This window comes from Nitrosospira sp. Nl5 (assembly GCF_900102495.1).
GTDB lineage: Bacteria > Pseudomonadota > Gammaproteobacteria > Burkholderiales > Nitrosomonadaceae > Nitrosospira.
Genome location: NZ_FMVQ01000007.1, coordinates 1 through 57,671, shown reverse-complemented (window position 1 = coordinate 57,671; position 57,671 = coordinate 1). Strand labels below are relative to the sequence as shown.

45 protein-coding genes (1 of these 45 running past the window's edge) are annotated in these 57,671 nt (G+C 53.3%); 14 read left to right on the top strand and 31 right to left on the bottom strand.

What is annotated here, in order from left to right; translation table 11 throughout:
- The 7 genes from BLP45_RS08375 to BLP45_RS08345 form a co-directional block, all read right to left on the bottom strand.
- On the bottom strand, positions 1–1,056 hold the 5' portion of the coding sequence (locus BLP45_RS08375; RefSeq protein ID WP_090371666.1) for a cysteine desulfurase. Its footprint begins 204 nt before the window's first position; 1,056 of the gene's 1,260 nt are visible here — the first part of the coding sequence; the start codon lies at positions 1,054–1,056; its stop codon lies off the left edge, out of view.
- 3 nt (positions 1,057–1,059) lie between these two features.
- Positions 1,060–2,376: a Fe-S cluster assembly protein SufD gene (gene sufD / locus BLP45_RS08370; RefSeq protein ID WP_176754708.1), complete on the bottom strand. Its 1,317-nt coding sequence runs from the start codon at positions 2,374–2,376 to the stop codon at positions 1,060–1,062.
- Complete coding sequence (gene sufC / locus BLP45_RS08365; protein WP_090371663.1) at positions 2,373–3,161, bottom strand: Fe-S cluster assembly ATPase SufC; 789 nt, start codon at positions 3,159–3,161, stop codon at positions 2,373–2,375. Before sufC ends, sufD begins: the two co-directional genes overlap by 4 nt.
- The gene (gene sufB / locus BLP45_RS08360) at positions 3,158–4,594 is read right to left on the bottom strand and encodes a Fe-S cluster assembly protein SufB (protein WP_090371661.1); all 1,437 of its coding nucleotides are present in this window, start codon (positions 4,592–4,594) and stop codon (positions 3,158–3,160) included. The genes sufC and sufB overlap by 4 nt, the downstream gene beginning before the upstream one ends.
- Before the next feature lie 125 nt (positions 4,595–4,719).
- Complete coding sequence (locus BLP45_RS08355) at positions 4,720–5,061, bottom strand: HesB/IscA family protein (protein WP_090371659.1); 342 nt, start codon at positions 5,059–5,061, stop codon at positions 4,720–4,722.
- A 76-nt stretch (positions 5,062–5,137) separates the two neighbouring features.
- Positions 5,138–5,641: an Rrf2 family transcriptional regulator gene (locus BLP45_RS08350; RefSeq protein ID WP_090371657.1), complete on the bottom strand. Its 504-nt coding sequence runs from the start codon at positions 5,639–5,641 to the stop codon at positions 5,138–5,140.
- A gap of 437 nt (positions 5,642–6,078) precedes the next feature.
- Complete coding sequence (locus BLP45_RS08345; RefSeq protein ID WP_090371655.1) at positions 6,079–6,696, bottom strand: TetR family transcriptional regulator; 618 nt, start codon at positions 6,694–6,696, stop codon at positions 6,079–6,081.
- Between the two features lie 125 nt (positions 6,697–6,821).
- Between BLP45_RS08345 and BLP45_RS08340 the strand changes: the two genes are divergently transcribed.
- The 6 genes from BLP45_RS08340 (at position 6,822) to BLP45_RS08315 (ending at position 17,392) form a co-directional block, all read left to right on the top strand.
- Positions 6,822–8,045: an efflux RND transporter periplasmic adaptor subunit gene (locus BLP45_RS08340; RefSeq protein WP_090371653.1), complete on the top strand. Its 1,224-nt coding sequence runs from the start codon at positions 6,822–6,824 to the stop codon at positions 8,043–8,045.
- On the top strand, positions 8,042–11,158 hold the full coding sequence (locus BLP45_RS08335; RefSeq protein WP_090371651.1) for an efflux RND transporter permease subunit: 3,117 nt from the start codon (positions 8,042–8,044) through the stop codon (positions 11,156–11,158). The genes BLP45_RS08340 and BLP45_RS08335 overlap by 4 nt, the downstream gene beginning before the upstream one ends.
- Entirely contained in the window at positions 11,158–12,555 is a 1,398-nt protein-coding gene (locus tag BLP45_RS08330) for an efflux transporter outer membrane subunit (RefSeq protein ID WP_090371649.1), read from the top strand. Before BLP45_RS08335 ends, BLP45_RS08330 begins: the two co-directional genes overlap by 1 nt.
- Positions 12,556–12,721: 166 nt before the next feature.
- Positions 12,722–13,960 carry an efflux RND transporter periplasmic adaptor subunit gene (locus BLP45_RS08325; protein WP_090371647.1) on the top strand — a complete coding sequence of 413 codons (1,239 nt, stop codon included), beginning with the start codon at positions 12,722–12,724 and terminating at the stop codon, positions 13,958–13,960.
- On the top strand, positions 13,957–17,142 hold the full coding sequence (locus tag BLP45_RS08320) for a multidrug efflux RND transporter permease subunit (protein ID WP_090371645.1): 3,186 nt from the start codon (positions 13,957–13,959) through the stop codon (positions 17,140–17,142). The genes BLP45_RS08325 and BLP45_RS08320 overlap by 4 nt, the downstream gene beginning before the upstream one ends.
- Positions 17,111–17,392 carry an efflux RND transporter permease subunit gene (locus tag BLP45_RS08315; protein WP_090371643.1) on the top strand — a complete coding sequence of 94 codons (282 nt, stop codon included), beginning with the start codon at positions 17,111–17,113 and terminating at the stop codon, positions 17,390–17,392. Before BLP45_RS08320 ends, BLP45_RS08315 begins: the two co-directional genes overlap by 32 nt.
- 110 nt (positions 17,393–17,502) lie before the next feature.
- Here BLP45_RS08315 and BLP45_RS08310 read toward each other — a convergent pair whose 3' ends face one another.
- A complete protein-coding gene (locus BLP45_RS08310; RefSeq protein WP_090371641.1) occupies positions 17,503–18,435 on the bottom strand; it encodes a LysR family transcriptional regulator in 933 nt (310 codons plus the stop codon).
- A 142-nt stretch (positions 18,436–18,577) separates the two neighbouring features.
- On the opposite strand from BLP45_RS08310, the gene BLP45_RS08305 reads away from it, so the two are divergent.
- The 4 genes from BLP45_RS08305 to BLP45_RS08290 all read left to right on the top strand — a co-directional run bounded on the left by BLP45_RS08305 (position 18,578) and on the right by BLP45_RS08290 (position 23,671).
- Positions 18,578–20,047, top strand: coding sequence for a ribulose-bisphosphate carboxylase large subunit (locus tag BLP45_RS08305; RefSeq protein WP_176754707.1), 1,470 nt, complete (start codon positions 18,578–18,580; stop codon positions 20,045–20,047).
- A 21-nt stretch (positions 20,048–20,068) separates the two neighbouring features.
- Positions 20,069–20,503, top strand: a complete 435-nt coding sequence (locus tag BLP45_RS08300) for a ribulose bisphosphate carboxylase small subunit (RefSeq protein WP_090371639.1) — start codon at positions 20,069–20,071, stop codon at positions 20,501–20,503.
- A gap of 179 nt (positions 20,504–20,682) precedes the next feature.
- Complete coding sequence (gene cbbX, locus BLP45_RS08295; RefSeq protein ID WP_218117973.1) at positions 20,683–21,639, top strand: CbbX protein; 957 nt, start codon at positions 20,683–20,685, stop codon at positions 21,637–21,639.
- Positions 21,640–21,814: 175 nt separating this feature from the next.
- On the top strand, positions 21,815–23,671 hold the full coding sequence (locus BLP45_RS08290) for an ABCB family ABC transporter ATP-binding protein/permease (protein ID WP_256327752.1): 1,857 nt from the start codon (positions 21,815–21,817) through the stop codon (positions 23,669–23,671).
- Here BLP45_RS08290 and BLP45_RS08285 read toward each other — a convergent pair.
- Positions 23,668–27,699: a chemotaxis protein CheB gene (locus BLP45_RS08285; RefSeq protein ID WP_256327751.1), complete on the bottom strand. Its 4,032-nt coding sequence runs from the start codon at positions 27,697–27,699 to the stop codon at positions 23,668–23,670. The two genes, BLP45_RS08290 and BLP45_RS08285, sit on opposite strands and share 4 nt — an antisense overlap.
- 320 nt (positions 27,700–28,019) lie before the next feature.
- Between BLP45_RS08285 and asd the strand changes: the two genes are divergently transcribed.
- A complete protein-coding gene (asd, locus tag BLP45_RS08280) occupies positions 28,020–28,886 on the top strand; it encodes an archaetidylserine decarboxylase (RefSeq protein ID WP_090371633.1) in 867 nt (288 codons plus the stop codon).
- Between the two features lie 170 nt (positions 28,887–29,056).
- Here the strand turns inward: asd and galU are convergent, their stop codons facing one another.
- The 8 genes from galU to BLP45_RS08240 all read right to left on the bottom strand — a co-directional run bounded on the left by galU (position 29,057) and on the right by BLP45_RS08240 (position 37,318).
- Positions 29,057–30,097 carry a UTP--glucose-1-phosphate uridylyltransferase GalU gene (galU, locus tag BLP45_RS08275; protein WP_090371823.1) on the bottom strand — a complete coding sequence of 347 codons (1,041 nt, stop codon included), beginning with the start codon at positions 30,095–30,097 and terminating at the stop codon, positions 29,057–29,059.
- A gap of 83 nt (positions 30,098–30,180) precedes the next feature.
- Entirely contained in the window at positions 30,181–31,728 is a 1,548-nt protein-coding gene (locus BLP45_RS08270) for a cytochrome B6 (RefSeq protein WP_256327750.1), read from the bottom strand.
- Between the two features lie 366 nt (positions 31,729–32,094).
- Positions 32,095–32,910: a Crp/Fnr family transcriptional regulator gene (locus tag BLP45_RS08265; protein WP_090371629.1), complete on the bottom strand. Its 816-nt coding sequence runs from the start codon at positions 32,908–32,910 to the stop codon at positions 32,095–32,097.
- A gap of 509 nt (positions 32,911–33,419) precedes the next feature.
- The gene (locus tag BLP45_RS08255) at positions 33,420–33,827 is read right to left on the bottom strand and encodes a DUF4870 family protein (protein ID WP_090371625.1); all 408 of its coding nucleotides are present in this window, start codon (positions 33,825–33,827) and stop codon (positions 33,420–33,422) included.
- Between the two features lie 87 nt (positions 33,828–33,914).
- Positions 33,915–34,085, bottom strand: a complete 171-nt coding sequence (locus tag BLP45_RS14605; RefSeq protein WP_176754705.1) for a hypothetical protein — start codon at positions 34,083–34,085, stop codon at positions 33,915–33,917.
- 563 nt (positions 34,086–34,648) lie between these two features.
- Positions 34,649–35,803 (bottom strand): cysteine desulfurase family protein, encoded by a 1,155-nt coding sequence (locus tag BLP45_RS08250; protein ID WP_090371623.1) that lies wholly within the window; start codon positions 35,801–35,803, stop codon positions 34,649–34,651.
- Positions 35,804–35,912: 109 nt separating this feature from the next.
- Positions 35,913–36,383 carry a Fe-S cluster assembly transcriptional regulator IscR gene (iscR, locus tag BLP45_RS08245; RefSeq protein ID WP_090371621.1) on the bottom strand — a complete coding sequence of 157 codons (471 nt, stop codon included), beginning with the start codon at positions 36,381–36,383 and terminating at the stop codon, positions 35,913–35,915.
- Between the two features lie 209 nt (positions 36,384–36,592).
- A complete protein-coding gene (locus BLP45_RS08240) occupies positions 36,593–37,318 on the bottom strand; it encodes an RNA methyltransferase (protein ID WP_090371619.1) in 726 nt (241 codons plus the stop codon).
- A gap of 225 nt (positions 37,319–37,543) precedes the next feature.
- On the opposite strand from BLP45_RS08240, the gene BLP45_RS08235 reads away from it, so the two are divergent.
- The 3 genes from BLP45_RS08235 (at position 37,544) to mutS (ending at position 44,055) form a co-directional block, all read left to right on the top strand.
- Complete coding sequence (locus BLP45_RS08235) at positions 37,544–38,353, top strand: inositol monophosphatase family protein (RefSeq protein WP_090371617.1); 810 nt, start codon at positions 37,544–37,546, stop codon at positions 38,351–38,353.
- Between the two features lie 267 nt (positions 38,354–38,620).
- Positions 38,621–41,323 (top strand): MGH1-like glycoside hydrolase domain-containing protein, encoded by a 2,703-nt coding sequence (locus tag BLP45_RS08230; RefSeq protein WP_090371615.1) that lies wholly within the window; start codon positions 38,621–38,623, stop codon positions 41,321–41,323.
- Between the two features lie 107 nt (positions 41,324–41,430).
- A complete protein-coding gene (gene mutS, locus BLP45_RS08225; RefSeq protein WP_176754704.1) occupies positions 41,431–44,055 on the top strand; it encodes a DNA mismatch repair protein MutS in 2,625 nt (874 codons plus the stop codon).
- A 114-nt stretch (positions 44,056–44,169) separates the two neighbouring features.
- Here the strand turns inward: mutS and BLP45_RS08220 are convergent, their stop codons facing one another.
- The 14 genes from BLP45_RS08220 to rpsB all read right to left on the bottom strand — a co-directional run bounded on the left by BLP45_RS08220 (position 44,170) and on the right by rpsB (position 57,167).
- Positions 44,170–44,649 (bottom strand): FKBP-type peptidyl-prolyl cis-trans isomerase, encoded by a 480-nt coding sequence (locus BLP45_RS08220; protein WP_090371613.1) that lies wholly within the window; start codon positions 44,647–44,649, stop codon positions 44,170–44,172.
- Between the two features lie 181 nt (positions 44,650–44,830).
- On the bottom strand, positions 44,831–45,421 hold the full coding sequence (rnhB, locus tag BLP45_RS08215) for a ribonuclease HII (protein ID WP_090371611.1): 591 nt from the start codon (positions 45,419–45,421) through the stop codon (positions 44,831–44,833).
- 101 nt (positions 45,422–45,522) lie between these two features.
- Positions 45,523–45,963, bottom strand: coding sequence for a 3-hydroxyacyl-ACP dehydratase FabZ (gene fabZ, locus BLP45_RS08210; RefSeq protein WP_090371820.1), 441 nt, complete (start codon positions 45,961–45,963; stop codon positions 45,523–45,525).
- 106 nt (positions 45,964–46,069) lie between these two features.
- Positions 46,070–46,597, bottom strand: a complete 528-nt coding sequence (locus BLP45_RS08205; RefSeq protein WP_090371609.1) for an OmpH/Skp family outer membrane protein — start codon at positions 46,595–46,597, stop codon at positions 46,070–46,072.
- Positions 46,598–46,620: 23 nt separating this feature from the next.
- Positions 46,621–48,903: an outer membrane protein assembly factor BamA gene (gene bamA, locus BLP45_RS08200; protein ID WP_090371607.1), complete on the bottom strand. Its 2,283-nt coding sequence runs from the start codon at positions 48,901–48,903 to the stop codon at positions 46,621–46,623.
- 15 nt (positions 48,904–48,918) lie between these two features.
- Positions 48,919–50,286, bottom strand: coding sequence for an RIP metalloprotease RseP (gene rseP / locus BLP45_RS08195; protein ID WP_090371605.1), 1,368 nt, complete (start codon positions 50,284–50,286; stop codon positions 48,919–48,921).
- 210 nt (positions 50,287–50,496) lie between these two features.
- A complete protein-coding gene (locus BLP45_RS08190) occupies positions 50,497–50,721 on the bottom strand; it encodes a hypothetical protein (protein WP_090371603.1) in 225 nt (74 codons plus the stop codon).
- Positions 50,696–51,883, bottom strand: coding sequence for a 1-deoxy-D-xylulose-5-phosphate reductoisomerase (ispC, locus tag BLP45_RS08185; protein ID WP_090371601.1), 1,188 nt, complete (start codon positions 51,881–51,883; stop codon positions 50,696–50,698). Before ispC ends, BLP45_RS08190 begins: the two co-directional genes overlap by 26 nt.
- Positions 51,880–52,701, bottom strand: coding sequence for a phosphatidate cytidylyltransferase (locus tag BLP45_RS08180; RefSeq protein ID WP_090371599.1), 822 nt, complete (start codon positions 52,699–52,701; stop codon positions 51,880–51,882). Before BLP45_RS08180 ends, ispC begins: the two co-directional genes overlap by 4 nt.
- A gap of 215 nt (positions 52,702–52,916) precedes the next feature.
- Entirely contained in the window at positions 52,917–53,714 is a 798-nt protein-coding gene (gene uppS / locus BLP45_RS08175) for a polyprenyl diphosphate synthase (protein ID WP_090371597.1), read from the bottom strand.
- A 228-nt stretch (positions 53,715–53,942) separates the two neighbouring features.
- Complete coding sequence (gene frr / locus BLP45_RS08170; RefSeq protein ID WP_090371595.1) at positions 53,943–54,500, bottom strand: ribosome recycling factor; 558 nt, start codon at positions 54,498–54,500, stop codon at positions 53,943–53,945.
- A 171-nt stretch (positions 54,501–54,671) separates the two neighbouring features.
- Positions 54,672–55,388 carry a UMP kinase gene (gene pyrH, locus BLP45_RS08165; protein WP_090371593.1) on the bottom strand — a complete coding sequence of 239 codons (717 nt, stop codon included), beginning with the start codon at positions 55,386–55,388 and terminating at the stop codon, positions 54,672–54,674.
- A 9-nt stretch (positions 55,389–55,397) separates the two neighbouring features.
- Positions 55,398–56,306, bottom strand: coding sequence for a translation elongation factor Ts (gene tsf, locus BLP45_RS08160; protein WP_090371591.1), 909 nt, complete (start codon positions 56,304–56,306; stop codon positions 55,398–55,400).
- Positions 56,307–56,432: 126 nt separating this feature from the next.
- The gene (gene rpsB, locus BLP45_RS08155; protein ID WP_090371589.1) at positions 56,433–57,167 is read right to left on the bottom strand and encodes a 30S ribosomal protein S2; all 735 of its coding nucleotides are present in this window, start codon (positions 57,165–57,167) and stop codon (positions 56,433–56,435) included.
- Between the last annotated feature and the right edge of the window lie 504 nt (positions 57,168–57,671).

Below are 57,671 nucleotides of genomic sequence, written 5' to 3'. Positions count from 1 at the left end.
GACCTCGAACGACAGCACTGCGGTCTTCACTGGGGCGGTGCCGATGATACGCACCCCCGGCAAATGGCGTATCTGCTCAGTCGCATAGTTGAGCAGATCAAGCTCATGCGCCGCGATTGCATCCATGCCGATCCCCAATAGATAATCAACCGCGGCACCGAGCCCGATGGCAGCCGCAATTGGAGGCGTACCGGCTTCGAATTTGTGCGGGATGGTATTGTAGGTCGTTTTTTCAAACGTCACCGACAAAATCATATCCCCGCCGCCTTTGAATGGCTGCATGCGTTCGAGCAGCTCAGCCTTGCCATACAGGATGCCGATCCCTGTCGGGCCGCACAGCTTGTGGCCCGAAAAAGCATAAAAATCGCAATCGAGATCCTGCACATCGACTTTCATATGCGGTACCGCCTGCGCCCCATCAATAAGCACCGGCACTCCGCGTTTATGCGCGAACTCAATCATCGATTTGATCGGGTTGACAGTGCCCAACGCGTTCGATACGTGCAGCACGCCGACGAATTTCGTGCGCTCATTAAACAGCTTCTCATACTCGTCGACAAGAAGTTCGCCCGCGTCGTTGATGGGGACGACACGGATCTTTGCGCCTTTCTCCTCCGCCAGCATCTGCCATGGCACAATGTTTGAATGATGCTCGAGCGTGGTAAGGATGATTTCGTCACCCCCGCCGATGAACTTGCGGCCATAACCATGCATCACCAGATTGATCGCATCTGTAGTGCCGCTGGTGAAGATGACTTCCCTATCTTCGCGCGCATTGATGAAGTACTGGAGTTTGCGGCGCGAATCCTCGTATTCGGCGGTAGCCGTTTCTGATAAATAATGCACGCCACGGTTGATATTGGCATGTTGCGTGGCCTGGTAGCGCACCAGACGATCGATCACCGGCTGCGGCATCTGGCTGGACGCCGCATTATCAAGATAAACCAGGGGCCTGTCGTTGACCTGGAGTTTGAGGATCGGGAAATCAGCACGAATATGCTCGACATCGAACATCGGCGCGAATTGAGGTTTCAAATCAGACTCTATCAGCTTCATGATTCAGTTTCTCTGGGTTTGCTCGAGCACTGCCTGCTCAAGCCGGTGTTTGAGTGAGGCAACGGATATGCGGTCGATAATTTCGGCGCCGAACGCGTACGTAAGTAGATTGCGTGCCGTGATTTCGGATAATCCTCGGCTCTTGAGATAAAATACTTCATCATTGTCGAGTTGGCCAACGGTTGCTCCGTGTGCGCATTTCACGTCGTCCGCGAAAATTTCCAGTTGCGGTTTGGTATCGACGCGCGCCTTGGCGTTCAGCAGCAAATTGCGGCTCGATTGCGACGAGTCAGTGCGTTGTGCATTCGGACGCACCAGGATCTTACCGTTAAACACCGCGTGCGCGGCCCCGTCGACAATGCATTTATGTGACTGACGGCTGATGCCATGGGGCTTTGCATGGTCAATGCAGGTATGCGTATCGGCGAGCTGGCGACCGGTGATCAATGCCAGTCCGTCAATTGCGCATTCGGCTTCCTCGGCCGCGAGCAGGGTGTTCAGGTTATAGCGCGAAATGCGTGCGCCAAGCGCGACACTGACCGATCGATAACGACTTGCACGGCCCGTCGACACTGCACAGTTTGCAATGTGAAACGCCTCCGTACTGTCGCGCTGAACCCGGATATGGTTGACCTGTGCATTGTCGGCTAGCGCGATTTCAGTCACCGCGTTCGTTACATAAGCGTCTTCCTGCAATGCAACGTAATCCTCGACGACCGTTATCGCACTACCGGATTCCGCAATCAATAGACAGCGCGGATGGCTTGCCGCCTCTCGTTGCGTCGCAACAAACAGCAGATGCACCGGCTTCTCGGCGACAGCATTGCGCGGCGCGATGATCAGCGCTCCATCCTGCAGGAATGCGGTATTGAGCGCGGCGAACACATTATCCCGGAACCCGGCATGACGACCGAGATGCGGCTCTATCGCTGTTGCATGCGCTGACAGCGCTGTCGACAGATTTGAAACTATGAGACCTGAGTCTGTGGCTTCATCCGGTTGCGTGGACAATTGCGGCGCATACGCGCCGTCGACGAATACGAGCCGAGTTGCAGCTTCTTCCAGATAGAAACGCTCGACATCCGCGGTTTGCAAGGATGATACAGCGCGCACCGGCTGGAACGACAGCTTGGCGAGCGGCGAAATATCGGTGAAACGCCATTCTTCGTCACGCGTAGTTGGCACTTTCAGCGCACCGACACGGTCGACCGCATCGGCCCGCAACTGATTAAGCCACGCCGATGGACTTGATGGCAGTTGCGGCTGCCCTTGAAGCAAGCTTTCGAGGTAGCTGCCGCCGGTCACCATGCTCACGCTCATGCTCTGGCTGCAGCACGTTGCTCGATGCTGACCCAATCGTAGCCCCGCGTTTCAAGATCGAGCGCGAGTTCTTTGCCGCCGGTCTTGATAATGCGGCCCCCTGCCATTACGTGCACGTAGTCCGGCTCGATATAATTGAGCAGACGTTGATAGTGCGTCACCAATATGATCGCATTGTCCTTGGTGGCAAGCTGGTTCACGCCCTTTGTTACAATTCTGAGCGCATCGATATCAAGACCGGAGTCAGTCTCATCGAGAATTGCCAGTTTTGGCTCAAGCAGCGCCATCTGCAATATCTCGTTTCGTTTCTTCTCTCCACCGGAAAAACCTTCGTTGACGCCTCGATCCAGAAAATCCGGATTCATTTCAAGCAATTTCATTTTTTCGCGTACAAAATCTTCAAACTCCAGCGGGTCAAGCTCGTCCTTGCCACGTTGCGCCTGCGTGGTATTGTAAGCAAGACGCAGAAAATGACTGTTTGCGACACCAGGTATTTCGATCGGATACTGAAAAGCGAGAAATACGCCGGCACGTGCGCGTTCCTCCGGTTCGAGATCGAATAGGTTGTTGCCTTCGAACGTCACTGAACCCCCGGTCACTTTATAAGCGTTGTGGCCCGCAAGCACTTTGGCGAACGTGCTTTTACCCGAGCCGTTCGTTCCCATGATTGCATGCACTTCACCGCTTCTGACCGTCAGATTGATCCCTTTGAGTATCTCGATGCCGTTAACGCTCGCTCGCAATCCGTGTACGTCAAGCAACGTCTTGCTGTCCTGATAAATCATCCGACGCTCCCTTCGAGCTTGAAGCCCAGCAGTTTGGTCGCCTCGACCGCGAACTCCATCGGCAACTGTTGAAATACGTCCTTGCAGAATCCGTTAATAATCATTGATACCGCTTCCTCACTGTCAATGCCGCGTTGCGCAAAGTAGAACAACTGGTCTTCGCCGATCTTTGACGTTGACGCTTCATGCTCGACTTTGGCGCCTTGGTTACGAACCTGAATATAGGGAAAGGTGCTGGCGCTGCACTTGTCGCCAATCAGCATGGAATCGCATTGCGAATAATTCCGCGCGCCGGTGGCAGTGGGGGCAATTCTGACCAGCCCTCGATAACTGTTATTGGAATGACCGGCCGAGATACCTTTGCTGACGATAGTGCTGCGCGTATTTTTACCGATGTGGATCATCTTGGTACCGGTGTCGGCCTGCTGGTAATTGTTGGTGACTGCCACCGAATAGAATTCGCCGACCGAGTTTTCGCCCTGCAGCACGCAGGATGGGTATTTCCAGGTGATTGCCGAACCGGTTTCAACCTGAGTCCATGAAATACGCGAATTAATGCCCTTGGCCAAGCCGCGCTTCGTGACAAAATTGTAGATCCCGCCCAAGCCATTTTCGTCACCTGCATACCAGTTCTGCACTGTCGAATACTTGATGTCGGCGTTGTCCAGCGCGATCAATTCGACCACCGCCGCATGCAATTGGTTGGTGTCGAACTTGGGCGCGGTACAGCCTTCGAGATACGAGACCGATGCTCCGTCCTCGGCAATGATCAGAGTGCGCTCGAACTGTCCCGATTCCTCGGTATTGATGCGAAAGTAAGTTGACAGATCCATGGGACATTTGACGCCTTTAGGAATGAAGCAGAACGTCCCGTCGGTGAAGACCGCCGAGTTGAGCGCGGCATAGTAATTGTCGCCTACCGGCACCACCGTGCCAAGATACTGTCTCACCAGGTCGGGATGCATCTGGACGGCCTCCGAAATCGAACAGAAAGTAATGCCGACCTCGGCAAGCTTCTGCTTATACGTGGTTGCCACCGAGACGCTGTCAAAAATCACATCGACCGCGACACCCGCAAGGGCGGCCCGTTCATGCATCGGCACACCAAGTTTCTCGAAGGTACGCAGCAGCTCGGGATCGACTTCGTCCATGCTGCTCAACTTCTGCTTCGGCTTTGGCGCCGAGTAATAACTGATGGCCTGAAAATCAATCTTCGGGTATTTAACGTTCGGCCATTTCGGTTCTTCCATCTTGAGCCATTGCTGATATGCCTTGAGCCGGAATTCAAGCAGCCACCCAGGTTCATTTTTCTTGGCCGAAATCAGCCGGATGGTATCTTCACTCAATCCTCTTGGCGCAACATCAGACTCGATCTCGGTAACGAAACCGTGTTTATAAGGCTGGTTGACCAGATTTTGTAATACTGCGCTCATTAGATTTACTCCAGTATCGTTCACGTCGAAGAAGAACCTTGAACTCATTGCCCGAGATTCTTTTACATCTTTCGTTCTCCTACCCCCACCCTCACACCTCGTTTTATCCTTTTTGCCTTGACCAGCTATACCTTCGCTGGTTCCTTCAGACTAAAACTTTCGCCACAGCCGCATGTGTTATCGACGTTAGGATTATCGAACCTGAAGGACTCGTTGAGCCCTTCCCTGATAAAATCCACGCGTGAGCCATCGAGGAACGGCAAGCTGCCGGCGTCGGTTATCACGTTGGCGTTATAGGAGACGAACATCTGATCGCCCGCTCGAACTTCGTCGGCGTAATCGAACGTGTAGGCAAAACCAGAGCAACCGACCTTCTTCACGCCGATGCGCAAGGCCAATCCCTTGCCGCGCTTCGCTAACTGCTTCCGGATCTGTTTTGCCGCATTTTCGGTTAATGTTATCGCCATCACTGTTCTCCTGTTACGATTTACACTTGGAGTGATCGAAATAAGCGTGGGCAATCTGTATCAATTACTGGGTCGATCAGGCCGAAACTGCACGGTGTTCACGTTCGGGCATGACACGTTCAAGTTCGGGCATGACCTTCCGCATATCCAGCATCTGCACTACGCCGCTTTGCCTTGCCTTCTGGTCGTCAACCAGCTGTTTCAGCGTTATGGCGCCAAGGTGATCGAAAATAAGATCATTCAGCTTTACCCACAAGTCGTGAGTCATGCATTTTTTGTCGTTGTTGCAATTTTCCTTTCCACTGCATTGCGTTGAGTCGATCGGTTCATCAACCGCAAGGATAATCTCGGCAATCGACACTTGCGCCATATCCTTGGCAAGGCAATAACCGCCTCCCGGCCCGCGTACGCTGTCCACAAGCGAGCGCTGGCGCAGCTTTGCGAATAGTTGTTCAAGATAAGATAGCGAGATTTGCTGACGCCGGCTAATCTCGGCAAGCGTCACGGGGTGAGGGCTGCGCTGCATCGCAAGATCCAACAGCGCCGTTACTGCAAATCGTCCTTTGGTGGTTAACCTCATGATAAACTCCTCTTCACTCTCGTAGTTTCAATGGAATAGAGATATTAAAATAAAGACCAGACAGTTAATACACGACTGATTTGGTCAACTATAAGATACTTGATCGATTTAGTCAACTATAAAAAGGGGGCAAGCAACGGGTTTTCAAGTAATCGAAAACGCAATGAGTATTGCTATCACCGCGATTTATGCCGCGAAGCAAGCGCGAAGTTGCAAGTATCGCCGTCGGGCAAATCAACGAACGCAAACTTGAATGATGATTTGAATTGAAGAGCCGGCCGACAACTGTCGGACTTGGAGGAGAATCAGCTGCAAAAGAGCTGCGCGTTCATATCTCGAGGCGTTCGGTCCTGGACGCCAGGAGGAAGAATATGCGTTTTCTTCAAAATCCGCGTCGCCCTCGTTTCTTTCCCCGATTCTTTAAGTCCGCCATGAGGCTAGCGATGGCGAAGCCGCATATGTGCTTTAACCAATTTAATCGCCTGGTAACGAAACCGGTTGCCATCCGTATCTTTCACCCACATATGCAGCAGGCCGATAAAGAATAGATGCGTATCCGTGGCTAACTGAGAGGGTTCGTGGGAAAGATGTAGCTGCTCTTGCGCTTTTGCACGCTCATAAACCAGTTTCAGCTTTTCTTCAATGCCGGAGCAATTCAATAAAATTTGCTGCAGGACGGCGGCGAACTCGTCTACGTATTCGCACTTGATCATCATGATTTCGTAAATCTGCCGGGTCTCCATACTCTCGGTGAGTAACTGGATGGTGCCGCACAAGAAATTCTCGATACATGTCAGCGGGTCTTCGGAACCTTCAATCAGCAAAGTATCGTCCATGCGATCAATCAATGACAGGAACACCTGTTCGCGCATCGCTTGAAACAGATCGATTTTATTGTTGAAATGCCAATAAATTGCGCCACGCGTGACACCGGCCTGACAGGCAATATGTTCCATCGTAGTGCGGCTGACGCCTCGCGTCAGAAAAACCTGGCGTGCCGCTTCGATAAGACGTTGCCGGGTTAACTCCGCATTTTCTTTAGTTTTTCGAACCACCGTTTAAATAGTCCTTATCCGCTATTTACATCGATCATCTTTTGTATATAATTTACATACATACAAGAATGTATGCAAGTTCTTTCGTCCAGAGCTGTTTTGCTTACCGGTATTGGAGTTAAAAAATGGCAGTTGCCAGATATAAAAACAAACTTCGGGATTTATCCGCGATTATCTATTCGAAAGCAACTATTGCACTGATTATAAGCGCTGTATTGGGCGCGTGTGGCAAAAACGACCAAGCGCCGGATCAGCCCCCCGGCGGCATGGCTCTTCCCGTCAGCATAATCGAAGTAAAACCGACCAGCGTGCCGATTAGTGCCGAAGCGGTTGCGCAAACCGAAGGCGCCAAGGAGGTCGAAATACGGCCCAGGGTGGGCGGTATTTTGCTCAGACGCCTGTACGATGAGGGGGCCGCGGTAAAAGCAGGGCAGCCCATGTTTCTGATCGACCCCGTGCCCTATCAGAATGCCCTCGCCCAAGCAAAGGCACAGCTCGCCGAGCAGAAAGCCCGCATCGTACAGACGGAGCGCGAGGAAAACCGCTTGCGCGATCTGCTCGACACGCAAGCTATCAGTCAACGGGAATACGACAATGCCGCCTCTGATAATGCGATCGCCACGGCGGCGCTGCAGCAGGCTGAAGTTCGGGTACGCGACGCCGAGCTTAATCTTTCATATACCACCGTAACAGCGCCTGTGAATGGCATATCAGGCCGCTTTCAGTTCTCTGAAGGGGCACTGGTGGAAGCGTATAACAGCCTGTTGACGACGCTTGTCCAGCTATCACCCATATGGGTGCGCTTCAGCCTTTCCGATAACGAACTGGCGCAGATCGGCGGCCCCCTGAATGAGCAAAGGGTAAAGCTGGTAACGTTGATATTGGCGGATGGCACGGAGTATGAAAAAGCAGGGGAACTGAATTTTGCCGCCAGTAAAATCGACCCCACGCTTGGCACGCAGCAATTACGCGCAACATTCGATAATCCGGATCAGCGCTTGCTGCCAGGGCAATTCGTGCGTGCGCGCGTCACCACGGGGCAACGCGACGGCGTTTTCCTCGTCCCCCAGGTTGCGGTGCAGACCTCTGATCTTGGCAAAAATGTCTATGTCATCAACGAAAAGAACGAGGCGACGATACGCACGGTCACAGCTGGTCGCTGGATCGGCAAAGACTGGGTAATTCTTGACGGATTGAAACCTGGCGATAAAGTGATCGTCGATAATATTATCAAACTTCGCCCTGGTACCCTCGTATCACCCCATGCGCCGGGAGAAGCGCCCGCCGAATCCCCCGCTCCACCGAAAGCGGATCAGCAGGCAAGCGGACAGAGGCATGAATCCTCATGACCAGGTTCTTTATCACGCGGCCAATTTTTGCGTCGGTCGTCTCCATTATCATCGTTCTGGCCGGGTTGGCGGCAGCGATGCAGCTGCCCATTGCCCAGTATCCGCAGATCGCGCCTCCGACTGTCCTGATAACCGCCACTTTTCCGGGGGCGAGCGCCGATACCCTGGCTAAGACCGTGGCGGCGCCGATTGAAGAACAATTAAGCGGCGTTGAAGACCTGCTTTATTTCAGTTCCAGCGCCGACTCGAGCGGCACGTTGACGATTACCGCGACCTTTGAAGTTGGTACGGATGTCGATCAGGCGACTTTCAATGTCAGTAACCGCGTGAATATTGCGCTGCCACGCTTGCCGGATGAGGTCCGGCGAACCGGCCTGATCATACAAAAGCGTTCCAACGATATTCTTCTTGTCTTTATGCTCGTCTCCAAGGAGAAGGGGAAATATGATCCCCTGTTTCTCAGCAACTACGCCACGCTTAACGTACTGGATGAACTGAAACGCGTCAAAGGCGTCGGCGAGGCGATGGTTTTCGGAGGAATGGATTATTCCATGCGTATCTGGCTGCGCCCTGATCGCATGGCGCAGTTAGGAGTCACCACAACAGATATTGCTGCGGCTATTCGATCGCAAAATGCGCAGTATGCGGCAGGCAAGATAGGCCAGGAACCGGCACCGGCCCATCAGCAACTGGTTTATACGGTCAACGCCAGGGGCCGGCTGCTGGAACCTGAGCAATTCGGCAATATCATCCTGCGTGCCGACGGGCCGGAAGGCGCTCTTTATCTCAAGGATGTCGCGCGTATTGAACTTGGGGCGCAAAGTTATGACGTTCGCACTGCGCTTAACGGTCAGCCCGGCGCGGGGATTCCCATCTTTCTGCAGCCCGGCGCCAATGCGTTGGAGACGGCGGACGCTCTCGTCGCAAAGATGGATGAGTTGAAGGCATATTTCCCTGAAGGGATGGATTATGTTGTGCCTTACGATACCAGCCTTTTCGTCAAAGCCTCCATGTGGGAGGTGGTCAAAACTCTCGGCGAGGCGATGATCCTGGTCATACTGGTGGTCTACCTGTTTCTGCAAAGCTGGCGCGCTACGCTGATTCCCATTGTCGCGGTACCCATTTCCCTGATTGGCACCTTTGCCGGCTTGTGGCTATTTGGCTTCTCCATCAATACGCTCACGCTCTTTGCCATGGTGCTGTCCATCGGCATTGTGGTGGACGATGCGATTGTCGTGCTGGAAAACATCGAGCGTTTGATGGACGAAGAAAATCTGTCGCCGATGAAAGCCGCCATTAAGTCCATGGAGCAGGTTTCGCGTGCCGTGGTCGCGATTGTGTTGGTGTTGTGCGCGGTGTTTGTGCCGGTGGCCTTCATGGGCGGCATTGCCGGCGAGCTCTATCGCCAGTTTGCCGTGACTGTTGCCGTCGCGGTGGTCATTTCCGGTATTGTGGCGCTGACGCTCACGCCGGCGCTGTGCGCCATCATACTGAAAACCACGCATGGCGAATCCGCGTTCTTTCGTGCGTTCAACAAGGGGTTCCGGCGGTTGACCAATTTCTATACCGAGACGGTCAGCCTCACCTTGCGTCATACCATTATCGGCACCTTCGCGTTCGCGGCAATCGTCGGCCTCGCCGCCTATCTGATTAAAACCGTGCCCGATAGCTTCGTGCCGCCTGAAGATCAAGGGTATGTGGTTGCCGCAACAATCCTGCCCGATGGGGCAACGCTGGCCCGAACAACCAAAACGGCTGAAGCCGTGCGTGCCGCCATTGCGGAAGATCCGGCGGTCTCCCACCAGTTCGTGGTGAACGGTTTCGATCTGATCGGCGGCGGCAATAAAACCAGCTCGGCAACCATGTTCGTGACATTCAAAGACTGGTCCGAGCGTACCGCTACAGCCGAAGATATCGTCAACAAGCTGTTCGGTATCGGCATGCAGCAGCCCGACGGCATAGCGATAGCATTTAATCCGCCCGCTATTCGCGGTCTGGGGACCGCGGGTGGTTTTGAAGTTTATGTGCAAGCCCGCGGCGGCTCGGATCCCCTGCAATTATCGGATGCCGTGAACCATCTCATCGAAGCCCTGAACCAGGAGCCGCGTCTTGCCGGCATCAACACTTTCTTCCGCCCGACGGTACCGCAATTCTTTATTGAAGTGGATGAAGCAAAGGCGATTTCGCAAGGCGTGTTGATCGCTGATCTGTACGCGACTTTGCAAAGCACCATGGGTTCACTCTATATCAACGATTTCAATAAGGCCGGCAGAACCTACCGCGTGCAATTGCAGGCGGAATCCCGATACCGCATGCAACCGGAAGATCTCGGCAGGGTGTACGTACGTTCCCAGTCCGGAGCGATGGTGCCCCTGTCGGCGGTGAGCACCATGAGCACTATCGTCGGTGCCGAGCAGCTTGAGCGTTATAACGGGCTTCTTTCCGCAAAAATAATGGGGAGCGGGGCACCGGGGGTAAGCTCGGGCGAGGCCATCAAGCTGGTGGAAGAGATTGCGGCAAAGAATTTGCCCGGGAACTACCAGATTGCCTGGACAGCACAGGCCTATCAGGAAAAACGCACCGGTTCCGCGGCCATCCTTGCTTTCAGTTTCGCCATCATTATGGTATTTCTCATCCTGGCCGCGCAATTTGAAACCTGGGGACTTCCGCTGGCCGTGATCATGGCTGTGCCCTTTGCGCTGACAGGCGCGTTGCTTGCCATTTTGGTGCGTGGAATGCCCAATGATATCTACTTCCAGGTGGGCTTGATCACGCTGATCGGCCTGGCCGCGAAGAACGCCATTTTGATCGTGGAGTTCGCCAGCCAGAAAATGCGGGAGGGAATGCCGGTTGCGCAAGCGGCGGTTGAAGCCGCGCGCTTGCGCTTTCGTCCAATCGTCATGACTTCCATGGCGTTTGTGCTGGGGATCGTGCCGCTGGTCATCGCCACCGGGGCCGGAGCGGCTGCCCGCCGTTCCATGGGTACCGGCGTATTTGGCGGCATGCTGCTCGCCACGTTCGTCGCGACCATCTTCATCCCTCTGTTCTTTACCTGGCTTACGCGCAAGCATGCAGACAAACCAGCCGAAAATGTGCAACAGGAAACAGCATAATGCGACACTATAACGCGTGGATCAGAACACTATCATTGCTCTCAACCCTGCTGATCGCGTCCTGCGCCATGGGGCCAGACTATATCCGCCCTCCGATCGAGACGTCCGAAAAGTTTCGCATGACGCAAATGGAAGGGCAATCCATCGCCAATCTCCCCTGGTGGGAACTCCTGCGCGACGAAGAACTGCAGCGGCTCATCCACCAGGCTTTGGCCGAAAATAAAGATCTCAAGCAAGCGGTGGCAAGTGTAGAAGAGCTCCAGGCGCGCAGCACCATCGCAAGCCTGGATTTCCTTCCCAAATTCGAGGTGAACGCCAACGCCCCGGCGTTCGGTACCCTTGGCGGGTTCCTTATCCGCGGATTCCCGACGCCTTACAGTTATTTCGGGCACGCCAATCTGAACTGGGAACTGGATATCTGGGGCAGGATCCGCCGCTCCAACCAGGCGGCCCTTGCCGAACTGATGGCCCGTGAAGAGAATCGCCGGGCGGTGGTGCTTACGTTAGTGAGCTCGGTAGCACAATCCTATTTCGATCTTTTACAGTTTGACATGCAGCTGGATATTGCGCGACGTGCCCTGTCATCGTGGGAAGAATCGGTCGCCATTGCCCAGGCGCGACTGCGGGGAGGATTGATTTCCAGGCTCGACCTGGATCAGTTTGAGGCGGAGCGAGCCAATGCGGCCACCAGAGTGGCGGAACTCGAACGGCAAATGGCGCAAAAGGAAAATGAACTGAGCGTGCTGTTAGGGAAAAATTCAGTTCCGATCCAGCGAGGCAGCGTTCTGACGGAGCAGCTTATGCCGCCCGACGTGCCGGCCGGTCTTCCTTCCGAACTGCTGCAGCGGCGCCCCGATATTCTCCAGGCGGAACAGACGCTGGCAGCCGCGACGGCGAGAATCGGAATGGCCAAGGCGGCCCGGTTTCCAAAGCTCTCGATCACCGGTTTTCTAGGGGTGGCCAGCCCGGCGCTGTCGAAGCTGCTGCTCTCCGGAAGCGAATTTGGGGCAGGCGGACTCGGGTTGGCTGGACCACTGCTCAATGCGCAAAGCCTGGGTTTCGAGCAGCGTGCCGCGGAAGCCCAGGCACGACAGGTACTGGCCCAATACGAGCAAACCATCCTTGTGGCATTCAAAGAGGTCGAAGATGCCCTGGTGGCGATTCGCACCGTTAGTGAGCAACGCAAGGCCCAGCAGCAGCAGGTCGAAGCGCTGCGCTCAGCTTTGCATGTATCCGACCTTCGCTACCACGGGGGTATTACGAGCTACGTGGATGTGCTTCTTGCCAAGCGAAATCTGTTCAGTGCCGAATTTGCCCTTACAGCCACGCACCGCTTTCACCTGGTGTCTGTCGTTCAGCTTTATAAAGCGCTGGGAGGCGGATGGCAACCGGAGTGATTCTGGCAAAAACCTTGGTTGCCTGTAATCTTCAATAACTAATCCTGCCCCGGAAGCGGGCATTACGCATAATGCGTGGTCAATTTACGACGCAGCAAGCGATAGAAGATATGACGGAGGAGATTAGGATATTCCCGTCGTCTTCAGGATAATCAAAATCAAGCATATGACTTCAATAATCCGATCGTTGGAAGCATTCATCATTGAAGGAACCGTCGCTGCTTGCATAAGGGGCGGACTCATCCTGATCCTGCTTGCCGGTTGCGTGGAGAAGCCCCCCACCAGCCCGCCTCCTCTTCCCCACGAAGTGGAGTTCATGACCGTCACCACGCAAACCGTCCCGGACGAACCGGAATTTATCGGGCAGACGGAGGCCTTTCGCCCAGTGGAAATTCGGTCACAGGTAACCGGGATTATCAAGGAGGTTTTTTTTACCGAAGGCCGGAATGTCAAGAAAAATGATCGGCTGTACCTGATTGACCCTGTACCCTTCAAAGCAGTCTATCTCAGCGGCAAGGCCAGAGTGGCCGAGGCTCAGGCCCGGCTGATACAGGCGGAGCAAGATTTGGCCCGGGTGAAGCCGCTTCTCGAGCAACAAGCCGTCAGCAGAAAAGATGTCGATGATGCCGTAGCCGGAATGTCGGGAGCTAAAGCCGCACTTGAAGCCGCGCAAAGCGATCTGGTAAAAGCGAAGTTTGATCTGGACAACACGCTGATCACCGCACCAGTGAACGGCCGAATCGGTCGCAGCCAGTTCTATGAAGGAAGACTGGTCTCCGCTCAGACAACGCTTCTGACCACCATCGACCAACTGGACCCCATGTATGTGAATGTGAGCGTTCCTGAAACCTACCTGCTCCGGCGGCGCCGCGAACTCACAGAGCATAAGGTCCAGCGGCCCGATATTTTTAAGTTAACGGGTGTGATGACCTTTTCGGACGGCAGCGTCTATCCGGAAGAAGGAACGCTGGATTTTGCGAACGTCGCCCTACGGCCTGAGACGGGGACATTGCAGGCGCGATTCACATTTCCCAACCCCGAAGGCGGCTTTTCTCCCGGGCAGTCCTATTTTTATCCTGGGCAGTTCGTCAAGATTCGCCTCAGGGGTTATATCCGGACTGACGCGATCCTCGTCCCCCAACGCGCCGTGCAACAGGGACCCAAGGGGTCGTTTGTCTACGTGATTGATAGCGGCGACAAAGCGGAGCTTCGCCTGATTCAGGCCAGCACATGGCATGGGGATAAGTGGCTGATCGAATCGGGTCTTCATCCAGGAGAGCGCGTGGTCGTGGAAGGGTTTCACCGGATCCAGCCAGGAGTTCAGGTAAAGCCCGTCCCGTACCGGAATCAAGAAGCGTCTGCGAATAGCCAGTCTGCAAAAGAAATGACGCAGAAGGCACCATGAACTTCCATTTTTTTATTGATCGGCCAATTTTCGCGTCAGTCCTGTCCATCGTTATTGTTGTCGTTGGCCTGGTCTCATTGAAAGCCCTGCCGATCGCGCAATTTCCCCAGATCACGCCGCCGATGGTGCAGATTGACGCGGATTATCCGGGGGCCAGCGCAGAAGTTGTAGCGGAAGCGGTGGCGCGTCCCATCGAGGTGCAGCTTCCGGGAATCGATAACCTTCTGTATTACGACTCCACAAGCACGAACGACGGACACATGACGATGCGGCTCACGTTCGAAATCGGGACTGACGTGGATATCGCACAGGTCCAGACGCAGAACCGGCAGCGCCTTGCGGAGCCCCAACTGCCAGACGAAGTCATACGTCAGGGTGTAACCGTGAAGAAAACGTCACCGGATTTACTGGCGGTCATCGCGCTGAGCTCGACGGATCCCAGGCACGACACGATTTTCCTCTCCAATTATGCCCTGATTCGAGTCCTTGACAGTATCAAGCGCCTTCCCGGTGTCGGTGACGCCATCATCTTTGGCGCCCAGAATTATTCGATGCGGTTAATTCTCGACCCCGTCCGCATGGCGCAACTCGACCTCACGCCGACCGAGATTGCGGCTGTCGTTCGCGAGCAAAACCGGGATTTCCCTGCTGGAAGGATAGGCCGCGAACCGACAGCGCACGGTACGGAGCTCACTATCCCGGTCATTACGAGCGGCAGGATGAGCGAGGTCAAGGAGTTCGAGGATATGATCGTTCGAGCTTATCCGGACGGTTCCATGGTAAGGATGCGGGACGTCGCGCGGGTGGAGTTGGGTGCGCAATCTTACGATCTTGAAGGCCGGTGGAATGGAAAACCCAATACATTTTTGCTGACTTTTCTTTCGCCTGGAGCCAATGCGCTCGATACGGTCCAGCAGGTCCGGCAGGAAATGGACAAACTGGCCAGGAGCTTTCCGGCAGGGGTATCCTACGATATTCCCTATGACACGACTACGTTCATTGATGTCTCCATCAAGGAGGTTGTGAAGACTCTCGCTGAAGCGACACTCCTTGTCATTCTGGTCGTTTTTGTTTTCCTGCAAAACTGGCGCGCGACCCTCATTCCAGCGGTCGCTGTTCCCATCTCACTGATTGGAACGCTAGCGGGGATGGAAGCGTTGGGGTTTTCGATCAATACCCTGACCCTGTTTGGAATGGTTCTGGCCATCGGCATCGTGGTGGACGATGCAATTGTCGTTGTAGAAAATGTCGAGCGCCACATGACCAAAGGCGGGCTTTCGGCCAGGGATGCGGCGAAAAGGGCCATGGATGAGGTGGCCGGGCCGGTGATAGCGATCGTCCTTGTGCTGGGCGCCGTGTTTGTGCCTGTTGCGTTTCTGGGAGGGATCACCGGGGAATTGTACAAGCAATTTGCAATTACCATTGCCCTGTCTGTCGCCATTTCCGGTTTCGTGGCGCTTACTCTCAGTCCTGCCCTTTGCGCCCTCGTCCTCAAACCTGGCCACGGCATGGCCCACAAAAGCTGGAAGGGCTGGAAAATTTTCAACCGGTCGTTCGACTGGACTCAGACGCGCTATGTTGGCGCTGTGAGAGCCATCCTGAGACGCTCTGCGATCGCTCTCGCCATCTTCGGCATTCTGATATTTGTCATCATTGGTTTATTTAAAACCATTCCGGGCAGTTTTTTGCCGGAAGAAGATCAAGGCTATTTTATTACCGTTGTCCAACTGCCGGAAGGTGCTTCCAAGGCGCGGACAATTGAGGTTCTGAGTAAGATAGAAAGCTACTTCCAATCGATTCCGGCAGTCCACTCGACGGATGCTCTGGCGGGGCAAAATTTTGTATTTGGAACCCGGGGGGCAAATCAGGCAACGATGTTTGTACCGCTGCAGCACTGGGATACCCGCACAAATCCCGGCGAACAAGTTTCCGGCCTTATTGCTGCGGCATTTGAGGAATTTGCCAAAATCCCTGAAGCGTTGATCCTGGCGTTTAACGCGCCCTCTATCCAGGGCCTAGGCTCCACCGGCGGGTTTTCAGTGCAGTTACAGGACCCGAGCGGGGGTGACTTCGCCGAGTTCGCGGCAGTGGCTCAGGAATTCGTGGCCATGGCTGTCGAACACCCCGCAATCGCAACGGCGAGCACGAATTTTCGTGTGAGCACGCCCCGGCTCTATGCCCAGGTGGACCGGGAGCGGGCCAAAGCGCTGGGCGTACCCATTTCGGAAGTCTTCGATACCATGCAGGCTTACTTTGGGAACCTGTATGTCAACGATTTCGTGAAATTCGGCCGTGTCTATCGCGTGCAAACGGAGGCCCTGCCGGAGTACCGGTCCCGTCCGGAAGATATCAGCAAAGTCTATGTACGAGCGAAAAACAATGCGGGTAGCACCATGATTCCACTGGATTCAGTCGTTACCACCAAGTTTACCAGCGGACCGGACCCGGTCACCCATTTCAATGGGTTCAATGCGGCGCTGGTATTGGGAGGCGCCGCACCAGGGTATAGTTCAGGGCAAGCGCTGGACGCACTGGAGCAAATAGCAAATGAAGTTCTCGTCCCCAAAGGTTATGCAATCGACTGGAGCGGCATATCGTTTCAGGAACGGCAAGCTGGAGGACAGTCGAGCCTGGTATTCGCTTTTGCTCTTCTCATGGTTTTTCTGGTACTGGCCGCCCTGTATGAAAGCTGGTCAGTTCCCTTTGCGGTCATCCTTTCGATACCCTTTGGAATTTTAGGCGCACTCCTGGCCATCTGGACGCGGGAACTGACCAATGACATTTATTTTCAGATCGGGTTAGTGACGTTAATCGGGCTGGCCGCTAAAAATGCGATCCTGATCGTCGAGTTTGCCAATCAACGATACGCTGAGGGTGCTTCGTTGGCTTATGCTGCGCTCGAGGCTGCACGTCTTCGTTTCCGGCCTATCATCATGACCTCCATGGCCTTTATTCTTGGGGTATTTCCTCTTGTAATAGCCTCGGGGGCTGGCGCAGCGAGCCGGAATTCCATCGGCACTGGAGTGTTCGGGGGAATGTTGGCAGCCACATTTCTAGCGATCTTTTTTGTGCCGCTCTTTTTTGTGGTAATTGGAAAGATTGCGCGACGAACCAAGCGCTCAGTGGCCGAGACCCGGGGAACTGCGGCTGATGAGTCCTCTTCTACAAAAGAAAAATCGTAATGGAGATCCGCAGGCGGTTGAAGCCGCGCGCTTGCGCTTTCGTCCAATCGTCATGACTTCCATGGCGTTTGTGCTGGGCGTCGCCACTTGGGCGCGGAGCGGCTGCCCGCCGTTCCTTGGTACCGGCGCATTTGGCGGCATGCTGCTCGCCACGTTCGTCGCGACCATCTTCATCCCTCTGTTCTTTACCTGGCTTACGCGCAAGCATGCAGACAAACCAGCCGAAAATGTGCAACAGGAAACAGCATGATTGCAGTCAAGCGATGGGATTGGATAAAATGGGTTTGATGGAATGGAAATAATAAGCCGAATGATGGGTGCGCTTTACTCCTAGTTGAAGACCGCATGGAGGATTAAGAATTACGCTTCTTCGGTCTTTCGCTCCTGTATTCCAGGCATCAACCCGGGTGCTTCCTTCAGCAGGAATTTTCTGAACGCCTGCGCGACGCTTGAAAGACGCTTGTTTCTTCGATGCACCACATGCCAATGACGCATGATGGGAAAGTCCTGCACATCCAGAATCTTCAACCGTTTCGTCTCCAGCTCCAGCTCCGCGGTGTGCAATGACATGATGCCAAGCCCCATTCCCGCTTGGACCGCCTGTTTGATCGCCTCGCTGGTATCTGTTTCCATGCCTCTGTGAATGGAGATGTGATGCGCCGCAAAAAAGCGCTCCATTGCGCCGCGCGTGCCGGAGCCGGGCTCGCGTACCAGGAATGTTTCCTGCTCCAGTCTTTTTACGGGAATTCGGCGAAGCTTGCATAGGGGATGCGTGGGCGGAGCGATCACTACCAGTGGATTTTCCATGAACGATTCGGTAGCGATATCCAGGTCATCCGGCGGCTGGCCCATAATCGCCAGATCGATCACATTGTCGGACAATTGCTTGAGTACCGTCTCCCGGTTAGAGACGTTAAGGCTGACGGTAATGCCGCTATAGCGCTGGCAAAACCTGGCCAGCAGGTGAGGAGCAAAGTAGTTGGCAGTACTGACCACCGAAATATTGAGCTTGCCCCGTTCGAGACCTTTCAACTCATCCAGTGCAAGCTCCATATCGGCCAGTTGCCGTGAAATCGCCCGGCTGTAATGATGGAGCTCGCGCCCGCTATCGGTCAAAAAGATCTTCTTACCCATCTGCTCGAACAGGGGCAAGCCGATGTTGCTTTCTAATTGTTTGATTTGCATGGACACAGCGGGTTGAGTCAGATAGAGTTCTTCTGCAGCGCGCGAGAAACTCAGATGGCGGGCAACTGATTCAAAAACTTTTAGCTGTCTTAGCGTAATATGCAGCATCGTCCTGCGGAACCAATTTTTTGCGTAATGATATATAAGGTAAACGTTATTATAACAATCAAAACACGTGACTGTTGTTTATAATAATTCAGACTACAATTATTCCGTAGTACCTTTATCTACCTTCATGAGGAGAATCGATATGAGTCAAGAAATAACCGGCAAGGAACGCTATAAATCCGGTGTAATCCCTTATAAGAAAATGGGTTACTGGGATTCCGATTATGTACCGAAAGATACGGATGTTATTGCCTTGTTCCGCATCACCCCCCAGGAAGGAGTGGACCATGAGGAAGCCGCCGCCGCTGTCGCCGGAGAATCCTCAACCGCAACCTGGACCGTGGTATGGACCGACCGTCTAACCGCCTGCGAACTTTATCGCGCCAAAGCCTACCGTTCCGAACTTGTGCCCAATACCGGCCCCGGCACCAAGAATGAGGCACAATATTTCGCCTATATCGCCTACGATCTGGATTTGTTCGAGGAAGGCTCCATCGCCAACCTGACTGCTTCAATCATCGGCAACGTATTTGGTTTCAAAGCAGTAAAAGCACTACGCCTCGAAGACATGCGTATCCCTGTCGCCTACCTGAAGACTTTCCAGGGTCCTGCCACGGGTATCATAGTAGAGCGTGAACGCCTCGACAAATTCGGCCGACCCCTGCTGGGAGCTACCACCAAGCCGAAACTGGGACTCTCCGGCCGCAATTATGGACGCGTGGTATATGAAGGCCTCAAGGGCGGTCTCGACTTCATGAAAGACGACGAGAACATCAATTCACAGCCCTTTATGCACTGGCGCGACCGTTTTCTCTACTGTATGGAAGCAGTCAACAAGGCTTCGGCAGCGACGGGCGAAGTCAAGGGCCATTACCTGAATGTCACCGCGGGCACCATGGAAGACATGTATGAGCGCGCGGAATTCGCCAAGTCGCTTGGCTCCGTCATCATTATGATTGACCTGGTAATCGGCTACACCGCGATTCAGTCGATGGCCAAGTGGGCCCGCAAGAACGACATGATTCTGCATTTGCACCGCGCCGGCAACTCAACCTACTCGCGCCAGAAAAATCACGGCATGAATTTCCGCGTGATTTGCAAGTGGATGCGGATGGCGGGTGTGGATCATATTCACGCTGGCACGGTTGTTGGCAAGCTCGAGGGCGATCCTCTCATGATCAAGGGCTTTTACGATACTCTGCGCGAGTCACGTACGCCGACAAGTCTCGAGCACGGCCTGTTCTTCGATCAGGACTGGGCCTCGCTGAACAAAGTGATGCCTGTCGCTTCGGGTGGCATTCACGCCGGCCAGATGCACCAGTTGCTGGATTATCTGGGTGAAGACGTCATACTGCAGTTCGGCGGCGGCACCATCGGTCATCCGATGGGCATACAAGCGGGGGCGGTAGCCAATCGCGTGGCGCTGGAAGCAATGATACTGGCACGCAACGAAGGCCGGGACTATGTGAAAGAAGGCCCCAAGATCCTGGAAACCGCTGCCAAATGGTGCACGCCGCTCAAACAGGCGCTGGATACATGGAAGGATATCACCTTCAACTATGAATCCACCGACACTGCCGACTTCGTGCCATCCACCACGGCCAGCGTCTAATCACTTCAAGGAGAAATCATTATGATGACCAATGTAGGAAATCGTGTCACGCAAGGGCAGTTCTCTTTCCTGCCCCCGTTGACGGATAAGCAAATCTCGGCGCAAATCAAATACGCGCTGAAGAATGGCTGGGCCATAGGTGTCGAGTATACCGACGACCCGCATCCGCGCAACACCTATTGGGAAATGTTCGGCAATCCGATGTTTGACCTGAAAGACCCCGCCGGCATCCTCTCGGAGATCAACGACTGCCGCAAAACCTATCCGAATCATTATATCCGGGTAACGGCATTCAACTCGACACGAGGGGTGGAAAGTCCGACCATGTCGTACATTGTCAACCGTCCAAAGACAGAACCGGGCTTTGGCTTGATACGCCAGGAAGGGGAAGGCCGTAGCATTCGCTACACCGTTCATTCCTATGCAACTGACAAACCGGAAACCGAACGGTATTAACTAGGTTCCCCTCCCCTTTCAGGGGAGGGGCCGATTGGGCGGGATACAAAGCGGTGAGTTGGATATCCTCATTCAACTGCAGCCGATCCTGAATTCGGTGTTAAGCCCACTCATTTACAAATCAGAATATAGTTAAGGCACGTACTAATAACCTCACGTGCTTTATGCGTGGATCAATCGTGAAAAAAACTTCCCAAGAGCTCGCCCCCTCCGATAATAGTTCAGTCGATCTGGACGCCGAATTTCGCGCTTCCAACATCAAGGAGGTGCTGGATAAACTTGACCTTGAATTGATCGGTTTGAAGCCTGTGAAAACCCGCATCCGTGAGACTGCCGCGCTGCTGCTCGTCGATCGTGTGCGCAAGAAGTTGGGGCTGACCGCCGGTGCCCCAAGTCTGCACATGTGTTTCACCGGCAACCCCGGTACCGGAAAAACCACTGTGGCGCTGCGCATGTCCGAGATTCTGCATCGCTTGGGCTACGTGCGGGAAGGACACCTCGTTTCCGTCACGCGTGACGACCTGGTGGGTCAGTACATCGGCCACACCGCGCCTAAAACCAAGGAAGTATTGAAGAAGGCAATGGGCGGCGTCCTGTTCATTGATGAAGCCTATTACCTTTACAAGCCGGAGAATGAACGGGATTACGGGGCGGAATCCATAGAAATCCTTTTGCAAGCGATGGAGAATAATCGTGAAGATCTGGTTGTAATTCTGGCAGGCTACAAAGACCGGATGGACAAATTCTTCCACAGCAATCCCGGCATGCGTTCGCGTATCGCCCATCACATCGACTTCCCCGATTACAGCGCCGATGAGCTGCTTGCAATCGCCAAACTAATGCTGGCCGCGCAGAATTATCGCTTCAGCCGCGAGGGCGAAGAAGCATTCGGCGACTATATCCGGCTACGGATGAAGCTGGAGCACTTCGCCAACGCGCGCTCGATTCGCAATGCCCTTGACCGGTCACGGTTGCGACAGGCCAACCGCTTGTTCGAGGGAGCAAAAAAGAATCTATCGCGTACCGACTTGATGACCATCGAGGCCGAGGACATCCGCGCGAGCCGTGTGTTCAAAGAAGGTGCAGTTGACCTGGACGGCGATGAAGGTGCGAACGAGGTATTATCGAACAGCTGACTTCGGCATATTCATGCGGAAAAAATACAGATTCCGCTAACCGGCAAGAAAAATAGAAAAGTAGAAAAAGAAAAATAGGGGACAGACCACGGTTTCCCTACACCTCAGATAAATTGTCAGGAGGTCTAGGGAAACCGTGGTCTGTCCCCTATTTTTCTAACTCTCCGAATTAACAATGCGCCCCACCCGCTTGGAGAAACCTTTAGCCAATCGTAACGACTGGCAGACTATCCGCTCCTTGCTGCCCTATCTCTGGGAATTTAAAGGCCGGGTAATTATTGCTTTGGCGCTCCTGGTGATGGCCAAGCTTGCCAACGTCGCCGTGCCATTGGTTCTCAAAGAAATTATCGACGCACTCGATCAGCCTCGCGCCCTGATGGCCCTGCCCGTTCTGCTGCTTGTTGGTTACGGCATGCTACGCCTTTGCAGCACGCTGTTTGGGGAGTTGCGCGATGCGGTATTTGCCAAGGTGACACAGCGCGCGATCCGGCGGGTAGCGATTAAGGTATTTGGTCATTTACACGCGTTATCCTTGCGCTTTCACCTGGAGCGCCAGACCGGTGGTGTGTCGCGCGACATCGAGCGCGGAACGCGCGGCATCTCCTTTCTACTTAATTTCATGCTATTCAACATCCTGCCGACATTGCTGGAAATCGGCTTGGTAGCGGTTATTCTCCTTTCCAGGTATGACATCTTGTTTTCGGTGGTCATCCTTGTGACACTGGTTGCCTACATTGCGCTCACGCTGATCGTTACGGAGTGGCGCATGATTTTCCGCCGAACCATGAATGACATGGACTCAAAAGCCAATACTCAGGCTATCGACAGCTTGTTGAACTACGAAACGGTCAAATATTTCGGCAATGAGGCCTGGGAAGCGCGGCGTTACGACGAACATATGCAGAAGTGGGAGGCCGCGGCGGTGCGCAACCAGACTTCGCTCGCCGCGCTCAACTCCGGACAAAGCGCCATTATCGCGATAGGCGTAACGTTGCTATTGTGGCTTGCGGCTGACGGCGTGATCAAAGGCAGCATGACTCTGGGTGATCTGGTGCTGGTCAATGCTTTCATGCTGCAGCTATACATGCCATTGCATTTTCTTGGGTTTGTCTACCGGGAAATCAAGCACTCCTTGGCGGACATGGAAAAGATGTTCAAATTACTCGCCGAGAATGAAGAAATCAAAGACAAGCCGGGTGCGGCCAGCCTCATCCCGGGAGGTGCGGCGGTGCGCTTCGAGGGAGTCAGTTTTAGCTACGAACTCAATCGCCAGATTCTGTTTGATGTAAGCTTCGATATCCCGGCCGGACGTAATATTGCCGTAGTGGGACATAGCGGCTCCGGAAAGTCCACACTCGCACGGCTGCTATTCCGCTTTTACGATGTCACCTCCGGCCGAATTCTGATCAACGGCCAGCATATCGCCGATGTAACGCAGCAAAGTCTGCGTAAGGCCGTGGGTATCGTCCCGCAGGACACAGTCCTGTTTAACGATAGCATTTATTACAATATCGCTTACGGGCGCCCGGATGCGAGTCATGAAGAGGTATTCGAAGCTGCCAGATCAGCGCACATTCACGATTTCATCGAGAGCCTGCCGGAAAAGTACGAAACCATGGTAGGAGAACGCGGATTAAAACTTTCCGGGGGAGAAAAGCAACGTGTCGCCATCGCGCGCGCGATTCTGAAAAACCCTGCAATACTGATCTTTGACGAAGCCACCTCGGCGCTGGACTCGAAATCGGAAAAAGCCATCCAGGCGGAACTAAAACGTATCGCCGTCAATCGCACCACGCTTACTATCGCCCACCGGCTGTCCACCATCGCCGATGCCGACCAGATCCTGGTCATGAACAAGGGCAGCATTATTGAACGCGGCACGCATCGGGAGCTTCTTGCGGCAAACGGTACCTATGCGCATATGTGGGAACTTCAACAGCAGGAAGAGCAGACGCGGTTGCAACTGGCGGACGATCAGGAGCGGAAACCCGATATCATGGTAGCGACAACCGCTATCGCTTCCAAAACTTAACCATCATTCAACTTCATCGATTTCACGAGCTTATGGATTGACTCAGCGTCAACCGGTTTCACCAGATGATGTATGAACCCCGCATTCCTGGTTCGCTCCAGATCATCAGGCTGTCCGTAGCCGCTGAACGCAATCAGTACGGTCTTCTGCGTCTCGGCCATTTTCTGAAATTGGCCCGCCAGCTCTAATCCATCAGGTTCCGGCTTGCTCAAATCAAGCAGCGCGACATGCGGGACGAAGGAAGCTGCCTCTCGCAGGGCCGATCTGAAGTCGTAGGCCGTGCGAACCTCATATCCGTACGTAGTCATCAGCATGCTGATTGAATCCGCGCTGTCTATATTATCGTCGACGATCAGGATGCGTTCCTTGTCTGCCGACTCAGGCGCCACGCTTGTTACCGCGGCTGGAGCAGTCACGAAATCAACGAGGGGAAGCCGAAGCACAAACTCGCTCCCTTGGCCGAGCCCTTTGCTCGACGCCTTGATGGAACCGCCATGCAGGGCAGCGAGCTGGAACACCAGCGAAAGACCAATACCGAGCCCACTGCTTGATTTTCTGATAGCGCGTTCTTCCTGCATGAAAAGCGTAAATATTTTTGTCAGCATACGTGGAGATATGCCGATACCGTTATCCTTGATCGACATGAGAAACTCATTCCCTTCACGGCAGGCATCCAGCGAAATTTTGCCGCCTTCTTCGGTGAATTTCGCGGCATTGGTGAGCAGATTCTCCACGATCTGGATAAGGCGGACAGGATCGCCATTGACAAAAAGCGGCTCATCCCCGACTGTGACTGTTAAATCGTGTCCCCGCACATCAAGCAGCGTCTTCGTCGATTCCACCGCATGATGCACGACAACCGCCATATCTACGGTTTCCTTCCGGAGCGTCAAGGTGCCCCGGGTGAGCCTGGCAATGTCAAGCAAATCGTCCACCAGACGCGCCATATGATCCACTTGCCGCGTAATGGTTTCCCTTGCCCATACAAGGCGTTTATCGCCTGAATCAACAAACTGCAGCGCCTGAGCGGCGTTACGTATGGGCGAGAGCGGATTCCTGAGCTCGTGCCCCAGTATGGCAAGAAATTCATCCTTGCGCCGGTCGGCATTGCGCAGTTGTTCCTCGGCATTCTTGTGATATTGGATATCGACACTCGAACCGACAAAGCCAGCCAGCCGCTCCCGTTCAAACCGTGGCTCACCGACAAATTGCATCCAGTTATAGGCGCCATCCGCCTTGCGCAATCTCAATTCATGATCGTAGCCCTTGCACGCGGTTTCCGCGCTGGCGAGAACAGCCAGGTAACCCATCAGGTCGTCAGGGTGGACGAGGCTCTGCCATTCCGTTCCGAGCAGATCTTCAGTGGCTCGCCCTGTCTCGTCCACAAAACGGCGATTGACGAATTCGAGCTTGCCCCCGAGGCCGCTGATCCAGATAAATACGGGAGCATTGTCGGCAAGCGTGCGAAAACGTTTCTCGCTCTCCCGAACTTCCTGTTCCGCACGTTTGAGCGCATCAATCGGGACAAAGGTAACCACCACCCCTTCAATACGATTTTCTTCAATGCGGTAAGGCAACACACGGCGCAGGTAAAAATTTCCCTCGGCGGCACGGACTTCGTTTTCGGCCACCGACCCCGAGTTCTGAACCTGCTCCGCCACCGTTATCAGATCAGCTGGCTCGAGCCTGGATGCAAAATCGCTGATCGGGCGGCCCAGGTCGGATGGAATAAGGCTAAAAAGCCTGCAGGACGCGGGCGTGAAGCGCTTGATGCGAAGTTCGCGGTCGAGGAACAGGGTAGGCAGGTCGCTGCCGGCCAGCAAATTAGCAAGGTCATCGTTCGCCACGCGTAGTTCGTTGACGGTCCGCTCCAGATCATTATTGACGGTACTCAGTTCTTCATTCACCGACTGCAGTTCTTCCTTGGAAGTCTCCAATTCCTCATTAGCGGATTGAAGCTCCTCGTTCATCGACATCGCCTCTTCGTTGGCAATGCGAAGTTCGACATTGTTCGCTTCGAGCGCTTGAATCGAGGCTTCAAGATCCAGGCGCGTGGTGCGCAGGTCGTCCTCCAGCTGGCGTTTCGCCCACGATTCGGCATCGGCCACTGCCCGGTCCGGCTCGTTGCCGAGTGCCTCATGCTCGAACGAAATGAGCACAAGCCCGGTGTTCTCATCTCCAGCTTTGATGGCCCTGATACGTAACTGGCGGTTTCCTCCCGGTTGCGAGGGCAGTATGATTTCCCCCGTCTTCCCTTCGTTGCGAACCGCATGGATCACCGCTCGTAGCGCGCTGCGCATCTCATCCGATACCATAGCCAGCAGGTTCCGTGTTGTAGCGCCTTCCGGCTGCCATATGAATTCCTGGGTAGGTCCGTAAAAATATAATACTTGAGAGTCCCGGTCGATCAACACCGCAGTGGCGGAGCGCTGCCTTAGCAGAAGCTCCCGCACCAGTTCGGCGTGAGCCGCCCGCTGCGGCTGCCCCGTCCCCAGATTTGAGCCTAGCCGTGTCGTTAAGGTGTCAGGTACCAATGGGAGCTTGACCGGCATCTTCCGCTCGGTAGGTAAACAGCGATAAAGACGGTGTTGCTTATCGACCGGCGTAAATAGCTCATGGTGCTCGCCAACTGTTTCGGACTTTCCAAGAAACAGGTAGCCTTCCGGGTTTAGCGCGAAGTGAAACATCCGCAGAAGCTTGTCTTGCACTTCAGGCTTCATGTAAATCAGAAGATTCCGGCAGCTCACCAGGTGCATGTGCGAAAACGGCGGATCGGCCAATAAATTATGCTGCGAAAACATAACAGATTCTCGCAGTGCCTTGCGGACCATGAACTGGCCATCTTCGCTCCTGATAAAGTAGCGAGCCAGCAACTCGGGTTTTAATACCCTGCTAATGCTTTCCGGATACCTGCCGGCCCGGGCAATCTCCAGGGATGCATGGTCGAGATCGGAACCGATGATATTCAGTTTTATGCGCAAACCACCCTTGCCCATCAATTCAAGCAAGGCGATACCCATGCTATAGGCTTCTTCTCCCGTGGCACAACCAGCTACCCACGCGCGTAGCGCTTCGCCGGGAACAAGAGTTTCGATAACCTTTGGCAAAACCTGTTGCGCGAATGCTTGCCATGCCTGCGGTTCGCGGAAGAATTCGGTGACTTTAATCAGAAAATCCGCGCCCAATGCCACAATTTCGGGGGGAGCGTTCCGCAGGTAATCGGCATAAGCGTCCAGGCTGGTCAGTCCCTGCAATGCCATGCGCCGCTTCGTGCGGCGCATGAGCATTCCCTCTTTATACCCCCGAAAATCCCCGCCTCCATGCGTGCATAGCAGCGCAACGATTTCCCTCAGCGCATGCACTTCCTCGTCCGTCGGCGCCGCGGAGAGCTCAAACTTCCATAAAGAGGAATTGTCGATATATTGCGCAAGCGTCTGCCCCATCTCTTCGATCGGCAACACATAGTCGACCAGACCGGTATGTACCGCACTTTCCGGCATGCTGGGATGCTGGGCCGTCTCAGGCAACTGCGCCATAACCATTCCACCCGCTGCCTTGATGGCTTTGAGGCCCACAGTGCCATCATGATCAGCACCGGTAAGGACGATACAAATGGCCCGTTCCTGCTGTTCTTCCGCAAGCGACGTGAATAAGCAATCGATAGCCTTGGGCAAAGGACGTGGCTGAGGCATCCGCTGAAGACGTAGAAATCCGCTATCCAAAGTAAGATAATGATTGGGCGGAATGACGTAAACGCGGTCAGGCTCAACGGTTATATCGCCGAGAACCTGGATAACCGGCATTGAAGTACTCTTTGCCAGAATATCGGCCAAGCGGCTGGGATGAGCCGGGGCAAGATGCACTACCACAATGTAAGCAATGCCACGGGTCGAAGGGAGAGACTTGAACAATCTTTGCAGAGCCTCCACACCCCCCGCCGAGGCTCCCACTCCTACTACTGGAAATGGTCTGGGCTCGTTCCCCGTAGATCTGTCGCTCGACTGGGTATCTGGAAGGCAACTTTCCATTGGAGAATTGCCTGGAATGTTGGCAATTTGGAGGGATTTTTTGTCGTCAGCTTCTGTCATAGAGAAATAACCTATAGCAGCTGATAGCCTAACTGCCCGATAGCCCGACAGCACGATACTTAAGGCGGTACAAAAAAACAGTGTAGCACGTGCAAGCAAAAACGTTAGACATTCGAATCAACGCGGTGTGTCGTACACAAGTTCCGATTTGATCGGTTTTATATTCGTAAACCGGCAGGCATGATCATTTCAATCATATTAAGACTTAATTAACGCAAGCTATTATAATTCCCCACTATTTTTGCTTCAGGTATCCCAACGTGTTCACTGCTCTTTCAGTATTTCCTCAATATCTGCTACCCAAGCAGGCAATCACCGAGTTGGCGGGCAAATTTGCCAAAGCCAATGCCGGCCGGCTTACCACATTTGCCATTCGCCGTTTCGTCAGGCATTACAGGGTTGACATGGACGAAGCGGTTAATCCTGATATCCATAGCTATCGCACGTTTAATGACTTTTTTACGCGCGCGTTGTTACCGGAAAAGCGTCCCATTGCCGATGCGAGCTATATTTGCCCCATTGACGGGGCCATAAGCCAATTAGGGGTGATTCGCAGCAATCAGATAATTCAGGCTAAAGGGCATAATTACTCCACTATTGCCCTGATAGGCGGCGACAGCGAATTGGCCGAAAAATTTTATGACGGCAGCTTCGCGACCCTGTATTTGAGTCCGAAGGATTATCACCGGGTTCACATGCCATGTGCCGGCCGGTTGACGCGGATGATTTACATTCCCGGCACGTTATTTTCAGTGAATCCTGGAACGGTCCGGGGCGTGCCCGGGCTATTCGCGCGCAACGAGCGGGTGGTTTGCGTGTTTGAATCGGCCTCCGGCCCGTTTGTATTAGTACTGGTGGGAGCCACTATTGTAGGAAGCATATCCACTGTGTGGCATGGCGTGGTCAATCCTCGACATTCCCCCGGTAGACGCAAGGTTCGGGAGTGGCGATATGATTCACAAGCTTTGATGTTCAAAAAAGGCGATGAAATGGGCCGATTTCAGCTAGGTTCGACAGTGGTAATGTTATTCCCCAAAAACGAAATGGCGTTTAACCCGCGCTGGACGCCTGGGCGAACGGTTCGCTTTGGTGAAGCGATGGGCGCGAAGACCGGGGGGAACGGTTAAAGCCGGTCGAGCGAACCATTTCTATTTACACGCCCTTATGAGCGCAGCATGGGGTACGCTACTCGCTTCACCCGCCTACAGATAGTCAACTGGAAGTAGTCAATGGGACCTGCCTATAACCCTATGGCAGATCATGCTTGTCCAGAACATTTGGCACAACATCGTTATAGTCAGGCACTCTTTAACATTGCAGCCGGCCGCGTATCCAGCTCGTTTTTACTTACGGAATCAGAGGAACACGAAGTCTCGCTAATGAGTTGTTGCGCGACGCGCAGCAATGTTTCACGAAATTCCCTGCCTACCTCCGGATGCTGCAAGCCGTATGCCATCGTCGCTTCCAGGAAGCCTGCTTTACTCCCGCAGTCATAATGTTTACCCTGATAGCGGTAAGTCATCACCGGTTCCGATTTCAGAAGACGTGAAATTCCGTCCGTGAGCTGAATTTCTCCTCCAATCCCTGGGTCCAGATTTGCAATGCATTCGAAAATTGCGGGTGAAAGAACATAGCGTCCTACGATAGCCATGGTCGATGGCGCTGTGTCAGGAGAAGGTTTTTCCACCACGCTGCGAATCCTCGTACTAAAACTTTCCGCATCCGGGTGGACCGCGTCAACAATACCATAGCGGCGGGTATCTTCGCGAGGTACCGATCGGATAGCCACCAAGCTGTTCGGCACTCGTTCATACTGGGAAATCATCTGTGCCAGTGCCGGGGGCTGGCCATTAATCAGATCATCCGGAAGCAGCACGGCAAAAGGCTCGTCACCAATCAGATGCCGTGCGCAAAGAATTGCATGCCCCAGTCCTCTGGGCTCTTCCTGGCGGACAAAACTGAACTTAATACCACACGGTATTAACTGCCGTAACATTTTCAATGAAGCAAATTTTCCCTGCGACGTTAGCTCGCCTTCAAGTTCCACTGCGCGATGCAGGTGGTCCTCGATGGCGCGCTTGCTGCGATGCGTTACAAAAATTATCTCTTCAATACCAGCCGCCGCCGCTTCGTCCACAGCATACTGAATGAGCGGGCGGTCCACGATGGGCAACATTTCTTTAGCGATTGCCTTTGTCGCGGGCAGAAAGCGGGTACCCAGTCCCGCGACCGGAAATACTGCCTTACGTACCGCTTTCACGGGCTTGCGAAAAGACGAGCCATTCAATGAAAGTGCTTCCTTCCGGTTTATCGGTGCTGGTGTCGCGGAAATGCTCATAAATATCTCCTTGGTTATTTCGTCTTTTGATCGGATGACGCCATCATTGAACTGCAAAGATCCGGCTGGTCGTAAAAGCGGTCTCATAATTGCCGCATGTAGGCGACAAGATCAGACTTCTCCTCGTCGGTAAGCTTCAGTTGCAACACCAGATTGAAGAACTCAACGGTATCTTCGAGGGTTAATAAACGGCCATCGTGCAGATAAGGGGGACTGTCTTTAATGCCCCGCAAGGTGAAAGTTTTCATTGGCCCGTCACCCGGCTCATTAACAAAACGCTCAAGCTTCAGATCATGCATTTGATGGTCAAGGAAAGCGGGCGGCTTATGGCAACCCGCACACTGGCCTTTCCCGAAAAAGAGTTTCTCGCCGCGGAGTTCCTTCTCGTTTGCCTTGGCCGGATCGAGCCGCCCTTGGCTATCCAGTTTTGGCGCGGGGGGGAAATCCAGCATGTTCTGCAGCTGTGCCATATGGCTCACATGGATTCGATCGAAAATCGTGAAACCCTTTTTCATGGCATGAATTGGATCACCATTGAAATAGGCTGTGCGGAACTCAAACTCGGTGAAGTCCTCCACCGAGCGCAAGCTGCGCTTCGAACCATGAATCTGCTGGTTATACAGTCCGCGCAGGCTGGTGGTATCCAGCCGGAAACGTCGTTGCTCCGGTCTGTTATCAGGGTTTAGATGGAACTGTCCCGTCGTATGGCCGTTCACATGGCAGTCAAAACAGGTAACCCCCAGGCTGGGTTCCTTACTTTTACGATCATCGGTAGGGTTAAACTCTTCTTGTGGAAAAGGGGTCAGCAGCATTCTCAGGCCGTCCAACTGCACAGGCGTCAGAATATCCTTGAACAAACGGTAAAAATTGTTGATCGAGACAATCTCTCCGCGCGAAACATCTCCCAGCTCAGGCCGGGTTTGAAGAAAAATAGCGGGCGGAAACTCGGGCAGGAACGCGTCGGGCAAATCAAACTCGACGTCAAACCGCTCCAGCCGCGGGAACATATTAACCTGAACTTGAGGGAAAACCTGTCCGCCGGGCGATTGTTTAGGATGAGGCAATGAGGGGTATGGAAATACCTTCTGGCTACGTATGTCCGACGGAGACATACTGGCCAGCTTTTCCCAGCTCATCCCGGCTGCTAGACGAGCAGTGGGTCCCACGGCCAAAGGCTTCCCGCGCGACATCTTTGCCTCCGGATCAAGCCTTGGTGTCAGATCATATCGGCGTAACAGTAGCTGATGCTGCGTTTTCATGACCTTGGCACGCTCTGCCACGTCGGCTTTCATGGTCTCTTCAAACGTTTGCATCGGTTTCTTGGCATTCAAGGGATCACGATAAAAATCGAATCCTAGTATTTTTCCATCATCAGGCTGATTCTCAAAAGCGGGGGAAGAAGGCATCGCATTCGGCGCGGCAAAGACGTTGGAACGGTCGTGTTCGCTCTTCTTCTGTTCGGGCCGCGTCACGGAGGTCTCGCGCACTGTCTGAGCCCTGACGACAGCGTCGCGCGATTGGGCGCTTGCCGAGCGCGCTTCGTCGTCGTTCTGGGCCGTGGCGCTGTTCATTCCCGCGCCAAAACTGACCAGCCCCAAACCTAGTATCAGAACATTCATCTTTTTCATCATGGTCTCCATTATCGACTTGGTATTTCAACTTTTGGATAATGTCCAAATGGGTATCCGGCTACAGGTATCCGGCTGGTAACGCCGACTACATATTCTTCCTCATTAATGGAGACATATCTGTACGACACCGCACACACTAGGCCCGAATATTTCCCCGATCGCGGCTGGGAAATGAAGCAGCGTGGGAAAATGGCAGGGCTAGCCCCGCCGACAGCGAATTAACAAAAAACGACGGAATGAGGAGAATTAAGGATTTTGGAGAGCAATAGGACTCTATCGGTCAAAAGGACGGGTACTGGCGCTTTGCAGCAATTTGCGGCAGGCTTCTGACTCAGAAGAAAATAATCGGAACCATCTGCAATGGCATCAGGTTTTGATTAAAGAGCTCTGCCTGGTTTCTTGAAAATATCCTTCGGTCGTTTTTTGCGAAACGTCGTCGGAAGCAATGTTGATAGCCGAGGGGAAAGGCCCCAGCAAGCGCTCGTACTCCTTCCTTACCAGCATATAACTCTCGCCTGCGCTAGCTTCCAGCTGGCGGCGGTCCACTACCGCAAGATGACCGCGCCTGCAACGGATCGCGCCGGCCATTTGTAATTTATTTGCGGCTACCGTTATGCTTTCCCGGCGGACACCAAGCATAATTGCAACTTGTTCGTGCGTGACATGAAGTTCGTTACCGGACAGGCGATCCAGATTCATCAGCAGGAAATAGCTCAACTGTTGGTCGATGGTATGGTATCGGTTACCAACCGCAATCTGCTCTGTTTGGATTATCAGCGCCTGTGCGAACCGCAAAAGAAGCCGCCGTAACTCTCCACTTGCCTCAAATTCCTTTTTGAGAAAACTTGCCTTAATGCGGTAAGCATTGCCTGCGCTTTGCACGATCACGCGTGCCGGACTGGTTTCGCTACCAAGGAGAAAAGGGATACCGACCAAGCCCTCGTTGCCAATGACTCCAATTTGTGTGGATGACCCGTCTTCCATCTCATACAGGCGCACGGCAATACAACTGGCGGGAAAATACAAATGATTAATCGGAAGGCCGGGCTCGTAGATCGCATGGCCTACCGGCAAGTGCACAAATTCAAGAAGAGGTAATAGGCGCGTATAGTCGCCAAGGGATAGTGCTGCAAGTATCCTGTTCTGCTTCGGGCTTTGTCTCGGATTTTGGGACAGGGACATGACGGACCTCTCAATATCAGCACTAGCAGCGCTTCAGACTCTTTTTTTATCCATGAATCTTCTTCGTCGAAGATCGGTAAAAAAAGGAGGCGACTCACCTTTTCTCTTACCACCCGGCCTAACTATTCTAGCCGCTGCCGACCTTCCACTCGCAGCGTACGAGCTTACGCTTCCGTTCCCCCTGCGCCTGTTCAAGTATGTGCGACAGGTTGACGTTCTGGAACTACCTCCACTTAAAAAGTGGCTGAAGATCGTGTCATATTAATAAGCGCGATTACTCAAGACTGTACGGCGACACACATAAGGCGAAGAAGTCGGTTTATGCCTGCTCGCCAATGGAAAAGCAGGAGTGCTAGTCGCGGATACGAATGAGAGAAATCAACAGTCTCAATGACGAATGAAAATATCCCGATATTCGGGACCATGTCCCTGGCAGGCTGCAATCAAGCCGTATAGGAAATGACGACGAAATGTGATGGATTACGGGAACGGCGCTGACAGCCTGTCGTTCAGGCCGGCATAGACTTGCCGTCATTGAGTGCGGTCCAGCCGCGGATAATGCGGTAGAACACCCAGAGACCGGCGCCCACAGCCAGAATGTAGGCAAATATGATGCCAATCACGGTGACGAAAAGAATCGCTGCAATCACCAGCCAAAACAACGTATACCAGAATGTGCGGATCTGCCAGCCGAAATGGGAATCGAGATAGGTGCCACGCACGTCATCGCGCTTTGCGTAGTTAATGATTACCGCAATGATGGAAGGCCAGCCGGTGAGGAAAGTTGTAATAATAAGCGCCGGTCCGAGAATTCCCATCAAGACACTGAAACCGTGCAGCAGATAAATAATATGCGTGAGACGAACGAGGCCGCGCTGAGGGACGACAGATACAATGCGTGAATTGCTTTCGAGCATTCCCTTATACCTCTACTTCTACGCCAGCCCTGCCGGATTTTCCGACAATCTAACCTCCCATCCGCCGTCCGGCAGCGCGCTGGGAATTCATCCGGTTTTTCCTGCATCTTCCGTATCCGCCGTATTCAGAGGCTGATCCGTGTTCTCATCGGACTGTATCTTGGCTTTATCAAGCTTACGCTGCCTTTTTTCTTCTTGTTTCTTCTTTTTAATTAAGTCCCTTTGACGTTTCTCATATTGAAAATTAGGTTGTGCCAACTTATACCCCTTTTAGAGAGATTCTTAAGAGAGATTCTCGATGTGAAAAATTTTCGAGAAAGGATTCTTTAAGGTGATTCTACACATAAAGATTAAATCGTCAGAACAAAATGAGTATCCAGACAGGCCAGCAGCTTGCTGGACCTGAAGAACCGAAGCGAAAAGACGAGCGGACGAAGATAGATTCTGACGATCTTGCTGGTCAATCTGGTGAAAAAAACGCAATAGGGACCGGTCAAGCGTTTTTGTAGCCGATTTCCTTAAGTCGGAAAGGCTGCCAGATAACAAATACCGCCCTCAAATTTCATCACATGGTGGAAAAGATTGCAACTTTTACCAGGGGTGCGGCAGCTTGGAAAACCATTGCAGGAGATATGAAAACCGCTGGGCATGCATGATTGAAACCATTGAATCAAACCTTGACGTATCAGAAGCGGTAACTTGAGTGCACGACCATTCAGCTTCTACACCGCTTTCACCATCTGTGCACCATCCTGCAGACCGAAGACTCTGCTGGATGCATACATGGACTGAAGATCCCGTTTTGGCATGTACTCCTTTATTCAAATTGTAACCAGATTCATCCGTTTCAACTCGTCCGCCACGCTGCTCAGGGCTTTAAGAAAAGTTTCCACTTGCGCCAGGGAATTATTACTGCCCAGGCTGACCCGGACCGCACAACGCGCCAACATCGGCTCCACTCCCATCGCTTCCAGCACGTGGCTTTGGCCAGGATTCACGCTGGAGCAGGCGGCGCCGCTCGCTACTGCGAAACCGGCCTTGTCGAGACGAACCACCAGCGTATCACCTTCGATGCCCGGCAACGCGAAGTAGCACGTATTGGGAAGACGTGTCGCGCCAGAACCGAAAATAACAGCGCCCATTTCAACCAAGCCCTGTTCCAACCGCGAACGCATGGCCACAATACGCGCAGTCCTTTCCGCTAACCGCGTTTTAGCTAATCCGCAAGCGACACCGAATCCCACTATGGCGGGAACATTTTCGGTACCGGAGCGCAACCCGTTCTCATGGCCACCCCCGTAAATCAGCGGTTTCAACAATAGCCGCTTGTCCATGATCAGTGCTGCTGCGCCTTTGGGACCATAAATCTTGTGGGCGGACAGCGTCATGGCGTGTACCTTGAGCGAGGTGAAATCCACCGGGATTTTGCCAAATGCCTGTACCGCATCGGTGTGCATCCATGCCCCGCGTCCCCTGGCTTTCTCTGCAACTGCGGACACGTCCTGAATGACACCGGTTTCATTGTTCGCCAGCATCACCGACACCAGGCCAGGCTGTTGCTCCCTCATGGCGTCATCGGCGTCAGCCAGATTCACCCGGCCCAGATTATCGACCGCCAGGCGCCGCAAGTTCCACCTCCCGTTTGCGTTGCGTGCCAATTCCTGCGCCGCCCGCATGACACACGGATGCTCAACCGCACTAACGACAACGCTCGCCGGTTTCAGGTAGCCTGCCGCCCCGTGGATGAACAAATTATTCGCCTCCGACCCGCCACTGGTAAAAACCACTTGTGCGGGCTGCACGCCAATCGCGTCCGCCACCTGCTCCCGCGCCTGGTTCACCGCCTGGCGGGCCGTCATGCCGCTAGCATGGCGGCTGGAAGGATTGCCGGACTCCTTTTGAAAATACGGCAGCATCGCATCCAGCACCAGGTCATCGACTGCGGTTGTAGCATTATGGTCGAAATATACGTGCATCACTTATTCTTCATTCTCGCGGAATGCCATTCTTTGGCGCGCCTCGATTCCAAAGAAAATCCAACTCTCGATACGCTATCGGCAATGAAACCTCGCACTCGCACTCAGGTTAAGCCAGCGCCGTTTCTTCTGGTCGCTTGTATGCTCTCATGTCTTGCAATACCGCAATATCCTTCACCTTAGGGCTTGCCACCAGTTGCTCCAGGGTGACCAGCGCCAGGTAATCACGTATCCGGGCATTGAGACTGGCCCACAAATCGTGCGTCATGCAACGCTGGTCATTGTGGCAGTTTTCCTTGCCCCCGCATTGGGTCGCATCAATTGGCTCATCCACCGCCAGAATAATATCAACGACAGATACTTCACTCATTGGTTTCGCGAGACAGTAACCACCACCTGGACCACGCACGCTGCCTACCAATTTATTGCGTCGCAGTTTTCCGAATAATTGCTCCAGATAAGATAGTGAAATCTTTTGGCGTTCGCTGATGCCCGCCAACGTAACAGGCCCTTCTCCACTGTGCAAGGCGAGATCAATCATCGCCGTTACCGCAAAACGCCCCTTGGTCGTCAATCGCATTTTTTGCTCCCAACAGAATTAATATCTCGTTCAAATTTGCTGAATCATCGTAGTTAATACCCGACAATGTTGGTCAAGTATATAAAGTCCCTTTAACTCGGTCAACTATTTTGTTCCAGTGGCCGGGATCGAACGCATCCCTACGATTCAAGAAGTGGACTCATGCGCATGCAGCCGGCGCTTAAAATTCATCCCCGGAGAGAGTGAGGTTACATCCATTTTTCAAGGGTGCTCAAGACGCCTCGAAGTACATTCACTTCTTCTTTTTCCAATCGGGCACGGGCAAACAACCGCCGCATCCGCTGCGTAAATCGTTTGGGTTCCCGCGGATCCAGAAAACCACTACGAATCGCAACCCGTTCCAGATGATGGTGAAATAATTCAATCTCATTGAAACTTGCCGGCTTGTTTAACGCTGGAGAAACAGATCCGGGTTCCGGCAGGGCCATGCGTAATTCATACGCCATTACCTGCACGGCGCTGGCGAGATTAAGGGAGGAGTAGTTTGGGTTGGCGGGAATATGCACAACAATTTGGCACTTGCTCACTTCCATCGTGGTGAGGCCGGACATTTCCGTACCGAAAACCAGAGCTACCGGATATTGCCGCGCATGATCGATCAATTCCACTGCCCCGTGGCGTGCATCAAAAACTTCATGGGAGAGATCGCGCGGACGAGCGGTAACTGCCGCCGCCAGAACCGTATCACGCAAAGCCTCGTCAAGATTTGCGCAAACTTTCGTATTGTTCAACACATCCCACGCTCCGGCAGCGCGTACTTCCGCTTCCTTGTCGGGAAATGACTTGGGGTTCACCAGATAGAGCGAGCACAGCCCCATCGTTTTCATTGCCCGCGCCGTTGCGCCGATATTACCGGGATGGCTGGGATGGCTTAACACCACGCGGACGTTATCAAGGGGGCAGGAGGGGTTCATATTAAACCCGGATATCCATCAGAAATAATCCATGCAGCGGCTCCTCAAGCCTGCCCGAGTACGGCCAGCTTGCGGCCATTTTTGCCGTTTGTCCGGCCTCCATAGAGCGGGCGATAGACTTCTCCCGACCAACAAAAACCGTCTTGTAGACTGCCTCGCCATCATCTCGCGTCCTGATGGATTATCTGGGTTAAAATCGCACTCTCCTAATTCTGAATCCACAAAATGCATCCTATGCTCACCACAGCGGTCAAAGCCGCGCGCCGCGCAGGCGGAATTATCAATCGTGCCGCGCAGAACCTCGATTTGTTGCACGTTTCGCGCAAGGCGCATAATGATTTCGTCAGTGAGGTGGATGGCGCGGCGGAAGATGCCATCATCAAAGTGCTGCTGGATGCCTACCCCAACCATTCGATTCTAGCAGAAGAAAGTGGTGCTCAAGGTGATCCGGGAAATTCCGAATACCAATGGATTATCGACCCGCTCGACGGCACCACCAATTTTCTTCACGGCTTTCCCCAGTACTCGGTGTCGATCGCGCTGATGCATAAAAACATACCGGTCCAGGCAGTCGTATATGACCCCTCCGCCAATGAATTATTCACCGCCAGCCGCGGACGCGGTGCTTATCTCAACGATCACCGGCTGCGCGTAAGCAAGCGGACGCAACTCGCAGACTGCCTGATCGGCACCGGTTTCCCGTTTCGTGAATTTTCGCATGCGGAGGCCTATCTCGCCATGTTCAAGGACATCATGCCCAGGGTCGCCGGCATTCGTCGTCCCGGTTCGGCAGCGCTGGACCTGGCCTACCTCGCCGCGGGACGCTACGACGGTTTCTGGGAAATGGGTCTATCGCCGTGGGACATCGCTGCCGGTTGCCTCCTCATTACTGAAGCGGGCGGACTGTTAGGCGATCTGGAGGGCAACGCCACGTATATGGATAGCGGCAATCTGCTTGCCGGCAATCCAAAAATATTTGGACAACTGCTGCAAGTGATTGCACCGCACCTGACACGAGAGCTAAAAACAAACTGAGAACGGCCCCATTCATGGGAGCAGTCCGACATAGTCGGCAAACAGAACTGCCGGATTTCGTCGGTTTCGATCGTGCAATCTGTTGCGGTCCGCTACAGGCCGGCCGCCGTTAACCAGTTGCTGGCAGCGGTGCGGTTGAACCGTCCGGGTTTGTTTATCTTGAATCGTTCCGGCTGGACCGCTGATGCTTTGTCATCGGCGACCTGATGTGAAGCACGTCCGGCTTCGGAGACGCAGCAAGGGCAAAAGAAAAAGAGGAGTAATGACATGTCCAACCAACCGGATGCGGAGCAGCAGCGGCTGGAAAACCAGCGGCTCGCCACAGAAGATTGGCATTTATGGGGACCATATCTGTCCGAGCGTGCATGGGGAACCGTGCGCGAAGATTACAGTCCGGACGGCAATGCCTGGGAATACTTTGATCACGATCAATCCCGTTCTCGCGCCTATCGCTGGAATGAGGACGGATTGGGCGGCATCTCGGACAAGACACAGCAACTCTGTTTCGGGCTGGCGCTGTGGAACGGTAAGGACCCCATTCTCAAAGAACGCGCTTTCGGTCTCACCGGCAATCAGGGTAACCGCGGCGAGGATGTGAAAGAATACTATTTCTATCGTGACGCCACCCCTTCGCACGCCTGGCTTCATTATCTCTACAAGTATCCCCAGTCCGCGTTTCCTTATGCCCGGTTAATGGAGGAGAACGCGCGCCGCTCGCGTCAAGACCCGCCGTTTGGCCTGATCGATAGCGGGGCTTTCGCCGGGGGAAGCTATTGGGACGTGGAAATACTTTATGCGAAGGCATTACCCGAAGAATTGCACATCCGTATCGTCGTCAGCAATCGAGGGCAAAACGACGCTACATTATGGCTATTGCCGCAGCTCTGGTTCCGCAATACGTGGTCGTGGTCGGAGAAAGGCGCCAGGAAACCATTTCTGCACGCCATAGCCGCCCCTTGCGGCGCCGCGTGGGCGGTTGCTGCAAGGCACCCGGTGCTGGGGACATATAGTCTCTATGGGCAGCAGCGGGCCGGCGTGCTCTATACCGAGAATGAGAGCAACAGCTCCCGATTGTGGGGCTTGCCCAACGACGGACCTTATGTCAAAGACGCATTTCATCGCTACCTTGTCAATGGCGAGCAGGCAGCGGTGAATCCGGATCTGCAGGGAACCAAATTTGGCGCTGCCCACCAGCTCACGGTTGCATCGGGGCAGACCGGCACGATTGAACTGGTTTTATCGGCCACGCCCCTGGCTCAACCATTCATCCATCACGAACAGGTCTTTGCCCAGCGCCTCTCGGAAGCCGATGCCTTTTTTTTGGGCCTGCTACCGGAGGCTGCTGCAGAGGATCAGCATATCCTGCGCCAGGCATTGGCGGGCATGATCTGGAATAAGCAGTTCTTTCACTATGATGTGTCCGCGTGGCTGAAGGGTGACCGGGTGCCTCCACCACCATCGAGAAAACATGGGCGCAACCACAATTGGCGCCATCTCAAGGCGAGCCATGTGATTTCGATGCCGGACACTTGGGAATTTCCCTGGTTTGCCGCCTGGGATCTGGCTTTCCATTGTGCCGCGCTTGCGCTCATCGACGTGGATTTCGCCAAGGATCAAATCGAACTGCTGCTGCATGAAAATTATTTGCACCCCAACGGACAGATTCCGGCCTGTGAGTGGGCATTCGGCGACGTGAATCCACCGGTGCACGCGATGGGGGTCCTCAAGGTGTTCCGTGCGGAGCGCGTGCAACGTGGCAAGGGCGATATCGCTTTTCTCAAGCGTGTGCTGCACAAACTGCTGTTGAATCACACCTGGTGGATCAATCGCAAGGATGCCAACGGCACGAATGTGTTTGAAGGCGGTTTTCTCGGGCTCGACAACATCTCGGTATATGACCGCTCGCAGCCGCTGCCGCCTGGCTATTCGTTGAAGCAGGCCGACGCTACCGGCTGGATGGCGATGTTTTCCCTGCAACTTACCGTCATTGCGCTCGAAATCGCCGTTGAAGACCCGGCCTATGAAGACATTGCTATCCAGAGCTACGACCAATTCCTGGCGATTGGCAACGCCATTGCCGGGCATACCGGTGCGGGCGCATCGCTTTGGGACCGCAGGGATGGCTTCTTTAAGGATCTCCTGGTCAACCCGGATGGCACGGAAAACCGCATCGATGTTTATTCCTGGGTCGGCATTATTCCGCTGTTTGCCTGCGAGGTGGTGGATAAGCGATTGCTCGCGAATTGTCCGCGCTTTAACGCCCTGCTCCAGGAACACAAGGGTGGCATGTTTGATGGGAGCGTCATATGCGCGTGTCCGGTGCATACCAATGAGCGTGGCGAACATCTGCTGTCGCTGGTAACTGCCCCCATGCTCCTGAAAATGCTGCCGCGTATTTTCGACGAAGAGGAGTTCTTATCTCCCCACGGCATACGCAGCGTCTCCAAGCACCATGCGACAAACCACAATGCGGAACATATCCCCGGAATCGGCAACGCCTTCATCCGGTATGTACCGGGAGAATCCCACTCGCCCCTGTTTGGCGGCAACTCCAACTGGCGCGGGCCGGTATGGATGCCAACCAATTATTTGCTGGTTCAGTCTATCGAAAAGATGCATCGCTACCTGGGGGACGCATTTACTTTTCCGGCGCCGTGCCTGAACGGCTACGAGATAAATCTAAAATACGCGGCCACGCTGTTGGCCGAGCGGCTCGCGGATATTTTCCGGCGCGACGAATCCGACTTGATCCCGGCCTTTCCTGCAGATAGTCCGCATCAGACCGACCCGCATTGGCGGGAACTGCTGCTATTCCATGAATATTTTCACGGTGAAACCGGGCAGGGCCTGGGAGCTTCCCATCAAACGGGGTGGAGCGGGCTAGTGGCAAACCTGGTGATGCGCCGCTACCATCAGAACATTCCGGAATTCTGGAGGCAGCAAGAGGCTATCCACATATCGGAATCATAGCGGCCCGGCCACAAGCGCTCTCCGTAAATCATTTACTGCTACCGCAGCGGTACTTGATAAAGCAGGTAATGGATATCGCTGGCACCCTCATCAGATCGCGAACAATCATGCAGTCAGAAGGAAGTTTCTTGAACAAAGATCATACTCCCATGATGCAGCAATACCTGCGCATCAAGGCGCAGCATTCCGGCATGCTGATGTTTTACCGCATGGGAGACTTCTACGAACTATTCTTTGAGGATGCGGAAAAAGCGGCCAGGCTGCTGGATATTACATTGACGCGGCGGGGCACGTCGGCGGGGGAACCGATCAAGATGGCCGGCGTGCCTTACCATTCTGCCGAACAGTATTTGGCAAAACTCGTCGGGCTTGGGGAATCAGTGGCAATCTGCGAGCAGATTGGCGATCCCGCTACTGCCAAGGGTCCCGTGGAGCGCCGGGTCACCCGCATTATCACGCCAGGGACGCTGACCGATGCGGCGCTGCTGGAAGAAAAGCGCGAAAGCGTTTTGCTTGCGTTGCTCGTGCATGAAACAACGCTGGGATTGGCGTGGCTCAACCTAGCGGCGGGGCAATTCAGCGTGATGGAGACTTCGCCCGCTAATCTGGCGGCAGAGCTCGAACGTCTGAAACCTGCGGAAATTCTTTTGCCGGAATCGCTGGACACGCTTGCCGGTCTCAATGATGGGGGCACGCTTCAAAAATTGCCCCTTAAGCGTTTACCAGCATGGCAGTTCGATGTTCATGCCGCTGTTCACATTCTCTCCCGGCAATTTGAAACCCGTGATCTTTCAGGGTTCGGCTGCGACGGTTTGCATGCATCACTCGGCGCAGCGGGCGCGCTGCTGGAATATGCTCGCCTCACGCAGGGCACAGGTATCGTCCATATCAAGGCGCTACAGGTGGAGCGGGACAGTGCTTACGTGCGCATGGATGCGGCCACCCGCCGCAACCTGGAAATTTCCGAAACCATACTTGGCGCAACATCGCCCACTTTGCTATCGCTGCTTGATACGTGTTCAACCAACATGGGTAGCCGTTTGCTGCGGCACTGGCTACATCATCCGCTGCGCGACCGCGTGACCATTCAAAAGCGGCTCGATGGCGTATCGTTCTTAATCGGGGAAGCTGGATTGGAGCCGTACCGGCCGGTGCGCGAATCCCTGAGGCATGTGGCCGACATCGAGCGCATCACTGCCCGTATCGCGCTGGCGTCCGCCCGTCCCAGGGATTTATCGGGATTGCGTGACAGCCTGAAGCGGTTGCCCGATGCAATTGCCGCCATTGGCGCGCCAGCCAGCGAGCATATTGCTGCGCTGGCACGGCTGATGGTGCCGGATACGGCGCTTGTCGGACTTCTGGAGGCATCGTTGCGCGAAGAGCCAGGAGTTGTGCTGCGCGGGGGAGGAGTGATTGCCGATGGCTATGACGGCGAGCTGGATGATCTACGCGCCATCCAGAATAATTGCGGCGAATTTCTGCTGGCGCTCGAAGCGCGCGAAAAAACGCGCACCGGCATCTCGAATCTCAAAGTGGAATATAACCGTTTGCATGGTTTTTATATTGAAGTCACCCACGCTCACAGTGAAAAAATCCCCGATGACTATCGCAGAAGACAGACGCTGAAGAATGCTGAACGCTATATTACGCCGGAACTCAAGGCTTTCGAGGACAAGGCGCTGTCCGCTCAGGAGCGCGCGCTGGAACGAGAGAAATTTTTATACAATGCGCTACTGAACCTTCTATCGCCGTACATCGGCCATTTGCAACAAGTTGCCCGGAGTGTCGCTGAACTGGACGTTCTGGCTGCGTTCGCCGAACGCGCGCTCACGCTCGATTACATCTCACCGATTTTTACCGGCGAACCCCTTATCGAGATTGAGGCAGGGCGTCACCCGGTGGTTGAAAAACAGGTGGAGAATTTCATCGCCAACGATGCACGGCTCGGCGCATGCGACTCTGGCAGTGATCGCAGGCGGCAAATGCTCGTTATTACCGGCCCCAATATGGGGGGGAAATCCACTTATATGCGTCAAGTCGCGCTAATCGCGCTACTCGCCCACTGTGGGAGTTTCGTTCCTGCAAAAAGGATGCGCATTGGCCAGCTGGATCAGATTTTTACCCGTATCGGCGCATCCGATGACCTTGCCGGAGGACGCTCGACTTTCATGATGGAAATGACCGAGTCTGCCAATATCCTGCACAACGCCACTGCGCAAAGCCTGGTACTGATGGATGAAGTAGGACGCGGCACTTCCACCTTCGACGGTCTGGCGCTGGCATTCGGAATTGCCCGCCATTTGCTGGAAAAGAATCGCAGCTATACATTATTCGCGACCCATTACTTTGAACTGACGAGGCTGGTCGAGGAATTCGCGCAGGCAGTGAACGTGCATTTGCAAGCGGTGGAACACAAACACCATATTGTATTCCTGCATGCGGTCAATGAGGGACCCGCAAGTCAAAGCTACGGCCTCCAGGTAGCAGCGCTGGCCGGTATACCAGAGCCGGCGATCAAAGCAGCAAGAAAATACCTGGTGAAACTTGAGCAGGAAAGCGTGGACAGGCAGCCGCAACGGGATTTGTTTTCAGAAGCAGCCCACATGACGAAAGAAACCTCACAAGAGCACACCGTTCTGACGCTGTTGCGCGCAATCGAGCCGGACGAATTAAGCCCGAAACAAGCGCTGGAAAAACTCTACGTACTGAAAAACTCGGTTGGGAAAGAATAGCCCGCAGCGGCAATCCCTGCGTTACGCCGCCACGATCGCGAATCCATCTATCCGCTTTAAATTACCGGGTGGTTGAAGCAAGCAAGAAGGAGTTACAGCAGAGGTCCGGGGAAATCAATGTTCATGCCCATGAGCCCCGTGAGCATGACCGTGGGAAAGCTCCTCTGCGGTAGCGGGACGTACCTCGGTAACCGTACAATCGAAACGCAAGGTCATGCCGGCAAGCGGATGATTGCCGTCCACCACCACTTTGTCTTCGGCGATATCGGTTATCGTGAAGATTAAGACCTCATCGGAGCCTTCCTCACCACCTTCAAACTGCATTCCGACCACGACGTCGTCCGGGAAGGCATCGCGCGGCTCCACGCGTACGAGTTGACTGTCATACTCGCCAAAAGTGTTTTCCGGCTCCATGTAAACGGAGCAACTATAGCCGACCTCCCTGTTATGCAGCTTCTCTTCCACCATTGGAAAGATTCCGTCATAACCACCGTGCAAATAGCTGATCGGTGAACTGGGTTTCTCCATGACTTTACCAGCCGAGTCCGACAACTCGTAGCTGAGTGACACCACCATGTCTTTTTCGATACGCATAATATTCAATCTGTAATTTAAGTTATTGCAATAATCGTCACGATCAGCCTAAACATTTCTTGTATTGTTTTCAACACACCGCCGGACTCACAGTTTCGCTGGGGGAATTTCAATGACTGGGGGCAAGCATTATTACATTAGTAATGATGAAAGGGAATAAAGTTCCTTCCCACATAAGGGATTAAACTTTACCATTGGGCATCACATCCCGGACGGGTGCAAAACTGCGCCGATGCACGACCGACGCGCCGTGAACACGTAATGCCGCAATGTGTTGCTCCGTCGAATACCCTTTGTGCCGGTCAAAGCCATAGTGTGGGAAGCGCTTATGCAATGCCACCATTTCAGCGTCCCGCGCCGTCTTTGCAATAATGGAAGCGGCTGAAATTTCCGGTATCAGGCTATCGCCTCTGACAATAGTGCTTACGGGAAACTTCAGGCGAGGACGATGATTTCCGTCCACCAGTATTCTGTCGGGAATAAATGACAGGCGTTCGACCGCGCGTTTCATCGCCAGCAAGCTCGCCTGCAGGATATTTAACCGGTCGATTTCTCTAACCGATGCTGAGGCGATGGCCCACGCCACCGAATATGTCTTGATGGCAAGGGTCAGGCTATTGCGCTTATCCTCGCTGAGTGTTTTCGAATCCGCCAGCCCCTCAATTTTATAGTCCGGATTGAGCACCACGCAGGCAGCGAATACCGGTCCTGCTAGCGGTCCTCTGCCAGACTCATCCACACCGCAAATCCAGGTAAACCCCTCGACCGGCATTCCTGACTCCCCATTTTCGATCTCTGATTGCAGCGCTTTAACACGTGAAAGACTGCTGGCGTCCTAACTTATGTGAACGATTGCCGTGGCGCTTAATCCGGCTACGGCTGCTTGCTTCGCACGGTGCACATCAACTCGGCCTCGGTAACGATGCGGCCTTCCACTTCCGCCTGAGTGGAGTATTTCCAGATTCCGATTCGCTGCCGCTCTATTGTTGCCTTGAGTATCAACTGGTCCCCTGCCTGTACCGGCTGCTTGAAACGCGCCCGATCTATGCCGACAAAATAATATATGGAATTTTCATCGGCTTTCATATTCATGGTTTTGAGAGTTAAAATCGCCGCGGCCTGCGCCAGTGCTTCAATAATCAGTACGCCCGGCATAACCGGATGATGAGGAAAATGACCGGCAAAGAAAGGCTCGTTAATGGTCACATTCTTGAGCGCGGCGATATTTTTTCCTGGTTCACAGGATAGAACCCGGTCTACCAGCAGGAAAGGATAACGATGAGGCAAATATTTCAGAATTTCGTGGATATCCATGGTGTTCACGATTTCTTCCTTTAATCTTTGATATCTTTTTCTATCATTATGTGCAGGCAGTAATTACGTCTTTCGCGGACAATTACCTTGAACATGAAGGGTATTGCTACTTATCGGCCAGCGCCTTGATAACCTTGTCGGTAATATCCATGCGCTGACTGCGGTATACCAGGTCCCGCAGCGGCAGTATCAGATCGTATTTCTCTGCTTCTGCGATGATCTGAATCGCTTTGCTGGCGCTCAGTTGCAGCGTGGCAACTTCATCGTTCTGGCGCAGGCTCAGATCTTCGCGCATCTGCCGTTGGGCACGCTGGTATTCGCGATTAAGATTGGCTAGATCGCGCTCCTTGTTGCGCCGATCCGCTTCCGGCATGGTCTTGCCGTCTTTTTCCAGCAACTCCTGAAGGGCCTTCGCCTGCGAAGCCATCTCCTTGATTTCCTTATCCCGCGGGAGGAATTCCTTTTCTATTTTTTTCAATGCCCTGACTGCCGGCGCCGATTCGGCGAGAATTCTCTCGGTATCGACAACACCGATCTTGATATCATTTGCGTAGGCGCCAAAGGACCCGCTAACGGACGCAAGAACGATGCAGGCCGCCGTTAAGGTTCGTCGCCATTGAAACTTGTGTTTCACTTTTATCTCCCGATTGTTCGTTTTTAGAACTGCTGCCCAAACTGAAACTGAAATCGTTGTAAATTGTCGCCAGGCTGGTTGTTGATCGGTTGTGCGACGCTGACTTTGAGCGGCCCCATTGGAGAAATCCAGGTCACAGCGATTCCTGCGGAATAGCGCATCCCTTCCTGCTCCGGTCTTGCCCCGCCACTGCCCCATACCGTGCCACCGTCCAGAAAGGTGCTCAGCCGCACTGATCTGTCATTCTTCATGCCGGGCATGGGGAACAGTATCTCGACATTGCCCACTGTGCGTATATTGCCTCCCAGCGCTCTATTATTATCGTCACGAGGACCTAGCGAGCTGATCCTGTAGCCGCGAACCGAGGTATTGCCACCGGCAAAGAAGTTCTTGAAGAACGGCAGCTCTTTTCCGTTATAACCATCCCCGTATCCCAACTCCCCTTTCAACATAAGAGTGAAAGTATCCGAGAGAGGATAATACCAACTGTGGTCATAACTCACTTTGTAATAAGTGAGATCGACGCCAGGCATGCCCGCTTCGGCAAATACTCTCTGCGTATGGCCTGAGGTCGTCCAGATAGCGCTGTCACGGCCGTCGCGCCGCCAACTGACCGTTAAAGGTATATTGTTGGTACTTTCTCCGAATTTATTTACAAAATCGATATTACGTTGCGGACTGTTGGGACCAAGTTCGATGACCGTATTTTCGGCTCCCAGCCCGACCTGGACACTATCATTTTCGTTAAGCGGAATGCCGACGCGGAAATTGGCGCCGGTGGTATCGGTATTAAAGTTCATCACCGACTGCAGTGAACTTGTGTTAAGAACGCGCTTGTAAATATCGAATCCTCCCGTTACTCCATGACGGGTAAAATAAGGGTCGGTATACGATAGTGAATAAACCTTGTTAACGCGGCCGGTATTGACCATAAGGTTGACAAATTTGCCAGTGCCGAATATGTTGTCCTGGGCGACCGAACCGCTCAATATTATACCTTCCATGTTGGAGTAGCCCGCGCCAAACATTACAGCACCGGTGGCCTTTTCCTTGACCTGGACATTGACGTCAATTTGATCGGTGGTATTGGGAACGGCTGGCGTTTCCACGTCGACAGCGAGAAAATAATTCAGCCTGTCTATGCGTAGTTTGGAACGGTTGATCTTGGAGGTTGAATACCACCCCCCTTCGAACTGACGCATTTCCCGGCGAATCACCTCGTCGCGAGTGCGATTATTGCCGGTGATGTGAATGCGCCTTACATAAACACGGCGGCCGGGATCGATAAAAAACGTAAACCCTACTTGTTGTTTTTCTTTGTCCAGTTGCGGCGACGCATTGACATTGGCAAACGCATAGCCATCATCGCCAAGGCGGTCGGTAATGAGCTTGACGGATTCAGTCAACCGCTCCCGTGAGAAGACGTCCCCGGATCCCAGTTTTATGAGCTTGCGCAACTCCTCTTCGGGCAACAGCAGTTCACCCGCAAGCTTGATGTCGGAAACCTTGTATTGAGGTCCCTCGACAATATTTACCGTGATGTAAATATCCTGCATGTCGGGAGTGATTGATACCTGGCTGGATTCAATGCTGAATTCCAGGTGGCCGCGATTGAGGTAATAGGTGCGCAGCGACTCCAGATCGGCGGATAACTTCTGCTTCGAATATTGATCTTCCTTGGTGAACCAGGTCAATAACCCAGGCGTTCTCAATACGAACGCGCTCAGCAGGTCCTTTTCCTTGAAAGCTTCATTGCCAACGATATTGATCTTGCGAATCTTGGCGGTTTTTCCTTCATCCACCTGAAAGTTGATTCCCACGCGATTACGGTCAAGCGGTGTCGTCGTAGTGGTGATTTTTACCGCGTATTTGCCGCGGCTCAGGTACTGCTGCTTCAATTCCTGCTCGGCCTTGTCCAGCATGGAGCGGTCAAAGATGCGTGATTCCGCCAGGCCGGCCTGCTTCAAACCTTCTTTCAGTTTATCCTTCTCGAATTCCTTGGCTCCGACAATGGTGATCTGGGCGATAGCCGGGCGTTCTTCCACCACCACAAGAAGCACGCCATTTTCGGATTCCAGCCGCACATCCTTGAAAAAGCCGGTAGCATAGAGGGCCTTGATGGAAGCCGCGGCCTTTTCGTCGTCGAGCACGTCCCCCACCTTCACCGGTAAATAATTGAACACCGTTCCCGCTTCGGTGCGTTGTATGCCCTCCACCCGAATGTCCTTAACTACGAACGGCTCGCGCGCCCATGACACCGAAGCGCATAAGACAGCAGCAAGCGCCACGAGATATTTGACTTTCATACTTGACATTCATACTTAACCGGAGATGAGCCGACTGACATCGTTATATATGGCGAAAGCCATCAGGGTAAATAACAATACCATCCCGACCTGCTGGCCAATCTCGGTGGCTCTGGAAGAAAGCGGACTGCCTTTGACAATTTCGACCACATAATACATTAAATGCCCTCCGTCCAGTATGGGGATGGGCAACAAATTCAGCACTCCAAGACTGATGCTGATGAGCGCAAGAAATCCGAGATAAGAAGCAAGCCCCATTTGCGCCGACTTACCCGCATAGTCGGCGATTGTAATAGGCCCGCTCACATTCTTCCATGAAACTTCCCCCGCCACCATTTTCCATAGCATCCGCAGCGTGAATACAGAAGTTTCCCATGTTTTCTTGATTGCCAGGATCATGGCCGTGCCGGCTGGATAGTTGACTTCTATCAGGAGTTTTTCCAGTTCATCATGATCAATTTGCGGCCCAATCCCGATTTTTCCGGTCTTTTCTCCATTTTCGTTAATCGTATCGGGAATCACCTCGATGTCGATAGCCGTTTTGTCACGTTGAATCTCCAGCACTAATGGGATTCCGGGACTGGCTTTTATCTTCTCTACCAGCTCTTCCCAAAGAGTAATCTCCCTACCGTTTATCGCCAGGATCTCATCCCCCGCCAGCAAACCGGCGCGGCTGCCGGCGCTATTAGGAATGACTTGAGCAATAATGGGTTTTATTGGTGGCAGATAACTGCTCAGGCCGATCTTCTTCAGAAAATCTCCATCCAGGTCGTCAGCATCAATGCGGCTTAAATCCAGCTGATGCCGGATTGTTTCTCCGCTCTGGCCAAGAGCTTCCACGGTAACGGCGGGCGATCTGTCCACCGCATGCGACAATAGCAGCCAGCGGACGTCCTGCCACGACGCAATAGGTTCGGTTCCGATTTTTGTTATGGTCTCGCCCATCTCGAAAGCCGCAAAGGCGGCGGGTGTTGCGGGAGTTACCGGCCCCAGAATCGGCTTCATACCGCTGACACCCACCATGAATAGCAACCAATAAAGCACAATTGCCAACAAAAAATTAGCAATTGGACCTGCCGCGACGATTGCGAACCGAGGTGCAACCGGCTTGCGGTTGAATGATCGCATCAAATCCTCGGGCGGGACTGCATCTTCACGCTCATCCAGCATTTTGACGTAACCGCCAAAGGGAACGGCAGCAACCACCCATTCGGTTTGATCTTTTCCCCAGCGCTTGCTCAACAAAGGTCGGCCAAACCCGACTGAAAAACGCAGCACCTTGACTCCACACCAGCGTGCCACCAGATAATGGCCGAATTCGTGAAATACAATCAGCACACCCAAAGCCACCACAAAAGCAATTATTGTAAAAAAGAATGTCATACCGTTGCCCCATGTCTGCAATCGTGAGCCAAAAGGGGTTTCAGCAAATTGACGATATGCGTTGTCCTCTCGTGAAGAAGGAGATCAAAACAGCAGAGACGGGAAGAAACGGTCAACTGGGCTATCGAGTATGGCGCGAGCAAGGGCGTGTAGACCAGTTGCGATGAATTTACCAGCCGCTTGCGGGCATTCCGCCCGCTGCTCCTGATATCAGTCATGGTCGCACACGGCGAGAGAAGGTATATTGCGCTTGAAATCCTTGCCACGGTTTGGGTTACGTCCACGTCGCCCCACCACCTTGTTTTTGGCCTGCAAGGTATCCATTCCGCATCCGGCAGTTGGACGGATTATATGCAACGGCTGGTAGCGGGCGCCGATGGCGCGTCCGAAGGCCAATGATTCCGGCAATTTATACCAAGCATGCCAGCCATTCATGGGCGGCTTCACGCGCTTCGCTATCCGCTGTCAATACATCGTTAAGCGTGGCGATTTCCTTGCGGAAAACTGTTCGCATGACTTCTTCAATCATGGCTGGAATCGCGGTAAATGGCATCCGGCATTTGAGAAAAGATTCCACCGCCACTTCATTTGCTGCATTGAGTATTGCCGGCGCGCTACCCCCGGCGGCCAACGCCTGGTATGCAAGCCTCAGACATGGAAAGCGCTTAAAATCGGGTGCTTCGAAATCGAGCCGGGCCACTTTGAACATATCCAGCGACGCCACTCCAGTTTCGATTCGCTCCGGAAAACCTAGGGCATGCGCAATTGGGGTTCGCATATCAGGATTGCCAAGTTGTGCCAACACCGAACCATCCACATATTCAACCATGGAATGAATAATGCTCTGCGGATGGATGATTACCTGGATTTGATCGGGAGCGGCATCAAATAGCCAATGTGCTTCGATGACTTCCAAACCCTTGTTCATCATTGTGGCCGAGTCCACCGAAATCTTCCGCCCCATGACCCAATTGGGGTGGGCGCAAGCCTGTCCCGGCGTTACTTCTCCCAGCGAGCTTAACGATAATTGCCGGAATGGCCCGCCTGACGCGGTCAACAGAATGCGGCGTACCCCGACCGCTCCCAGATCCCCTGAAAAGTTCTGCGGCAGCGACTGGAAGATAGCATTGTGTTCGCTGTCTATCGGCAGCAAAGTGGACCGATTGTGTTTGACCACATCCATAAAAATCCGCCCGGCCATAACCATCGTTTCCTTGTTGGCAAGGAGCACACGCTTCCCTGCGCCAGCGGCAGCAAACGTAGGACGTATACCGGCGGCTCCGACAATCGCCGCCATCACCGTATCCACCTCGGGAAGCGACGCCACTTTCTCCAGCGACTCGATACCGGATAGCACTTCAGTGGCAAGGCCGGCCGTGCGAATTTCTGCCTGTAGCCATTCGGCGCCTGCTGCATCCAGCATTACCGCATAGCGCGGTTGGAAGCGACGGCATTGTTCCAGTATTTTTTTTGCATTGTTATTGGCGGTCAGGGCAACAACATGAAACCGGTCAGGATGACGTGCAACCACATCCAGCGTATTCACGCCGATGGTACCGGTAGAACCAAGAATGGTGAGATGACGAACGGCTTTCATAGTTGAGTCTGTAAAAATAGAAGTGACAAAACAGCGATAGGCAGGGTTGAGGTGAGCGCATCGATACGATCAAGTATACCACCGTGGCCGGGCAAAATATTTCCGCTATCCTTTACCCCGGCATGGCGTTTCATGAGGGATTCGAATAAATCGCCAATAATGCCCATCATCGCAAGCACCAGCAGCAATGGCGCCAGTAACGTGATGCGCGCCTCTTCTCCGACGACGAGACTCCATGCCAGCGCATAAATAGAAACCGCGACTAGCGCTCCCGCTACACCCTCCCAAGTCTTGCCGGGGCTGATACTCGGCGCAAGCTTATGTTTCCCCAGCGCGCGCCCGGTAAAATACGCGGCAGTATCCGAAATCCAAATGGTAGCCATGAAACCTAGCAGGAGTAGCGGATTAATGGCTCGCAACTGGTACAGGGCGAGGCAGGTCGGCAATAGCAGTAGCCAGCCCGTTAACGCCAGTAAGACCGGGTTCTTGAGTGGGCGGTTTGATTTCAAAAAAAAGGGGACGACCAGCATCCAGAAGGCCAGCGAACCGGCATAAAGCCACAGAAATGACCTGCTATATGGATCGGCCAAAACTTTTTCGCTCAATAAGAATAGAAGTTCTCCTCCCAGTATTACGGTTAATAGCAGATAAGCGATAGTGTAGGGAGTGGAAAATTTTGCAAGCGTGCTCCATTCCCGTGAGCCAGCCACTGCCAGCGCAAGTAGCAATACCATCCAGAAAATTGCCGATAAGTAAAACAATGCTGCCAAAAAAAAGAATAACAAGGTGGCGGCGGTAAGAATCCGGGTCTTAAGCATGACGGGAAAAGTCTGGGCAAAAAATATTACCGGGGAGGAAATTATAGAAGCCGGGAACCTCTCGGACTTGAAGAATCGAAGCGAAAAGTTGACTGGGAGAGGATCGGTTCTGAGGGTTTTGAAAGGCTAATAGTTGTTCTATTAGCTGGAAAAGCGGTGAAACATGGAGCGGCCAGATGCTTTTACAGCCGATTTCCTTCGAGTCCGACAAACTGCTACGCCGTTCTTTTGGCGGCAATTTCTCTTCCCTCATGGGGAGGCTGTACTATTTGAAGCTGTTCACTGGTGCGTCCAAAACGGCGCTCTCGTTTCTGATAGGATTGAATGGCGAGGTTAAGTGCGCGGTCATCAAAATCCGGCCACAGGGTATCGGTAAAATACAGCTCCGTATAGGCCAATTGCCATAGTAGAAAATTGCTGATGCGCTTTTCACCACCGGTGCGGATAAACAGATCAGGCTCGGGAGCATAGTTCAATGCAAAATATGGCATCAAGTCTTTTTCGTCGAAACAGGTTGCCAATTCAGGGCGCTGTCCCAGCATTTTGCGAATCGCTTGCATGATATCCCATCGTCCGCCGTAATTGGCTGCGATGGTTAGTGTAAACCGCGTGTTAGCCGCAGTCAGCGTCTCTCCTTTACGAATAAATTCGACGATATTAGGCTCGAATTTTGACAAGTCACCGATTACTTTGAAGCAGATACCGTTCTCGTGCAGCTTGGCAACCTCCTGCTCTAGGACGGTGATGAAAAGTTGCATGAGAAAAGTGACTTCATCTGCCGGCCTGCGCCAGTTTTCGCTGCTGAAAGCGAATAAAGTAAGATACTCCACACCGCGCTCAACACAGGCCTTGATAGCGGTTCGCACCGTCTCCACCCCGCGTTTATGCCCTGCCACGCGGGGCATGAAGCGGTTTTTCGCCCAGCGGCCATTGCCATCCATGATGATGGCAATGTGCCGGGGAATCATGCCGGTTTCGGGTATTTCGCGCGTTGAGCTGGTGGTAAGAGGCATGGAAGGTTCAGTTGAGTTAAGAGCGTCTCAAATCTAAAATTGCGGATATCCGCTTCGCGAGTAGCTGCTTTACCCAGCGTTGTTGCAAGTACTTCGTTTTCCCAGAAATAATTTTTAAACAAGTATCTGCGGTATATTTTTTGCCCACCTCCGTCGGGAGCGAGTCGGCGGACGAGCGCCAACGCCTTTGCCGGGAGGACAGCTGGATTGGTAGCCGGACGCCTGACATCAGATTGCCATCAATTCTGCTTCCTTGGTTTGCAGCAGCTTGTCTATCTCCGCGATGTGACGGTCGGTAAGTTTCTGAATCTCATCCTGGCCACGGCGTTCGTCATCCTCCGCGATCTTTTTCTCCTTGAGTAACTCCTTCAAATGGGCATTCGCGTCGCGGCGTACATTGCGCATCGCTATACGGGCGGTTTCAGCTTCATGCTTCACTATTTTAGTTAAGTCGCGGCGGCGTTCCTCGGTAAGTGGTGGCATGGGTATCCGAATCATCTCGCCCACGGTTACGGGGTTCAATCCCAGGTCGGAATTGCGAATCGCTTTTTCAATCGCGCTCAGCATCTTTTTTTCCCAAGGCGCAACCGTGATAGTTCGAGCATCCGCCAAGTTCACATTGGCCAACTGATTTATGAGCGTGGGGGCGCCATAATAGTCGACCGTGATATGGTCCAGCAGACCGGTGTGCGCCCGGCCGGTTCGTACCTTGCCCAGATCCAGTTTCAGTGCCTCCAGGCTTTTCTGCATTTTTTGTTCAGTGGACTTCTTAATATCGGCGATCATAATCCTAAATCCGGAAGTTGGACGGGATGACGCAAAAGTCTTATTAAATCATAACACCAAATTGAAAAATGAGCGGTCGACCGCCAGATTCAGGAAAATGTACTGACGACAAAAAAGGCGAAATGAACGCACAGATTCTTCTTTGTTAAAATTTAAGACGGCAAGAGAAATTCAAACCTGCACCAGCGTCCCCTCGTCTTCACCCATCACTACCCGTTTCAATGCGCCGGCCTTGAAGATGCTGAATACATTGAGCGGCAGCTTCTGATCGCGGCACAAAGTCAATGCGGTAGCATCCATCACCTTCAGGTTCTGAGCGATAGCCATATCAAATGACAGGTTCTGATAGCGAATGGCGTTTGGATTTATCTTGGGATCAGTAGTGTATACGCCGTCCACCTTGGTCGCCTTGAGCACGATATCCACGTTCATCTCCATTCCGCGCAATGCGGCCGCTGTATCGGTGGTAAAGAAGGGGTTGCCGGTACCAGCGGCAAAAATTACTACTTTCCCCGCCTCCAGGTAGCGTATGGCTTTACCGCGAATATATGGTTCCACCACTTGATCAATACGTAGCGCGGATTGAACCCGACTTATCAGCCCACTGCGGCGCATGGCATCCTGCAGTGCCAGGGCATTCATGACTGTAGCCAGCATACCCATATAATCGGCGGTGGCCCTATCCATACCATCTTCAGCCGAAGTCATGCCGCGAAAAATGTTGCCCCCGCCGATGACGACAGCCACTTCGACGCCTAGCTGGCTCACTTCCTTGATTTCTGTGACAATTCGCTCAATGACGACGCGATTGATGCCGTAACTATCGTCACCCATCAGGGCCTCGCCGGAAAGCTTCAGCAGAATACGTTTATAAGCGGTGGTCGTCATGGCATATCTTTAGTTTGATTGCGAGGCCTTGTCTTCTTTGATCTGGCTCACTTGGGCCATTACCTCGGCAGCGAAGTCGCCAGACTTCTTTTCAATACCCTCCCCTACAACGAACAAAGTAAACCCATTAACTTTGGCGGATTTTGCCGCAAGCAGCTTTTCCACCGTTTGATCCGGGTCCTTGACAAAAGGCTGGCCGAGCAGTGTCACTTCAGCGAGATATTTCGCGATACGGCCATCTACCATTTTTGCAACGATATCGGCAGGCTTTCCGCTTTCCGCCGCTTGCGCGGTATAGATCAGTCGCTCACGTGCCAATAGATCGGATGAAACCTGCTCTCTTGAAACGCAAATCGGCTTGCTAGCCGCAACATGCATCGCCAAATCCTTACCCAGCGTCTCATCACCGCCGGTGTAGTCAACCATTACACCGATTTTCGCACCATGCAGGTATGAAGCAAGACGTCCCTGGGCCGCATGACGCGCGAAGCGGCGTATACTGATATTTTCACCCAATTTCATTACCAGGGCTTTTCGAAGCTCATCCACATTTTTGCCATTTGGCAAGGTAGCGACGCCCAATCCTTCCGTATCCGTCGGACTTTTCATTGCCACCAACTTTGCGAGGTCGCGGGTGAAATTGATAAAATCCTCGTTTCGGGCAACGAAGTCGGTTTCGCAATTGACTTCCACCAACGCTCCGCTCTTGCCATCAGGTGCGACATACGCTCCTATCATGCCCTCCGCCGCCAGGCGCGTGGCGGCCTTGCTCGCCTTGGCGCCGCTCTTGATCCGCAACAGATCCTCTGCCGCTTTCATGTCTCCGCTGGTTTCGGTCAACGCTTTTTTGCACTCCATCATCCCCAGACCGGTCATGTCCCGCAACTCCTTTACCATTTGCGCGGTAATATCCGCCATACTCTCTCCAAATACAAAATTAGCTAAAATGCCTCCGCTACCCACGCTCGGGCGAGGCTCTGTAGAATCAGCGCGACTGGAAAAAGAAAATGCATGCACCCCTATCTGCGCTTGCTGCGTATTCGATTACTCTTCCGCTGCTATAGTCTCGTCCGCTTCGTTTCTGACGATTTCCTGGACAATCTGGTTGCGCCCCTCCAGAATGGCATCGGCCACGCCGCGCGCATACAAGCGTATCGCCTGGCTGGAATCGTCATTGCCGGGGATTACGTAATCCAATCCCTCAGGACTATGATTGGTATCTACGACACCAATTATCGGAATACCGAGTTTTTTGGCTTCGGTGATCGCACCTTTCTGATACCCCACGTCAATCACGAACATGGCATCGGGAATTCCCTTCATGTCCTTGATACCGCCCAGGCTGCGATTCAGCTTTTCCAGTTCGCGCTGGATATCCAGCGCTTCCTTCTTGGAAAGCTTGTCGAGAGTGCCATCTTCCGCCATTGCTTCCATTTCATGCAGGCGTTTGACGGAAAGTTTTATCGTCTTGAAGTTGGTCAGCATCCCGCCGAGCCAGCGCTGATCAACGTAGGGCGCACCGCAGCGGAGTGCTTCCTCACGCACGATATCGCGCGCCTGCCGCTTGGTGCCAACGAATAGAATATTGCCCTTGTTAGCCGATAGCTGACGCACGTATTTCATCGCGTCCTGATACATCGTCAAGGTTTTTTCCAGATTGATGATATGAATCTTGTTACGATGGCCAAAAATATACTGGGCCATTCTTGGATTCCAGAAACGGGTTTGATGTCCAAAATGGACGCCCGCCTCGAGCATTTGTCGCATGGTTACTGACATGAATTTCTCCTCTAGGGTTGAGCCTCAATCCGCCATAGTCGCTCTACCGGAGAGCACCCTTGGAATTGACGGATTTGCGAATTTAATCCGGTCACGGTAACGGGAAAGTAGCCGTAAGTCCGGATTAGCGCTGGATTATATCATTTTTGCCGCGGCTCGCTCAATTTGAACGCTTGAAGTATCAACATGCCCCACGCCTATCAAATAAAAATTGCAATGAGAATAAAGAGTGGATAATCGGAACAGTGAAATCAACTCGATTATGTGTGTCATCGTACATACTGCAGTTGCCAATTGCGGGAAACTGGATGCTGAAATACGCATATTTTCAATGACAAAAAGGAGTGAACCATGGCAACTGATACCACCAACAAAACGGGTGAGGCACAAGCTGAGGCAAGAAACGCGGTGAATCATGCAGGCAGGGCGACACGCAAGGCAGGCGAAGCCGCCAGCGACGAGCTCTCCAACCTGAAAGCCGATCTGGACGACCTGATCTCCCGT

Excerpts from the sequence above, each read along its gene's own strand:
- BLP45_RS08250 (WP_090371623.1), bottom strand. The coding sequence starts at position 35,803 with ATGCACGTATATTTCGACCATAATGCTACAACCGCAGTCGATGACCTG.
- rnhB (WP_090371611.1), bottom strand. The coding sequence starts at position 45,421 with ATGCCGGTCGAGGGGTTTACCTGGATTTGCGGTGTGGATGAGTCTGGC.
- ispC (WP_090371601.1), bottom strand. The coding sequence starts at position 51,883 with ATGAAAGCCGTTCGTCATCTCACCATTCTTGGTTCTACCGGTACCATC.
- BLP45_RS08315 (WP_090371643.1), top strand. The coding sequence starts at position 17,111 with ATGAGTCCTCTTCTACAAAAGAAAAATCGTAATGGAGATCCGCAGGCG.
- BLP45_RS08340 (WP_090371653.1), top strand. The coding sequence starts at position 6,822 with ATGGCAGTTGCCAGATATAAAAACAAACTTCGGGATTTATCCGCGATT.
- BLP45_RS08255 (WP_090371625.1), bottom strand. The coding sequence starts at position 33,827 with ATGCTCGAAAGCAATTCACGCATTGTATCTGTCGTCCCTCAGCGCGGC.
- sufC (WP_090371663.1), bottom strand. The coding sequence starts at position 3,161 with ATGATTTATCAGGACAGCAAGACGTTGCTTGACGTACACGGATTGCGA.
- rpsB (WP_090371589.1), bottom strand. The coding sequence starts at position 57,167 with ATGTCAGTAACCATGCGACAAATGCTCGAGGCGGGCGTCCATTTTGGA.
- BLP45_RS08180 (WP_090371599.1), bottom strand. The coding sequence starts at position 52,701 with ATGCTTAAGACCCGGATTCTTACCGCCGCCACCTTGTTATTCTTTTTT.
- BLP45_RS08350 (WP_090371657.1), bottom strand. The coding sequence starts at position 5,641 with ATGAGGTTAACCACCAAAGGACGATTTGCAGTAACGGCGCTGTTGGAT.
- sufB (WP_090371661.1), bottom strand. The coding sequence starts at position 4,594 with ATGAGCGCAGTATTACAAAATCTGGTCAACCAGCCTTATAAACACGGT.
- BLP45_RS08330 (WP_090371649.1), top strand. The coding sequence starts at position 11,158 with ATGCGACACTATAACGCGTGGATCAGAACACTATCATTGCTCTCAACC.
- BLP45_RS08230 (WP_090371615.1), top strand. The coding sequence starts at position 38,621 with ATGTCCAACCAACCGGATGCGGAGCAGCAGCGGCTGGAAAACCAGCGG.
- rseP (WP_090371605.1), bottom strand. The coding sequence starts at position 50,286 with ATGACATTCTTTTTTACAATAATTGCTTTTGTGGTGGCTTTGGGTGTG.
- iscR (WP_090371621.1), bottom strand. The coding sequence starts at position 36,383 with ATGCGATTGACGACCAAGGGGCGTTTTGCGGTAACGGCGATGATTGAT.
- BLP45_RS08270 (WP_256327750.1), bottom strand. The coding sequence starts at position 31,728 with ATGATGAAAAAGATGAATGTTCTGATACTAGGTTTGGGGCTGGTCAGT.
- pyrH (WP_090371593.1), bottom strand. The coding sequence starts at position 55,388 with ATGACGACCACCGCTTATAAACGTATTCTGCTGAAGCTTTCCGGCGAG.
- BLP45_RS08240 (WP_090371619.1), bottom strand. The coding sequence starts at position 37,318 with ATGAACCCCTCCTGCCCCCTTGATAACGTCCGCGTGGTGTTAAGCCAT.
- uppS (WP_090371597.1), bottom strand. The coding sequence starts at position 53,714 with ATGCCTCTTACCACCAGCTCAACGCGCGAAATACCCGAAACCGGCATG.
- BLP45_RS08285 (WP_256327751.1), bottom strand. The coding sequence starts at position 27,699 with ATGGAAAGTTGCCTTCCAGATACCCAGTCGAGCGACAGATCTACGGGG.
- BLP45_RS08325 (WP_090371647.1), top strand. The coding sequence starts at position 12,722 with ATGACTTCAATAATCCGATCGTTGGAAGCATTCATCATTGAAGGAACC.
- mutS (WP_176754704.1), top strand. The coding sequence starts at position 41,431 with ATGCAGTCAGAAGGAAGTTTCTTGAACAAAGATCATACTCCCATGATG.
- BLP45_RS08320 (WP_090371645.1), top strand. The coding sequence starts at position 13,957 with ATGAACTTCCATTTTTTTATTGATCGGCCAATTTTCGCGTCAGTCCTG.
- BLP45_RS08190 (WP_090371603.1), bottom strand. The coding sequence starts at position 50,721 with ATGAATGGCTGGCATGCTTGGTATAAATTGCCGGAATCATTGGCCTTC.
- BLP45_RS08300 (WP_090371639.1), top strand. The coding sequence starts at position 20,069 with ATGATGACCAATGTAGGAAATCGTGTCACGCAAGGGCAGTTCTCTTTC.
- BLP45_RS08290 (WP_256327752.1), top strand. The coding sequence starts at position 21,815 with ATGCGCCCCACCCGCTTGGAGAAACCTTTAGCCAATCGTAACGACTGG.
- BLP45_RS08355 (WP_090371659.1), bottom strand. The coding sequence starts at position 5,061 with ATGGCGATAACATTAACCGAAAATGCGGCAAAACAGATCCGGAAGCAG.
- BLP45_RS08265 (WP_090371629.1), bottom strand. The coding sequence starts at position 32,910 with ATGTCCCTGTCCCAAAATCCGAGACAAAGCCCGAAGCAGAACAGGATA.
- bamA (WP_090371607.1), bottom strand. The coding sequence starts at position 48,903 with ATGAAAGTCAAATATCTCGTGGCGCTTGCTGCTGTCTTATGCGCTTCG.
- BLP45_RS08335 (WP_090371651.1), top strand. The coding sequence starts at position 8,042 with ATGACCAGGTTCTTTATCACGCGGCCAATTTTTGCGTCGGTCGTCTCC.
- BLP45_RS08310 (WP_090371641.1), bottom strand. The coding sequence starts at position 18,435 with ATGCTGCATATTACGCTAAGACAGCTAAAAGTTTTTGAATCAGTTGCC.
- BLP45_RS08305 (WP_176754707.1), top strand. The coding sequence starts at position 18,578 with ATGAGTCAAGAAATAACCGGCAAGGAACGCTATAAATCCGGTGTAATC.
- sufD (WP_176754708.1), bottom strand. The coding sequence starts at position 2,376 with ATGAGCGTGAGCATGGTGACCGGCGGCAGCTACCTCGAAAGCTTGCTT.
- frr (WP_090371595.1), bottom strand. The coding sequence starts at position 54,500 with ATGATCGCCGATATTAAGAAGTCCACTGAACAAAAAATGCAGAAAAGC.
- BLP45_RS08235 (WP_090371617.1), top strand. The coding sequence starts at position 37,544 with ATGCATCCTATGCTCACCACAGCGGTCAAAGCCGCGCGCCGCGCAGGC.
- galU (WP_090371823.1), bottom strand. The coding sequence starts at position 30,097 with ATGAGCATTTCCGCGACACCAGCACCGATAAACCGGAAGGAAGCACTT.
- tsf (WP_090371591.1), bottom strand. The coding sequence starts at position 56,306 with ATGGCGGATATTACCGCGCAAATGGTAAAGGAGTTGCGGGACATGACC.
- BLP45_RS08220 (WP_090371613.1), bottom strand. The coding sequence starts at position 44,649 with ATGCGTATCGAAAAAGACATGGTGGTGTCACTCAGCTACGAGTTGTCG.
- fabZ (WP_090371820.1), bottom strand. The coding sequence starts at position 45,963 with ATGGATATCCACGAAATTCTGAAATATTTGCCTCATCGTTATCCTTTC.